The 55320-nt window shown below is 73.7% G+C and carries 53 protein-coding genes, 1 other RNA gene and 1 pseudogene (2 of these 55 cut by a window edge); 29 read left to right on the top strand and 26 right to left on the bottom strand.

Going from position 1 to position 55320, the window contains the following annotated elements:
• Positions 1-79: the end of a PIG-L family deacetylase gene (locus AB0D46_RS12060; RefSeq protein WP_362877196.1), read on the top strand. 1985 nt of this gene lie to the left of the window's left edge; only the last 79 of its 2064 coding nucleotides appear in the window; its start codon lies beyond the left edge, outside the window; the stop codon is at positions 77-79.
• Here AB0D46_RS12060 and AB0D46_RS12055 read toward each other — a convergent pair.
• Together AB0D46_RS12055 and glnA are read right to left on the bottom strand one after the other, a co-directional pair.
• Positions 1-788, bottom strand: the 5' portion of a protein-coding gene (locus tag AB0D46_RS12055; RefSeq protein ID WP_362877195.1) for a histone deacetylase. The gene continues 19 nt to the left of window position 1, outside the view; only the first 788 of its 807 coding nucleotides appear in the window; the start codon lies at positions 786-788; its stop codon lies off the left edge, out of view. The two genes, AB0D46_RS12060 and AB0D46_RS12055, sit on opposite strands and share 98 nt — an antisense overlap.
• A gap of 98 nt (positions 789-886) precedes the next feature.
• Positions 887-2248, bottom strand: coding sequence for a type I glutamate--ammonia ligase (gene glnA, locus AB0D46_RS12050; RefSeq protein ID WP_362877194.1), 1362 nt, complete (start codon positions 2246-2248; stop codon positions 887-889).
• Between the two features lie 174 nt (positions 2249-2422).
• Between glnA and AB0D46_RS12045 the strand changes: the two genes are divergently transcribed.
• The 4 genes and pseudogenes from AB0D46_RS12045 to AB0D46_RS12030 form a co-directional block, all read left to right on the top strand.
• Positions 2423-2842 carry a hypothetical protein gene (locus AB0D46_RS12045; RefSeq protein WP_362877193.1) on the top strand — a complete coding sequence of 140 codons (420 nt, stop codon included), beginning with the start codon at positions 2423-2425 and terminating at the stop codon, positions 2840-2842.
• A 68-nt stretch (positions 2843-2910) separates the two neighbouring features.
• Positions 2911-3573: a DUF3105 domain-containing protein gene (locus AB0D46_RS12040; RefSeq protein WP_362877192.1), complete on the top strand. Its 663-nt coding sequence runs from the start codon at positions 2911-2913 to the stop codon at positions 3571-3573.
• Entirely contained in the window at positions 3570-4286 is a 717-nt protein-coding gene (locus AB0D46_RS12035) for a DUF305 domain-containing protein (protein ID WP_362877191.1), read from the top strand. The genes AB0D46_RS12040 and AB0D46_RS12035 overlap by 4 nt, the downstream gene beginning before the upstream one ends.
• 237 nt (positions 4287-4523) lie before the next feature.
• A pseudogene (locus tag AB0D46_RS12030) lies at positions 4524-4745 on the top strand (CBS domain-containing protein); the annotation flags it as partial.
• A gap of 32 nt (positions 4746-4777) precedes the next feature.
• On the opposite strand, the gene AB0D46_RS12025 reads toward AB0D46_RS12030, so the two are convergent.
• Together AB0D46_RS12025 and AB0D46_RS12020 are read right to left on the bottom strand one after the other, a co-directional pair.
• Positions 4778-5677 (bottom strand): alpha/beta hydrolase, encoded by a 900-nt coding sequence (locus AB0D46_RS12025; protein WP_362877190.1) that lies wholly within the window; start codon positions 5675-5677, stop codon positions 4778-4780.
• Complete coding sequence (locus tag AB0D46_RS12020; protein ID WP_362877189.1) at positions 5674-6384, bottom strand: DUF998 domain-containing protein; 711 nt, start codon at positions 6382-6384, stop codon at positions 5674-5676. The genes AB0D46_RS12025 and AB0D46_RS12020 overlap by 4 nt, the downstream gene beginning before the upstream one ends.
• Positions 6385-6712: 328 nt before the next feature.
• On the opposite strand from AB0D46_RS12020, the gene AB0D46_RS12015 reads away from it, so the two are divergent.
• Positions 6713-8143: a hypothetical protein gene (locus tag AB0D46_RS12015; protein ID WP_362877188.1), complete on the top strand. Its 1431-nt coding sequence runs from the start codon at positions 6713-6715 to the stop codon at positions 8141-8143.
• A gap of 64 nt (positions 8144-8207) precedes the next feature.
• Positions 8208-9962, top strand: a complete 1755-nt coding sequence (locus tag AB0D46_RS12010; RefSeq protein ID WP_362877187.1) for an NAD+ synthase — start codon at positions 8208-8210, stop codon at positions 9960-9962.
• A 68-nt stretch (positions 9963-10030) separates the two neighbouring features.
• Here the strand turns inward: AB0D46_RS12010 and AB0D46_RS12005 are convergent, their stop codons facing one another.
• On the bottom strand, positions 10031-11059 hold the full coding sequence (locus AB0D46_RS12005; RefSeq protein WP_362877186.1) for an endonuclease/exonuclease/phosphatase family protein: 1029 nt from the start codon (positions 11057-11059) through the stop codon (positions 10031-10033).
• Positions 11060-11345: 286 nt separating this feature from the next.
• Here AB0D46_RS12005 and panB point away from each other — a divergent pair, with 286 nt between their 5' ends.
• The 3 genes from panB (at position 11346) to AB0D46_RS11990 (ending at position 14208) form a co-directional block, all read left to right on the top strand.
• Positions 11346-12224, top strand: coding sequence for a 3-methyl-2-oxobutanoate hydroxymethyltransferase (gene panB / locus AB0D46_RS12000; protein WP_362877185.1), 879 nt, complete (start codon positions 11346-11348; stop codon positions 12222-12224).
• 101 nt (positions 12225-12325) lie between these two features.
• Positions 12326-13357: an ATP-binding cassette domain-containing protein gene (locus AB0D46_RS11995; protein ID WP_362877184.1), complete on the top strand. Its 1032-nt coding sequence runs from the start codon at positions 12326-12328 to the stop codon at positions 13355-13357.
• Complete coding sequence (locus tag AB0D46_RS11990; protein ID WP_362877183.1) at positions 13354-14208, top strand: ABC transporter permease; 855 nt, start codon at positions 13354-13356, stop codon at positions 14206-14208. The genes AB0D46_RS11995 and AB0D46_RS11990 overlap by 4 nt, the downstream gene beginning before the upstream one ends.
• Positions 14209-14271: 63 nt before the next feature.
• Here AB0D46_RS11990 and AB0D46_RS11985 read toward each other — a convergent pair whose 3' ends face one another.
• Positions 14272-17643, bottom strand: coding sequence for a BTAD domain-containing putative transcriptional regulator (locus AB0D46_RS11985; protein WP_362877182.1), 3372 nt, complete (start codon positions 17641-17643; stop codon positions 14272-14274).
• A gap of 61 nt (positions 17644-17704) precedes the next feature.
• On the opposite strand from AB0D46_RS11985, the gene AB0D46_RS11980 reads away from it, so the two are divergent.
• Complete coding sequence (locus AB0D46_RS11980) at positions 17705-18508, top strand: site-2 protease family protein (protein WP_362877181.1); 804 nt, start codon at positions 17705-17707, stop codon at positions 18506-18508.
• Between the two features lie 26 nt (positions 18509-18534).
• On the opposite strand, the gene AB0D46_RS11975 is transcribed toward AB0D46_RS11980, so the two are convergent.
• Together AB0D46_RS11975 and npdG are read right to left on the bottom strand one after the other, a co-directional pair.
• Complete coding sequence (locus tag AB0D46_RS11975) at positions 18535-18714, bottom strand: hypothetical protein (protein ID WP_362877180.1); 180 nt, start codon at positions 18712-18714, stop codon at positions 18535-18537.
• A 138-nt stretch (positions 18715-18852) separates the two neighbouring features.
• Positions 18853-19557, bottom strand: coding sequence for an NADPH-dependent F420 reductase (npdG, locus tag AB0D46_RS11970; RefSeq protein WP_362877179.1), 705 nt, complete (start codon positions 19555-19557; stop codon positions 18853-18855).
• A gap of 104 nt (positions 19558-19661) precedes the next feature.
• On the opposite strand from npdG, the gene AB0D46_RS11965 reads away from it, so the two are divergent.
• Complete coding sequence (locus tag AB0D46_RS11965; protein ID WP_362877268.1) at positions 19662-20267, top strand: hypothetical protein; 606 nt, start codon at positions 19662-19664, stop codon at positions 20265-20267.
• Between the two features lie 21 nt (positions 20268-20288).
• Here AB0D46_RS11965 and AB0D46_RS11960 read toward each other — a convergent pair whose 3' ends face one another.
• The gene (locus tag AB0D46_RS11960; RefSeq protein WP_362877178.1) at positions 20289-20534 is read right to left on the bottom strand and encodes a hypothetical protein; all 246 of its coding nucleotides are present in this window, start codon (positions 20532-20534) and stop codon (positions 20289-20291) included.
• Positions 20535-20605: 71 nt separating this feature from the next.
• Here AB0D46_RS11960 and map point away from each other — a divergent pair, with 71 nt between their 5' ends.
• Entirely contained in the window at positions 20606-21463 is an 858-nt protein-coding gene (map, locus tag AB0D46_RS11955) for a type I methionyl aminopeptidase (RefSeq protein WP_362877177.1), read from the top strand.
• Between the two features lie 128 nt (positions 21464-21591).
• Positions 21592-22239, top strand: coding sequence for a biliverdin-producing heme oxygenase (locus tag AB0D46_RS11950; RefSeq protein WP_362877176.1), 648 nt, complete (start codon positions 21592-21594; stop codon positions 22237-22239).
• On the opposite strand, the gene AB0D46_RS11945 is transcribed toward AB0D46_RS11950, so the two are convergent.
• Genes AB0D46_RS11945 through AB0D46_RS11935 form a run of 3 tightly spaced genes read right to left on the bottom strand, consistent with a single transcriptional unit; the run spans position 22229 to position 26032 of the window.
• A complete protein-coding gene (locus AB0D46_RS11945) occupies positions 22229-22963 on the bottom strand; it encodes a PhzF family phenazine biosynthesis protein (RefSeq protein ID WP_362877175.1) in 735 nt (244 codons plus the stop codon). The two genes, AB0D46_RS11950 and AB0D46_RS11945, sit on opposite strands and share 11 nt — an antisense overlap.
• Before the next feature lie 19 nt (positions 22964-22982).
• The gene (locus AB0D46_RS11940; RefSeq protein WP_362877174.1) at positions 22983-24533 is read right to left on the bottom strand and encodes an HtaA domain-containing protein; all 1551 of its coding nucleotides are present in this window, start codon (positions 24531-24533) and stop codon (positions 22983-22985) included.
• A gap of 53 nt (positions 24534-24586) precedes the next feature.
• Entirely contained in the window at positions 24587-26032 is a 1446-nt protein-coding gene (locus AB0D46_RS11935; protein ID WP_362877173.1) for an HtaA domain-containing protein, read from the bottom strand.
• 124 nt (positions 26033-26156) lie between these two features.
• Here AB0D46_RS11935 and AB0D46_RS11930 point away from each other — a divergent pair, with 124 nt between their 5' ends.
• From AB0D46_RS11930 to efeU, 6 genes are all read left to right on the top strand, one after another.
• Positions 26157-27179 carry an ABC transporter substrate-binding protein gene (locus tag AB0D46_RS11930; RefSeq protein ID WP_362877172.1) on the top strand — a complete coding sequence of 341 codons (1023 nt, stop codon included), beginning with the start codon at positions 26157-26159 and terminating at the stop codon, positions 27177-27179.
• Between the two features lie 2 nt (positions 27180-27181).
• Positions 27182-28369, top strand: a complete 1188-nt coding sequence (locus AB0D46_RS11925) for an iron ABC transporter permease (RefSeq protein WP_362877171.1) — start codon at positions 27182-27184, stop codon at positions 28367-28369.
• Positions 28370-28410: 41 nt separating this feature from the next.
• Complete coding sequence (locus AB0D46_RS11920; RefSeq protein WP_362877267.1) at positions 28411-29271, top strand: heme ABC transporter ATP-binding protein; 861 nt, start codon at positions 28411-28413, stop codon at positions 29269-29271.
• A 164-nt stretch (positions 29272-29435) separates the two neighbouring features.
• Positions 29436-30587: an iron uptake system protein EfeO gene (efeO, locus tag AB0D46_RS11915; protein ID WP_362877170.1), complete on the top strand. Its 1152-nt coding sequence runs from the start codon at positions 29436-29438 to the stop codon at positions 30585-30587.
• A gap of 30 nt (positions 30588-30617) precedes the next feature.
• Entirely contained in the window at positions 30618-31889 is a 1272-nt protein-coding gene (gene efeB, locus AB0D46_RS11910; protein ID WP_362877169.1) for an iron uptake transporter deferrochelatase/peroxidase subunit, read from the top strand.
• Between the two features lie 22 nt (positions 31890-31911).
• On the top strand, positions 31912-32754 hold the full coding sequence (gene efeU / locus AB0D46_RS11905; protein WP_362877168.1) for an iron uptake transporter permease EfeU: 843 nt from the start codon (positions 31912-31914) through the stop codon (positions 32752-32754).
• 22 nt (positions 32755-32776) lie between these two features.
• On the opposite strand, the gene AB0D46_RS11900 is transcribed toward efeU, so the two are convergent.
• From AB0D46_RS11900 to AB0D46_RS11890, 3 genes are all read right to left on the bottom strand, one after another.
• The gene (locus AB0D46_RS11900) at positions 32777-33340 is read right to left on the bottom strand and encodes a GNAT family N-acetyltransferase (protein WP_362877167.1); all 564 of its coding nucleotides are present in this window, start codon (positions 33338-33340) and stop codon (positions 32777-32779) included.
• The gene (locus tag AB0D46_RS11895; protein WP_362877166.1) at positions 33340-34206 is read right to left on the bottom strand and encodes a PhzF family phenazine biosynthesis isomerase; all 867 of its coding nucleotides are present in this window, start codon (positions 34204-34206) and stop codon (positions 33340-33342) included. Before AB0D46_RS11895 ends, AB0D46_RS11900 begins: the two co-directional genes overlap by 1 nt.
• Before the next feature lie 129 nt (positions 34207-34335).
• The gene (locus AB0D46_RS11890) at positions 34336-35097 is read right to left on the bottom strand and encodes an SDR family oxidoreductase (protein WP_362877165.1); all 762 of its coding nucleotides are present in this window, start codon (positions 35095-35097) and stop codon (positions 34336-34338) included.
• A 108-nt stretch (positions 35098-35205) separates the two neighbouring features.
• Between AB0D46_RS11890 and AB0D46_RS11885 the strand changes: the two genes are divergently transcribed.
• Positions 35206-36576: a multidrug effflux MFS transporter gene (locus tag AB0D46_RS11885; RefSeq protein ID WP_362877164.1), complete on the top strand. Its 1371-nt coding sequence runs from the start codon at positions 35206-35208 to the stop codon at positions 36574-36576.
• Positions 36577-36677: 101 nt separating this feature from the next.
• Entirely contained in the window at positions 36678-37718 is a 1041-nt protein-coding gene (locus tag AB0D46_RS11880; protein ID WP_362877163.1) for a small ribosomal subunit Rsm22 family protein, read from the top strand.
• Positions 37719-37769: 51 nt separating this feature from the next.
• Here the strand turns inward: AB0D46_RS11880 and ddaH are convergent, their stop codons facing one another.
• Positions 37770-38594 carry a dimethylargininase gene (gene ddaH / locus AB0D46_RS11875; RefSeq protein ID WP_362877162.1) on the bottom strand — a complete coding sequence of 275 codons (825 nt, stop codon included), beginning with the start codon at positions 38592-38594 and terminating at the stop codon, positions 37770-37772.
• A gap of 147 nt (positions 38595-38741) precedes the next feature.
• Here ddaH and AB0D46_RS11870 point away from each other — a divergent pair, with 147 nt between their 5' ends.
• Both AB0D46_RS11870 and AB0D46_RS11865 read left to right on the top strand, forming a co-directional pair.
• The gene (locus tag AB0D46_RS11870) at positions 38742-39380 is read left to right on the top strand and encodes a TetR/AcrR family transcriptional regulator (RefSeq protein ID WP_362877161.1); all 639 of its coding nucleotides are present in this window, start codon (positions 38742-38744) and stop codon (positions 39378-39380) included.
• 181 nt (positions 39381-39561) lie between these two features.
• On the top strand, positions 39562-40311 hold the full coding sequence (locus AB0D46_RS11865; RefSeq protein ID WP_362877160.1) for a bifunctional DNA primase/polymerase: 750 nt from the start codon (positions 39562-39564) through the stop codon (positions 40309-40311).
• A 219-nt stretch (positions 40312-40530) separates the two neighbouring features.
• Here the strand turns inward: AB0D46_RS11865 and yaaA are convergent, their stop codons facing one another.
• The gene (gene yaaA, locus AB0D46_RS11860) at positions 40531-41331 is read right to left on the bottom strand and encodes a peroxide stress protein YaaA (RefSeq protein WP_362877159.1); all 801 of its coding nucleotides are present in this window, start codon (positions 41329-41331) and stop codon (positions 40531-40533) included.
• A gap of 305 nt (positions 41332-41636) precedes the next feature.
• Here yaaA and AB0D46_RS11855 point away from each other — a divergent pair, with 305 nt between their 5' ends.
• Entirely contained in the window at positions 41637-43079 is a 1443-nt protein-coding gene (locus AB0D46_RS11855; protein WP_362877158.1) for an RNB domain-containing ribonuclease, read from the top strand.
• A gap of 93 nt (positions 43080-43172) precedes the next feature.
• Here the strand turns inward: AB0D46_RS11855 and AB0D46_RS11850 are convergent, their stop codons facing one another.
• Positions 43173-44024, bottom strand: coding sequence for a hypothetical protein (locus tag AB0D46_RS11850; protein ID WP_362877157.1), 852 nt, complete (start codon positions 44022-44024; stop codon positions 43173-43175).
• Positions 44021-44770 carry a MerR family transcriptional regulator gene (locus tag AB0D46_RS11845; protein ID WP_362877156.1) on the bottom strand — a complete coding sequence of 250 codons (750 nt, stop codon included), beginning with the start codon at positions 44768-44770 and terminating at the stop codon, positions 44021-44023. Before AB0D46_RS11845 ends, AB0D46_RS11850 begins: the two co-directional genes overlap by 4 nt.
• 77 nt (positions 44771-44847) lie before the next feature.
• On the opposite strand from AB0D46_RS11845, the gene rnpB reads away from it, so the two are divergent.
• Positions 44848-45250: RNase P RNA component class A (gene rnpB, locus AB0D46_RS11840), an RNA gene on the top strand.
• A gap of 90 nt (positions 45251-45340) precedes the next feature.
• On the opposite strand, the gene AB0D46_RS11835 is transcribed toward rnpB, so the two are convergent.
• From AB0D46_RS11835 to AB0D46_RS11825, 3 genes are read right to left on the bottom strand one after another with little or no spacing between them, the layout of a single operon-like run.
• On the bottom strand, positions 45341-46672 hold the full coding sequence (locus AB0D46_RS11835) for a bifunctional RNase H/acid phosphatase (protein ID WP_362877155.1): 1332 nt from the start codon (positions 46670-46672) through the stop codon (positions 45341-45343).
• The gene (locus AB0D46_RS11830; protein ID WP_362877266.1) at positions 46672-47415 is read right to left on the bottom strand and encodes a C4-type zinc ribbon domain-containing protein; all 744 of its coding nucleotides are present in this window, start codon (positions 47413-47415) and stop codon (positions 46672-46674) included. Before AB0D46_RS11830 ends, AB0D46_RS11835 begins: the two co-directional genes overlap by 1 nt.
• Positions 47412-48269 (bottom strand): Nif3-like dinuclear metal center hexameric protein, encoded by an 858-nt coding sequence (locus AB0D46_RS11825; protein WP_362877154.1) that lies wholly within the window; start codon positions 48267-48269, stop codon positions 47412-47414. Before AB0D46_RS11825 ends, AB0D46_RS11830 begins: the two co-directional genes overlap by 4 nt.
• 313 nt (positions 48270-48582) lie before the next feature.
• Between AB0D46_RS11825 and AB0D46_RS11820 the strand changes: the two genes are divergently transcribed.
• Both AB0D46_RS11820 and AB0D46_RS11815 read left to right on the top strand, forming a co-directional pair.
• Complete coding sequence (locus AB0D46_RS11820) at positions 48583-49686, top strand: hypothetical protein (protein ID WP_362877153.1); 1104 nt, start codon at positions 48583-48585, stop codon at positions 49684-49686.
• A 30-nt stretch (positions 49687-49716) separates the two neighbouring features.
• Positions 49717-50373, top strand: a complete 657-nt coding sequence (locus AB0D46_RS11815) for an HAD family phosphatase (RefSeq protein WP_362877152.1) — start codon at positions 49717-49719, stop codon at positions 50371-50373.
• A 104-nt stretch (positions 50374-50477) separates the two neighbouring features.
• On the opposite strand, the gene AB0D46_RS11810 is transcribed toward AB0D46_RS11815, so the two are convergent.
• The 3 genes from AB0D46_RS11810 to AB0D46_RS11800 all read right to left on the bottom strand — a co-directional run bounded on the left by AB0D46_RS11810 (position 50478) and on the right by AB0D46_RS11800 (position 53539).
• Positions 50478-51419 (bottom strand): 3-oxoacyl-ACP reductase, encoded by a 942-nt coding sequence (locus tag AB0D46_RS11810; RefSeq protein WP_362877151.1) that lies wholly within the window; start codon positions 51417-51419, stop codon positions 50478-50480.
• Between the two features lie 72 nt (positions 51420-51491).
• Positions 51492-52568, bottom strand: a complete 1077-nt coding sequence (locus tag AB0D46_RS11805) for a Zn-dependent alcohol dehydrogenase (protein WP_362877150.1) — start codon at positions 52566-52568, stop codon at positions 51492-51494.
• A 116-nt stretch (positions 52569-52684) separates the two neighbouring features.
• Positions 52685-53539, bottom strand: a complete 855-nt coding sequence (locus AB0D46_RS11800) for a MaoC/PaaZ C-terminal domain-containing protein (protein WP_362877149.1) — start codon at positions 53537-53539, stop codon at positions 52685-52687.
• 316 nt (positions 53540-53855) lie between these two features.
• Here AB0D46_RS11800 and AB0D46_RS11795 point away from each other — a divergent pair, with 316 nt between their 5' ends.
• Complete coding sequence (locus AB0D46_RS11795; protein WP_362877265.1) at positions 53856-54215, top strand: DNA-binding response regulator; 360 nt, start codon at positions 53856-53858, stop codon at positions 54213-54215.
• Between the two features lie 52 nt (positions 54216-54267).
• Here the strand turns inward: AB0D46_RS11795 and AB0D46_RS11790 are convergent, their stop codons facing one another.
• Positions 54268-55110, bottom strand: coding sequence for a class II glutamine amidotransferase (locus AB0D46_RS11790; protein WP_362877148.1), 843 nt, complete (start codon positions 55108-55110; stop codon positions 54268-54270).
• Positions 55111-55320 lie beyond the last annotated feature (210 nt).

The following is a 55320-nucleotide window of genomic DNA, read 5'->3' as shown; positions in this document are numbered from 1 at the left end:
CCTGGACGCCCGCCTCCACACCACAACCCCCACCCCCACCCCGACCTGGCACCCGGCCATCCCCACCCCGACCCCGTAACACCGGGCCCCCTGCCCGAGTCATCCCCGCGGGTGCGGGAGCCGGGTTGTCGGGTCGTCAGGAGGGTGTGGACCTTCGATGGGGTCCAGGTGGTCGCGGCGCCCGGGCGGGTGGCGAGGTAGGTGGCGATGTCGTGGTGCTGCCAGGGGCCGGATTCCAGGAGGCCGCCGGCCAGGTAGCGGAGGTACGGGGCCGACGGGGGGCGGACTTCGACGTCCTGGAGGGTCCACGGGGCGGTGAACGTGACCACCGGGATGCCCTCGATCGCGCCCGGGCAGATCAGGGTCTCGTAGCGGCCGGGGCCCAGGGCGTCGCGGCCGTCGCGCAGGGTCGCCGTCAGGTCCAGGTCGGTCCCCGGGGGCGCGTACATCTCCTGGGCGGCGATGTCCGACAGTTGGCCGGTCGTCAGCAGGTGGGCGCGCGCACGCGTGCGGCCCGGGGCGGTCGGGTCGTAGAAGGCGCGGCCCCCGGTCCACACCGGGGACTCCGTCGCGAAGTAGAGGCAGCCGTCGAGCTCGACCGCGATCGAGCGTTCCGGCGCCCGGTGGTCCCGGCAGCCCGGGTAGGTGCGGGTCGCTCCGGGTGGGGTGCCGCCCGCGAGGTACGCGGCGAGGCGGTCCAGGTGCATGTTGGAGCCGTAGGAGGCGTACCAGACCCGGTCGGGTGGGGGGACCGCTCCCGCGAGCGGGGCGGCGGTGTGCACGACCATGCGCGGTTCCTCCGGGACGGCGGGCCGGAACGACTCCGGGCCGGCGGTCGTCGACCGTCGGCCCGGAACGCATGGCCCGAAAGGGCTCTGGGCTGCGCCTACAGCACCGGCATCATCTTGCGGAGTTCGAAGGCGGTGACCTCCGAGCGGTACTCCTCCCACTCCTGCTTCTTGTTGCGCAGGAAGAAGTCGAAGACGTGCTCGCCGAGGGTTTCCGCGACCAGTTCGCTGCGTTCCATCAGGGAGATGGCCTCGCCGAGGTTCTGCGGGAGGGGTTCGATGCCCATCGCGCGGCGTTCGGCGTCGGAGAGGGCCCAGACGTCGTCGTCGGCGCCCGCCGGGAGTTCGTAGCCCTCCTCGATGCCCTTGAGGCCCGCCGCGAGGAGGACGGCGTACGTCAGGTACGGGTTGGCGCCGGAGTCGATCGAGCGGACCTCGACGCGCGAGGAGCCCGTCTTGCCCGGCTTGTACATCGGGACGCGGATCAGGGCCGAGCGGTTGTTGTGGCCCCAGCAGATGTACGAGGGGGCCTCGCCGCCCATGCCGGCCGTGCGCGAGGAGCCGCCCCAGATGCGCTTGTACGAGTTGACCCACTGGTTGGTCACGGCCGCGGTCTCCGCGGCGTGCTTCAGCAGGCCCGCGATGAAGGAGCGGCCGACCTTCGAGAGCTGGTACTCGGCGCCCGACTCGTAGAAGGCGTTGCGGTCGCCCTCGAAGAGGGACAGGTGGGTGTGCATGCCCGAGCCCGGGTACTCCGAGAACGGCTTCGGCATGAAGGTGGCCTGGACGCCCTGTTCCAGGGCGACCTGCTTCATGACGAGGCGGAACGTCATGATGTTGTCGGCCGTGGAGAGGGCGTCGGCGTAGCGGAGGTCGATCTCCTGCTGGCCGGGGGCGCCCTCGTGGTGGCTGAACTCGACCGAGATGCCCATCGATTCGAGCATGGTGATCGCCTGGCGGCGGAAGTCCATGCCGACGTTCTGCGGGGTGTGGTCGAAGTAGCCGGAGTTGTCCGCGGGGACCGGGCGGGACCCGTCCAGCGGCTTGTCCTTCAGCAGGAAGAACTCGATCTCCGGGTGGGTGTAGAAGGTGAAGCCCAGGTCGGAGGTCTTGGCGAGGATGCGCTTGAGGACGTAGCGGGGGTCCGCGAAGGACGGGGAACCGTCCGGCATGAGGATGTCGCAGAACATCCGGGCGGTCCCGGGGGCCTCGGCGCGCCACGGCAGTATCTGGAACGTGCTCGGATCCGGCTTGGCGATCATGTCGGACTCGTAGACCCGGGCGAAGCCCTCGATCGCCGAGCCGTCGAAACCGATGCCCTCGTCGAAGGCCTGCTCCAGTTCGGCCGGTGCGACCGCGACGGACTTCAGGAAGCCCAGTACGTCGGTGAACCACAGGCGCACGAAGCGGATGTCACGCTCCTCAAGCGTCCGGAGGACGAATTCCTGCTGCTTGTCCATGCCTTCATCCTCGCAGTTCAGACGGCCTGTGCACCACCGCCCCGAGGAGCGGGTGGGCACAGTCGGGCCGGCCCAGTATCGCCAGCGGTGGTTTCCGCCACATTACGCACACCCGAAAGGTGATGACACCCCGCACTGACCGCGGGCCGGTCATGAGCATTACCATCGGCGCCCATGGGGGCCGGGGAGCGGATCGGGCGCGGGGAGCGCGGGCGTACGCCCGTGCGCCGCGCTGCCGTCCTCCTGCTGATCGCGTTCTCGGTGGCGGCCGGGGTGGCCTTCCTGTGCGTGCGGCCCGCCGAGGCGCACGTCCCGGACCCCGGACGGGCGCAGCCCGCCCCGGTACGGGTACAGCCCGACCCCGCACGGGCGCAGCCCGCGCACGCCGTCTGCGTGTCCCCGTACGACCTGCCCGGCTGTTCGCCGCTGTCCCGGATGACGCCGGCCGTGCCGCCGGCCCCGCCGCCCGCCGCGGCCGTGGCGGGGGCCGGGCCGGGGCCCGTCGTGCGTACGGCGGCCACGGGGCCGGTCCGCCCGCCCGGAACGCTCGCCCGCGCCCCCGACCTGCACGCCCTGCAAGTGCTGCGGACCTGACGGTCCCGCCGCGCACCGTACGACAGGTTCGACCCCGACACCCCCCTCAGCAGAAGGAACCAGGGCACATGGCCAGCAGGACGCCAGACCAGCACTCCCGCCAGACGCGCATAGCCGAGATGCGCCGCGCCGACAAAGCACGCGACCGGCGCAACAAGATCATCGCGATCACGGCATCGACGGCGATCGTCGCCGGGCTCGTCGGCTTCGGCGCGTGGGTGCTGATCGAGCAGAAGCAGAAGGACGAGACGGCGGCGAAGGCCAAGGCCGCGGCCGTGAAGAACCCGGTCGGCGGCGAGCAGGAGTGGGACGCGAAGAAGCTCGGCCGCAACCACGTCGAGACGCCGGTGAAGTACGAGATGAACCCGCCGGTCGGCGGGGACCACCACCCGCGCTGGATGAACTGCAACGGCGACGTCTACACGGAGCCGGTGCCCGAGGTGAACGCCGTCCACTCCCTGGAGCACGGCGCGGTCTGGGTGACGTACAACGACAAGGCCGCCAAGGGCGACCTGGAGAAGCTCTCCGCGAAGGTGAGCAAGCTCCCGTACACGCTGATGAGCCCGGTCAAGGAGCAGGCCGGCGCGATCATGCTGAGCGCGTGGGGCAAGCAGGTGACGGTGGAGAGCGCGGCCGACCCCCGGGTCGAGCAGTTCTTCACCAAGTACGTGATGGGCGCGCAGACCCCCGAACCGGGTGCGGCCTGCACGAACGGGCTGACCGGCAAGTGAGCCGTACGTACTGGGCCGCGGGCGCGGCCGTCGTCCTGGCCGTGCTGTTCGCGGTCGGCGCCACGGTCGCCACCGCGAGCGGCGGCTCGGGCGGCGGTGCGGCGGGCCGCACCCCGGGGCTGCACTCACCGGACGCGGGCTTCGCCCGGGACATGGCGGTGCACCACCAGCAGGCGGTCGAGATGTCGTTCGTCGTCCGCGACCGCACCCAGGACGAGGCGGTCCGCAGCCTCGCCTACGACATCGCCAACACCCAGGCCAACCAGCGCGGCATGCTGCTGGGCTGGCTGGACCTGTGGGGGCTGCCGAAGGTGGTGTCCGACGAGCCGCCCATGTCGTGGATGGGGACGGGAACGGGGACGGACGCCGGGACGTCCGGGCACGGCGCGCACTCGGGGCACGGCGCCACCCCCAGCGGGACGGCGACCGGGGAGGCCGGAGCCGTCGGGTCCGGGGCGATCATGCCGGGCATGGCCACGAAGGAGGAGCTGACGCGGCTCGGCGCCGCCGGCGGCCGGGACGCCGAGGTGTTGTACCTCCAGCTGATGACCGACCACCACAAGGGCGGCGTCGCGATGGCGGAGGGCTGTGCGCGCCAGTGCCAGACCCCGGCGGAGCGGGCGCTGGCCCAGGGCATGGTGGAGGCCCAGCAGGCCGAACTCACCCTGATGGCCGACATGTTGAAGCAGCGCGGGTCGGCGCCGCGCGGCTGACGCGCGGCCGGCTCGACCAGGAACGCCCGTACGGGTCAGGGGGCCTGCCCCACCCGTACGGGCGCTTCCGTTTCCTGTCCCGCGCGTCGCGGGAGTGCCCCGCGTCGTGTTCCCGAGCGTCCCCCGCGCCGCGAGCGCCCCGCGCGTCGAGGCGCTGTCACAGCCGACCGGAATCGCCTTGAGTCGCGTACTCCGAACGGGCGAACGAGGATGGGGACGCCGGGACGGACGCGTCCGCGCATCACGGCGGGCGACCTGGCCAAGGGCACCCCACGCTGGATCGACGCCGGCGCGGACGTCTCCGAGGTGCTGGAGGAGATGCAGAGCCACCAGATCAAGCGGCTGCCCGTGATCAGGAACAAGAAGCTGGTCGGCATGATCAGCGAGGCCGACCTGGCCCGGCACCTGTCGGACAAGCAGATGGCCGACGGGGCCGAGCACGTCTACGCCCGGGGCTGACGGCCCCGCGCCCCCGGCCCGACCCGACCGCCCTACGCCCGGGTCGGACGGGGCCGCTCCGCCGCCTCCAGGACCGCCCGTACCACCTGGTGCGGGCGGTCCAGCATGACCAGGTGTCCCGACGGTTCGGCCACCTCGAAGCGGGCGTCGAGCAACTCGGCCAGCTCCTCCTGCCGGGCCAGCCAGCGCCGGGCCGGGCGGCCGTCACCGCTGTGGCCCACCACGACGGTGACGGGCGCCGCCAGCGGGTGCGTGGCGCGCAGGGCGGCCAGTTCGGCGGCCATGTCCGGGTAGCGGGAGTTCTCCAGCAGCGCCCCGCGCCAGACGCGCCCGGTGCGGTAGCAGCGGCGTACGAGGTCAGCGGGTGCCGGGTCGCCGCCGCCGGTCCGGGAGGCCCGTACGACCAGGCCGCGGGCGGTCGGGCCGAGCGCGGCGGGGAGTCCGGCGGCGGTCACCGCCCGGCCGACGGCCCGGGCGGCGCCGGTGCGCAGCACGGCGGGCAGGAACGTACGGGGGTGCTCCTCGACGCTGGAGTCGAGCAGGACGACGGCCGCGGTGCGCCCGGGGTGCAGTCGGGCGAAGGCCTCGGCGTGGAACCCGGCGAGGGAGTGCCCGACGACGGTGACGGGCCCGGGGCCGACGGCCGGGCCGAGGGCGTCGAGGAGGGCGGCGATCCGGTGCGCCTCGCCGGCCGTGCTCGGGGGCTGCGCGGCGGGTCCGCTCAGTCCGTGTCCGGGCCGGTCGAAGCGGACGACGGTGCGGCCCCGGTCGGCGAGGAGCCGGGCGACCGGGTCCCAGTCGAACCAGGCCATGGCCAGCCCGGCGGCCAGTACGCACACCGGCCCCCGCCCCTCGACGACCACGTGCAGCGGAACCCCGTCGACGCGTACGAGGCGTCCGGCGCCGCTCGGGTCCGGCGCACCGCCGCTCATGTACGGCGTTCCCGGTGGACGGAGTGGGCGAGCAGCCCCAGCCAGAGCGCCACGAGCAGCACCTGGAGCCGCTGGCCGGCGCCGAGGGCCCAGGTGCCGTGGCCGGCGGTGAACATGGCGATGGCCGTCAGGGTCCAGGCGGTGGCGAGGAGTTCCAGGACGACGAGGGCGGGGCCGTAGCGGGCGAGCGGGGCGAACCAGCCGTAGCGGCGGGCGGCGATGGTGAGGGCGACGATGCCGGTGAGGGCGCCGGTCATGGCGAGGCTGCTGCTGACGGCATGGGCCTGATGGGTGGCGGGGACCAGTCCGGCGGTCTCGCGGGCGGCGCATTCGGGATCGACGGTGGGCGCGCAACTGAGCGGCAGCCAGGCGTCGGCGGCGGTGGCCGCGCCGAACAGGGTGACGCCGGCCCAGCCGATGACCGCCCAGGGGCGGCGGGACTCGGGGTACCGCACCAGCCGGGCCAGGGCGAGGAGTCCGCCGACCAGGACGAGCAGCCCCGCGGTGAAGTCGGTGGCGCGGAACAGGCCGCCGAGGGGCTGGTCCTGGGCGGCGAGTTCGCTGACGTACGTCTCGACGGGGTTGAGGCCGGTCGAGAGGACGACTTCCAGCACCCACGCGGTGTAGGCGGCGGCGCCGAGACCGATGAAGCCGGCGACGGGCCAGGCGCTCGGTGCGGAGGGACCGTTGCTGCCATGTCTACGCATAGTGTGACTAATCCTAAGCAGATCCGGGGCCGGACCCGTGGTCGGAACCCACCCGTCCGATCGAGGCCCACGGGGGGTAGGACGTACGGCCGCCCGCCGACGTTGCCCGAGCCGCGCGTGGCGAGCGCCACGTGCCCCCGGAGCCGGTGCGGGCGGCGCTCGGGCAGATCGGTGCGGAACGGACGAAGTCACCGGATTCGGGCCCGGCGGAGGCCCGGGACGTGGCCCGGGGCGTGGTCCGGGGGCGCGAAGTCGGTTGGTGGGGCTGCCCGGTCGTGGCAGGCTGACGGACGCCCCTCGCCCACCCACCGCACAAGGACGCCCCGGTATGAGCACGCCCCCGAACCCGCCCAGCGACCCCGTCGGCCCGCCGACGGAACCCGAGGGCACGCCCATACCCGAGACCCCGTCCCGGCCGTCCCTGTCGAAGCCCCCGACCGACGCACCGCCGCCGACCCCCGGCCCGTCGCTGGACAAGACCCCGGCCGACGCGCCCCCGGCCACCCCGGGCCCGTCGCTGGACAAAACCCCGGCCGACGCGCGCCCCACCCCCCCGGGCCCGTCGCTGGACAAGGCCCCGCAGGACGCGCCCCCGGCGACCCCCGCGCCGACGTCGGCCCCGCCGACGCCGATGCCGGCCCCGCCGCCGCCGACGCGGCACGACCACTTCGGGCCCGACGTGCCCCCGGCGGCCCCGACTCCCCCCGCCCCGCCCCTCGGTGGCTTCGGCGCCCCCACCGCACCGGGAGCCCCCGCGACCCCCAGCGGCCACGCCGACCCCGCCGAGCACAACCCGTTCGCCCCGCCCGCCCCCGGCGGGTTCGCCCCGCTCGTGCCGACCCCGCCGCCCGGCGGGTACGGTGCTCCGGCCAACGCCTGGGGTGCCCCGGCCGGCCCCGGCGGCGGCCACCCCGGCCACCCCCATCAACCGGGCCACCCCGGCTACCCGGGCTACCCGCCGCCCGCCCCGGCGACGCCGCCCGCCAACGGGGTCGCCGTCGCCTCCCTCGTGCTCGGCATCCTGGCCGTCCCCGCCTCGTTCACGCCGTTCTTCTTCTGGATCGGCACCCTCATCGGCCTGACCGGCCTCGGTCTCGGCATCGGCGGCCTGGTCTCCGCCCGCTCCGGCGCCCCGCGCAAGGGCATGGCCCTCACGGGCACGATCCTCGGCGTGGTCAGCATCCTGACCAGCATCGGCGGCTTCTTCCTCACCGTCGGCGTGCTCGACCAGGCGTCCGACCGGATGGAGCGGAGCATCGAGAACGGCGAATGGGACGGAGTGGACGACGAGCCCTTCACCCTGCCGTCGACCGGCCCGACGGGCGGCCCGTCGGCCGGCCGACCGCCCAAGGCGCCCGCCGAGGGCCCGGGCATCAGCACCCCGCTGGCGTTCGGCCAGACGTACACGTACCCGAACGGCATCCAGGTCAGCCTGTCGTCGCCGAAGAAGTACGTGAGCAAGAGCGAGGTGTTCAAGATCGGCAACGCGGTGCAGCTGACGCTCACCATCACCAACACCACGGACAAGCCCCACGAGGTCATCTACGCGGTGCCCGACATCCGGGACGAGAAGGGCAACGAGGGCGAGGTCGTCTACGACGTCCGGATGCCGCAGCCCGTCGAGGGCGTCATCGCGCCCGGCCGGTCCGCCACCGGCACGATCGCCTACGAGATTCCCGAGGGCGCCACCACCATCGACGCCGAGGTCTCCCCCGGCGGCCTGCAACGCGACGTGAAGTTCAGCGGCCCGATCGGCTGATGCCGACCGGCCCGGGACCCCGACTCCAGGACATCGCGTCAGAAAGACGATTAGACTGGGCCCCGTGCCTCAACTTCGTCTCGCTCTGAATCAGATCGACGCGCACGTCGGCAACATCGACGCCAACGCGGACTCGATCGTCCACTGGACCCGGCACTGCGCCGAGCAGGGCGCTCACCTCGTGGCGTTCCCGGAGATGGTGCTGACCGGGTACCCCGTCGAGGACCTCGCCCTGCGCGGCTCGTTCGTCGAGGCCTCCCGCACGGCGCTCCGCGAACTCGCGGAGCGCCTCGCCGCCGAGGGACTCGGCGAGCTGCCGGTGATCGTCGGCTACCTCGACCGCACCGAGCAGGCCGTGCCCCGCCTGGGCAAACCCGCCGGGTCCCCGGAGAACGCGGCCGCCGTGCTGCACGGCGGCCGGGTGGCGCTGCGCTTCGCCAAGCACCACCTCCCCAACTACGGCGTCTTCGACGAGTTCCGGTACTTCGTGCCGGGCACCACCCAGCCGGTCGTCCGGGTGCGCGGCGTCGACGTCGCCCTGGCCATCTGCGAGGACCTCTGGCAGGACGGCGGCCGCGTCCCGGCCACCCGCGCCGCCGGAGCCGGGCTGCTGATCTCCGTCAACGCCTCCCCGTACGAGCGCAACAAGGACGACGTCCGCCTCGAACTGGTCCGCAAGCGGGCCCAGGAGGCCGGCTGCACGCTCGCCTACGTCGCCATGATGGGCGGTCAGGACGAGCTGGTGTTCGACGGCGACTCGATCGTCGTGGACGCCTCCGGCGAGGTGATCGCGCGCGCCCCGCAGTTCTCCGAGGGCTGCGTCCTCGTCGACCTGGACCTCCCGGCGGCCTCCCCGGACGCGCCCGAGGGCATCGTCGGCGACGGCCTGCGGATCGACCGGGTCGTCCTCTCCGAGGAGCCCGTGGAGCCGTACGAGCCCGTCGTCCCCGGCGGCTACGCCGAGCGGCTCGACGACGACGAGGAGATCTACGACGCGCTCGTCGTGGGCCTGCGCGCCTACGTCCGGAAGAACGGTTTCCACTCCGTCCTGATCGGGCTGTCGGGCGGCATCGACTCCGCGCTCGTCGCCGCCATCGCCTGCGACGCGGTCGGCGCGCAGAACGTGTACGGCATCTCGATGCCCTCGAAGTACTCATCGGACCACTCCCGGGGCGACGCCGCCGGGCTCGCCGAGCGGACCGGCCTGAACTTCCGGACCGTACCGATCGAGCCCATGTTCGACGCCTACATGGGTGCGCTGGGCCTGACCGGCCTGGCCGAGGAGAACCTCCAGTCCCGACTGCGCGGCACCCTGCTGATGGCCGTCTCCAACCAGGAGGGCCACCTCGTGCTGGCCCCGGGCAACAAGTCCGAGCTGGCGGTCGGCTACTCCACCCTCTACGGGGACTCCGTCGGCGCGTACGGCCCGATCAAGGACGTCTACAAGTCGGACGTCTTCCGCCTGGCCCGCTACCGCAACCGGGCCGCCGTCGAGCGCGACGAGATCCCGCCGATCCCGGAGAACTCGATCGTGAAGCCGCCGAGCGCCGAGCTGCGCCCGGGCCAGGTGGACACGGACTCCCTGCCGGACTATCCGGTGCTGGACGCCATCCTGGACCTGTACGTGGACCGCGACCAGGGCCTCGACGCCATCGTCGCGGCCGGCTTCGACCGGGAGCTGGTCGCCAGGACCCTGCGCATGGTCGACACGGCGGAGTACAAGCGGCGCCAGTACCCGCCGGGTACGAAGATCTCCGCGAAGGGCTTCGGGAAGGACCGCCGGCTGCCCATCACGAACGGCTGGCGCGAACGGACGTAGGCGGCGTCGGGCCGGCCGGGGTCGCGGCCGGCCCGGCCCGCCGCCCCGGCCGCCGCTACGGCCCGCCGCTACGGCTTGACGCTGAGGCGGGCGGCGACGGGCAGGTGGTCGCTGCCCGTGCGCGGCAGGGTCCAGGAGGCCTCCGGCTTCATGCCGCGCACCATGATCTGGTCGATCCGCGCCATCGGGAACTGCGCGGGCCAGCTGAAGCCGAAGCCGTCGCCCGCCGCGCCCTGCGTGGAACGCATCTGCGAGGTGACCTCGGACAGCGCCCGGTCGTTCATGGTGCCGTTGAGGTCGCCGAGCAGGATGACCTTGCGCAGGGGTTCGGAGGCGAGCGCCGCGCCCAGCGCGTCGGCGCTGTTGTCGCGCTGGTTCGCGGTGAAGCCGGCGTTGAGCTTGACCCGTACCGAGGGGAGGTGGGCGATGTACACGCCGATGTCGCCCGTGGGGCCGGCGACGGTGGTGCGCATGGCCCGGGTCCAGCCGAGCCGGATGTCGACGGGCTTGCTGGAGGTCAGCGGGTACTTGCTCCACACCCCGACGGTGCCCTCGACGGCGTGGTACTTGTACGTGCCCGCCAGCGCCTTCTCGTAGACGGGGACGGCGCTCGCCTTGAGTTCGGTGAGCGCCAGCACGTCGGCCCGGGACTTCGCCACGGACTCGGCGGTGCCGAGCGGGTCGAGGTTGTCGGCGTCCACGTTGTGCGTGGCGACCATCAGGTTGCCGCCGGAGCCCGACTTGTCGGTGACCAGCCCGCCGAAGAGGTTCGCCCAGACCACGGTGGTCAGCAGTATCGAGATCAGCGCGGTGGCGGACTTGCGCAGCACCGCCGCGACCAACAGCACCGGCACCATCAGACCCAGCCAGGGCAGGAAGGTCTCGATGAGGCTGCCGAGGTTCCCGATGTCGTTGGGCAGGTCCGCGTGGAAGATCATGACCAGTGAGGTCAGCGCGGCCAGGGACGCGGTCACGATGCCGCGCTTCCAGATGCCCCGGTCGTGCCTCAGTCCGGCCAGTCGGCGCCGCAGACCGGTTCGCGAGGGACCCGGCTCGGAGCCGCCGTTCCCCGTCTCCGTCATGTACGCCTGTGCCATGCCCATGTCCTCGCTGCCGTGCTCGCGCTCCGTCCCCGCCCCTTGACCCTAGGCGATGCGCGGAGCCTTCGGTGCCGTCCTTGGCGGCCGTACAACCGGAGGGACGAACGGCCGTGCGGCAAGGGTTCCGCTTGTCACGAAACGCGCACATTGGCTCGGGCGCGCCCGGAGCGCGCCCGGAGTGTGACGGACGGGTCATCCGCCGCCCGTCGCGGTACTTCCGTCCCGGGCCGCGCGGGTGCCACCATGGTGGGTGAGTCCGGGGACGCCGTGAGGGCGCCTCGAGATGACACAAGGAGCAGTTGCAATGTCGCATACCGTTTCGCCTGCCCGGGAAGCCTCTCCGACCCTGTACGGGGGCGCGGGCACCCGCCGCGTCACCGTCCGCGACCTCACCCTCGCCAAGGAACGCGGCGAGAAGTGGCCCATGCTCACCGCCTACGACGCGATGACCGCGTCCGTGTTCGACGAGGCCGGCATCCCGGTCGTGCTCGTCGGCGACTCGATGGGCAACTGTCACCTCGGCTACGAGAGCACCGTGCCCGTCACGATGGACGAGATGACCCTGCTGTCGGCGGCCGTCGTACGGGGCACCAGCCGGGCCCTGGTCGTCGGCGACCTGCCGTTCGGCTCGTACCAGGAAGGCGCCGTGCAGGCGCTGCGCAGCGCGACCCGGCTGGTCAAGGAGGCGGGAGTCGGTGCGGTCAAGCTGGAGGGCGGCGAGCGTTCGCTGGCCCAGACCGAGCTGATCGTGCAGTCCGGGATCCCCGTCATGTCGCACCTGGGTCTGACCCCGCAGTCCGTGAACGCCATGGGCTACCGGGTGCAGGGCCGCACCGACGAGGCCGCGCACCAGCTGCTGCGCGACGCGAAGGCCGCGCAGGACGCGGGCGCCTTCGCGGTGGTCCTGGAGCTGGTCCCGGCCGAGCTGGCCGCCGAGGTCACCCGGTCCCTGCACATCCCGACCGTCGGCATCGGCGCCGGCTCGGAGTGCGACGCGCAGGTACTGGTGTGGACCGACATGATGGGCCTGACCGGCGGGAAGATGCCGCGGTTCGTGAAGCAGTACGCCGAGCTCCGCAAGACGATGACCGACGCGGCGAAGGCCTTCGCCGAGGACGTCGTCGGCGGCTCGTTCCCGCAGCCGGAGCACGCCTTCCACTAGGACGACCGGGGCCGCGCCGACGGCCCGCCGACACGGATGTCGGCGGGCCGTCGGCCGCCTGTCGGAAAACTGTAGGAGCTTTGTCAGTGGCGGATGGTCCCATGGTGGGCATGACGCGAAACGACAACCATCCCAACGCCGTGGAAGTGCGGGGTCTGGTCAAGCACTACGGCGAGACCAAGGCCCTCGACGGTGTCGACCTCGATGTCCGCGAGGGCACGGTCCTCGGGGTCCTCGGTCCCAACGGCGCGGGCAAGACCACCCTGGTGCGCTGCCTGTCCACCCTGGTCATCCCGGACGCCGGGACCGCCCGGGTCGCCGGTTACGACGTGGTCCGCCAGCCCCGGCAGCTGCGCCGGACCATCGGCCTGACCGGCCAGTACGCCTCGGTCGACGAGAAGCTCTCCGGCTGGGAGAACCTCTACATGATCGGCCGGCTGCTGGACCTGTCCCGCAAGGACGCCCGCAAGCGCGCGGACGAGATGCTGGAGCGGTTCTCCCTGACGGAGGCGGCCAAGAAGGCCGCCATGAACTACTCCGGCGGCATGCGGCGGCGACTCGACCTCGCCGCCTCGCTGATCGGCAACCCGGCGGTCCTCTACCTGGACGAGCCGACCACCGGCCTCGACCCCCGTACCCGCAACGAGGTGTGGGACGAGGTCCAGCGGCTGGTCTCCGAGGGCGCGACCGTCCTGCTGACCACGCAGTACATGGAGGAGGCCGAGCAGCTCGCGAGCCAACTGACGGTCATCGACCGCGGCAAGGTCATCGCCAACGGCAAGGTCGACGAGCTGAAGGCGCGCGTGGGGGGCCGCACCCTGCGGGTCCGTCCCGCGGACCCGTCCGACCTGCCGGGCATGGCCCGCTCCCTCGCGGAGGCCGGTCTCGACGGCATCGCCGGTTCGCAGGCCGTACCGGACGAGGGCGCGCTGCTGGTCCCGATCCTGAGCGACGAGCAGCTGACCGCCGTGGTCGGGCTGCTGGCCGCCCGCGGGTACGCGATCGCCGACCTCGGCACGTACCTGCCCAGCCTCGACGAGGTGTTCCTGTCCATCACCGGGCAGAAGCCGTCCTCCGTCGAGGACTCCGTCCCCACCGAGAAGACCGAGCAGAATCAGGAGGTCGCGGCATGAGCACCGTAACCACGACGAAGCCCGCCGACACCGCGGCTTCCCCCGCCGCCCCGGCGGGAGCACCGCCCGCCGAGGGCCGGATCGGCCTGCGGGCCAACCTGCGGCACATCGGCGCCCTGGTGCGCCGCAACGCCCTCCAGATCAAGCAGGACCCGGAGTCGATGTTCGACGTCCTGTTCATGCCGATCATCTTCACGCTGCTGTTCGTGTTCGTCTTCGGCGGCGCGGTCTCCGGCAAGGGCAACCAGGGCGCGTACGTCAGCTACCTGGTCCCGGGCCTGATGGCCATGATGGGGATGAACATCGCCATGGCGGTGGGCACCGGCGTCAACGACGACTTCAAGAAGGGCGTGATGGACCGCTTCCGGTCCATGCCGATCGCCCGGTCGTCCGTCCTCCTCGCGAAGATCGTCGTCGAGATCGGCCGGATGCTGATCGCCATCACGATCCTGCTCTGTGTCGGCTTCATCCTCGGCCTGTCGATCGACGGCTCGATCCTGGACCTGTTCTTCGCCGTCGGTCTGTCGGTCGTCTTCGGCGCCTCGCTGATGTGGATCTTCATCCTGCTGGGTCTCACCATGAAGACCGCGCAGGCCGTCCAGGGCATGGCGATGCTGGTCCTGATGCCCCTGCAGTTCGGCAGTTCGATCTTCGCGAAACCGGCGACGATGCCCGGCTGGCTGCAGAGCTTCACCGACTACAACCCGCTGTCCAACCTGGCCGACGCCGCCCGCGCCCTGATCAACGGCACTCCGGTCGGCGACTCGGTGTGGATGACGCTGGCCTGGTCCTTCGCCATCACGGCGGTCACCATGCCGCTCGCGGTCCGCAAGTTCCGGCAGAAGACCTGATCCGGCCGGATCGCGACGGTCCGTTCGGATCGCGTCCCGGACGGGCCCCGATCCGGGCCCGCTTCAGATGAGGGCGGTGGCCTCCTCCAGGGTGAGGCCGCCGCCTTCGGCGTACGCCGCCTCGAAGGCGGCGTCGCCCACTGCCGCCCGGGCCAGTTCCTCGGTACGGGCGGCGTCCTCGCGTTCCGTCGTCACGGGGAAGTGGCCGACGGGCAGCAGGGCCCGGTAGGCGCCGAGCAGCCGGGCGGCGTCGCGCATCCGCCGGTCGCCGCCGATCAGGGCCATCGAGAGGCCGCCGGTCAGCAGATAGACGGCGGGCATCTGCGGGGCCACCAGCCGCGCCATCGGCTCCTGGACGGAACCCATGGCCTCACGGATCCGGGCCAGCGCCTCCTCGTGGCGGCCCTCCTGGTTGTCCAGCCAGGCGAGCGTGCCGAGCAGGAAGCCCTCGAAGACGGCGAACGCGCCGAAGGCGAACTCGTCGCGCAGGAGGTGGAGCTGCTCACGGGCCTCGACGGTGCGCCCGGTGCGGCCGAGGAGGCCCGCGAGGAACATCCGGGCCGCGGGCAGGGCCTCGTTGCCGTACTGCTGGACCGTGGCCGTGACGTCGACGAGGATCCGTTCGGCCTCCTCGTACCGGCCGCTCTCGGAGAGCGTCCCCGACATCCGTACCCGCAGCACCGCCACCTGGGCCTTGGCGCCGAGGCGTTCGGCGTAGGCGATGGCCTCGCGGTAGTCCCGGGTGGCCGGGCCGTACTCGCCGCGCTTCTCCAGGGATTCCGCGCGCGCCGAGAGCGCCTCGGCGCAGCCCCAGGCGTCGCCGAGTTCGCGGAACAGCGCGAGGCTCTCTTCGGCGTCGCGGGCGGCGTCGCCGGCCCAGTCGGCCCGGTTGGCGAGGACGTTGGCGCGCAGTTGCAGCGCGGAGGCCAGTTCCCAGCGGTAGCCGAGCTCGCGGGCGGTGACGACGGTCGCGTCCACGACCTCCTTGAGCAGGCCGGGATTGCCCGAGATCATCACGGCGTAGATCCACAGGGAGCTGGGGGTGCGGCAGGTCTGCGGCAGGCCCGGCCGGTAGGCGGTGAGCACCCCTTCGATCTGGGCCCGGACCTCCGGGGTGTTCCAGGCGTCGTTGGTCTGGTCGCGGGCGGCCAGCCGGACCAGGTGGACCGCGCGCCAGGCCTCGGCGAGGAGTTCGCCGGAGTAGGGCGGCGGCGAGTCGACGAGCCGCTCGTGGACGGGCTCGGCGGGGACCACGGGCGCGGCGAACGGGTTGGGGCCGAGTGCTTCGGCCGCCTCGGTCCAGTGCCGGGACTCGGTGCGCAGGTCGTGCATGTGCCAGTACCAGCCCAGCGAGTGGATCAGGCAGAGCACTTCGTCCGCGTCGCGGGTGGCGACGGCCCGGCGCAGGGCGGTACGGAGGTTCTCGTACTCGGTGGCCAGCCGGTCGGTGGCCGCGCGCTGGCCGTGCCCGCGCAGCAGGGGTTCGGTGGTGCGGGCGAGTTCGCGGTAGTGGACGAGGTGGCGGTGCTCGGTGGCGTGCAGGTCCCCCGGCACCTCGGCGAGGCGTTCGGCTGCGTACTCGCCGACGGTCTCCAGGAGCCGGTAGCGCATGTCGGCGCCGTCGGGGCCGGGGGTGGCGACGACGAGGGACTTGTCGACGAGGGAGCCGAGGGTGTCGGCGATGTCGAGGGCGCCGTGCGCGCAGACGGTCTCGGCGGCGGCGAGGTCGCAGCCGCCGGCGAACACGGACAGCCGGCGCAGCACGGTGCGTTCGGGTTCGTCGAGCAGGTCCCAGGACCAGTCGACGACGGCCCGCAGGGTTTGCTGGCGGGGCAGCACGGTACGGGACCCGCCGGTCAGGAGCCGGAAGCGGTCGTCGAGCCGGTCGGCGATCTGGCGCGGGGTGAGCAGCCGCAGCCGGGCGGCGGCCAGTTCGATGGCGAGCGGCAGGCCGTCGAGGCGGCGGCAGATCTCGGCGGCGGCGACCGGGTCGTCCGCCGGGCTGAAGCCGGGTCGGGCGGCGGCCCCGCGGTCCCCGAGGAGGCGGAGCGCGACCGGGTCGGGCAGCGGTTCCACCGGGCGCAGGGTCTCCCCCGGTACGCCGAGGGGTTCCCGGCTGGTGGCCAGGATCTGCACGCCGGGGCAGTGCGTGAGGAGGCGTTCGGCGAGTTCGGCGGCGGCGCCGATGACGTGCTCGCAGTTGTCGAGGAGCAGCAGGATCCGCCGGCGCGCGCAGTGCTCGGTGAGCCGGTGGAGGGGGTCGTCGCCGGCCCGGTCGGTCAGGGCCCGGATCTCCTCGGCGGCGGCGCCGCGGAGTTTGGTCTCGCGGGCGCCGAGGGCGGCGAGGACGGCTTCGGCGACGTCCTCGGGATCGTCGACGGGGGCCAGTTCGACGAACCACACGCCGTCGGTCCAGGCGTCCGCGGCGGGCGCGGCGGGGGCCGCGGCGGACGGGGTTCGGCCGGCGTGGGCCTCGGCGGCTTCCTGCGACAGGCGGGTCTTGCCGGCGCCGCCGGGGCCGAGCAGGGTCACGAGCCGGGCGCGGGCGAGGTCCTCGCCGATGACCCGGATGTCCTCCTCGCGGCCGACGAAGGTGGTGAGCCGGGCCCGGAGGTTCCCCAGCGCGGATGCGGGCCGGGTGCCCGCGGCGGGCGCGAGGGGCGGCCCGGCCGCGGGGAGGGCTGCGGGTGCGGGGAGGGCTGTGGGTGCGGCGCCGGGTTCGGCGACGCAGGTCAGGAGTTCGGTGTGCAGGGCGCGCAGGGCCGGGCCCGGGTCGGCGCCGAGGCGGGCGGCGAGGTCGCGGCGTACGTCCTCGTACGCGGCCAGGGCCTCCGCGGGCCGGCCCGCGTCGCGCAGGGCGCGGATCCGCAGCACCTGGAGGGGCTCGTCCAGCGGCCGGCGGGCGCACAGCTCGGCCAGCTCCGGCAGGATCCGGGGGGCCTCACCGAGGTCGAGGGCGGCGGCGAGCCGGCCCCGGCGCGCGTCCAGGCGTACGGCCTCCCAGCGGGCGGCCTCGGCTGCCGGGTCGGGCAGGTCGGCCAGGGCCGGGCCGCGCCACAGGGCGAGGGCCTCGTCGTAGCGGGCGGCGGCGTGGGCCGGGTCGGGGGCGTCGGCTGCTTCGCGGACGAGCCGTTCGAAGCGGTACAGGTCGATGTCCTCGCGCCGCGCGTCGAGCAGGTAGCCGCCGTCGGCGGAGCGCACGGCCCCGTGGCCCAGAGCGCGCCGCAGTCGCCCGACGAGCGCCTGGAGCGCGGCGGGGGCGTCGGCGGGCGGGTCGGCGTCCCACACGTCGGCGACCAGCAGGGCGGGCGGGACGGCCCGCCCGGGCCGCAGGGCGAGCGCGGTCAGCAGGGCGCGCAGGCGCGGGCCGCCGACGGCGACGGTGCTCCCGTCGTCGCGGAGGGCCTGGGCGGTGCCGAGAATCGCGTAATGCACCGGCCCATTGTCACCGCCCCCGCACTCCGCCCCGCGCACGGGCCGGGATAGGTTTCGCCGCATGGGTCACCAGGGCAGCCGCGGCGAGCGGCAGATCAGTTCGGTATTCCTCTGCGTCGTCGCCGTCATGGCGGTCACGGGCTGGGCCGTGTGGACGGGCTACGCGTCGAGCCCGGGGCTGGCCGTCTTCCTCTTCGTGACCTCGGCGTGGATCGTCTCGCTGTGCCTGCACGAGTACGCGCACGCCCGCACCGCCCTGCACGGCGGTGACATCAGCGTCGGTTCGAAGGGCTACCTGACGCTGAACCCGCTGAAGTACGCGCACCCGCTGCTCAGCATCGTCCTGCCGGTGGTCTTCGTGATCCTGGGCGGGCTGGGCCTGCCCGGTGGCGCCGTGTACATCGAGCGGGGTCGGATCCAGGGCCGCTGGAAGCACAGCCTGATCTCGGCGGCGGGCCCGCTCGTGAACGTGGCCTTCGCCGTGGTGTGCACCGCGCCGTTCTGGCTGGGCGCCCTGGACGGGGTGCCGGTGCCGTTCCGGGTGGCGTTGGCCTTCCTGGCGCTGCTCCAGGTGTCGGCGGCGATCCTGAACTTCCTGCCGGTGCCGGGGCTGGACGGGTACGGCGTCATCGAGCCATGGCTGCCGCCGCGGGTGCGCCGCGAGGTGGAGCCGCTGGCGCCGTTCGCGCTGATCGGGGTGTTCGTGCTGCTGTGGATCCCGGCCGTCAACACGTTCTTCTTCGACACGGTGAGCGGGGTGCTGAGCGCGCTCGGCGTGTCGGACCTGGACACGTACTGCGGTCGCGACCTGTACCGCTTCTGGAACGACTCCGACGGCTACTTCTGCGCGGTCCCGGCCGAGTAGCGGCGGGCGCCGGCCCGGCGGCGGGGTCAGACCTGCTGGGCCTTCTCCGCCTTGGCCTTGCGTACGTAGTACCAGGCCATGTTGGACGTCAGGCCGGCCAGCAGCACCCAGATGATCCCCAGGAAGCTGCCCTCCACGAAGGCGACCACGGCGGCGGCCACGGCGAGGACGCAGACGACAACGGCGAACACGGCAAGGCGGGGCATCGGGAACAGCTCCTCGGCGACACGGGGCGGGGTCGAGCCCATCCAGTGTCCCCCATGCGGCGCGTCGCGGACGTCCGGGGCACGGCCGGGGCACGGCCGCGGGCGCCGGGACCGCGGTGGGCGGCCCCGGCGGCGGGCTCACACGTCGGTGAGGCGCAGGCCCGCGTGGGCCTTGTAGCGGCGGTTGGTGGAGATCAGGTTGGCGACCATCGCCTCGACCTGGTGGGCGCCCCGCAGCCGGCCCGCGAAGACGCCCCGCATGCCGGGAATGCGGGCGGCGAGGGCCTGGACGAGGTCGGTGTCGGCGCGGGACTCGCCGAGGACCATCACGTCGGTGTCGATCTCCTCCACCGAGGCGTCCTGGAGCAGGACGGCCGACAGGTGGTGGAAGGCGGCCGTGACGCGGGAGTCGGGGAGCAGGGCCGCGGCCTGCTGGGCGGCGCTGCCCTCTTCGACCCGGAGGGCGTAGGCGCCCTGCTTGTCGAAGCCGAGCGGGTTGACGCAGTCCACGACGAGCTTGCCGGCGAGGTCCTCGCGGAGGGCTTCGAGGGTCTTGGCGTGGCCCTCCCACGGCACCGCGATGATCACGATGTCGCTGCGGCGCGCGCAGTCGGCGTTGTCGGCGCCCTCGACGCCGAGGCCGAGTTCCGTCGCGGCGGTCTCGGCCCGGTCGGCGGCGCGGGAGCCGATGATCACCTTCTGGCCGGCCCGGGCGAGCCGGTAGGCGAGGCCGCGGCCCTGGTCGCCGGTGCCGCCGAGGACGCCGACGACGAGGCCGGAGACGTCCGGCAGGTCCCAGGGGTCCTTGGCCGGCGGCTTCTGCGTGCTGTCTGTGGAGGTCATGGGGGCGAGGGTACTGCCGAGTAGTCGCGGGTTCGAGTCCCGTGGACCCGACCAAGTGGAAGGAAGCGCTCCTGCGGGTGGGCCCGATGGTGCAGGATGCCGCCATGGACGCCGTCAGGGTCGCGCTGCTGCGCGAGGTGCTCGCCGGTACGCAGTGGCCGCGGGAGGCCCGCCGGTTCGCCGGTTCGCTGCGGCGGTCGGTGGCGCCGTCCGGGAGCGGGCTGCTGCTGGTGGGCACGGAGCAGTACGAGCCCTGGCACATGGCCGCGCACCTGGTGGACGAGGCCGCCTGGTCGGGGCTGGCGGAGCTGGCGCCGACGTTGGTGCGCCACCGGGTGCTGCCGGGCGAGCCGCCGCACCTGTCGGTCGGGCTGGGCCGGCTGGAGGCGGCCCGGCGCGGGCACACGCTGCTGGTGGTGGCCCCGGAGCGGCCGGGCGCGGGGCTGCTGGAGCGGGTCCACGACGCCCGCCGCGCGGGAGCCACCGTACTGGCGCTGGACGGCGGGGACCCGGAGCTCACCGGGCTCGCGCACGAGGCGCTGTCGGTGCCGCGGGACACCGCCGGGCTGGACCTGGACACGGTGCAGCACCTCGTCAGTGCGGCGGCGGGGGAGAACGGCCCACCGTCCCGGCGGGGGCCGGGGCGGCTGCGCGACCGGCTGGCGCGGCTGGCCGACCAGCTGACGGCCCCGCCGCCCAGCCGCTGGTAGGCGCGCCGGGCGCGCCGGGCGCTACGGCGTGCTGCTCCCGCCCTCGCCCTCGCCCTCGCGGGTCTTGTCGTTCCACTTGGGGTCGTTCTGCCATTCGAGGTTGCGCTCCTGCGCCGTCTCCATGGCGTGGCCGGCCTCCTCGGGGCTCCCGTACGGGCCGAAGCGGTCCTTGGCGGGGCAGTCGGGGCCCTCTTCGACCTTGTTGTGGACCAGGCAGTAGTACCACTCGCCCGGCTTGCCCACCTGACGCTTCTTGAACAGGGGCATCGTCGTCCGGCTCCTCTCGATGCTGCTCTCGCAGCCATGCTGCCCCATCCCCGCTGGATACACTCGCTCGCATGTCTGGCCAGTCGCTGCTCGTACCAGGCGAGCTCTCTCCCGTCCGTTCCGTTCCCGGAAACATCCGCCGGCCCGAGTACGTGGGCAAGCCCGCGCCCACTCCGTACACCGGACCGGAGGTGCAGACGGCCGAGACCATCGAGGCCATGCGCATCGCCGGCCGGATCGCCGCCCAGGCGATGGAGGAGGCCGCCAAGCTCATCGCGCCGGGGGTGACCACCGATGAGCTGGACGCGGTCGCCCACGCGTACATGTGCGACCACGGCGCCTACCCGTCGACGCTGGGCTACCGGGGCTTCCCGAAGTCCCTGTGCTCCTCGCTCAACGAGGTCATCTGTCACGGCATCCCCGACTCGACCGTCCTGCGGGACGGCGACATCGTGAACCTCGACGTGACCGCGTACATCGGCGGGGTGCACGGCGACAACAACGCCACCTACCTGTGCGGGGAAGTGGACGAGGAGTCGCGGCTGTTGGTGGAGCGCACCCGCGAGGCCCTGAACCGGGCGATCAAGGCGGTCAAGCCGGGCCGGCAGATCAACATCATCGGTCGGGTCATCGAGTCGTACGCGAAGCGCTTCGGGTACGGGGTGGTCCGGGACTTCACCGGGCACGGCATCAACTCGTCGTTCCACTCCGGCTTGATCATCCCGCACTACGACAGCCCGCACGCCACGACCGTCATCGAGCCCGGCATGACCTTCACCATCGAGCCGATGCTGACGCTGGGCACCCACGAGTACGACATGTGGGACGACGGTTGGACCGTGGTGACGAAGGACCGCAAGCGGACCGCGCAGTTCGAACACACGCTCGTGGTGACGGACGGCGGGGCGGAGATCCTGACCTTGCCATAGGCATGAACCATCCGGACCCTTTTACCGACAAGACGTCGGGAACACATTGACTTAGGCATGCCTAAGTAGGAAGATCGGGCATGGCGGCACTGCCGCCACGCCTGTTTCCTTCCTTCCGGAGGTCCGTCTTGGACGCCTTCTCCACGGTCATCCGTGTCGCCTCGCACGAGCAGCACACCGAGGCCGAGACCTCGACGTTCATGAGCGACCTGCTCGGCGGGCGGCTCGGCGTGGACGCCTACACCCGCTACACCGAACAACTGTGGTTCGTGTACCGGGCGCTGGAGGACGCGGCCGAAGCCCTCCGGGAGGACCCGGTGGCCGGGCCGTTCATACAGCCCGAGCTGATGCGGCTGGCCGAGATCGAGCGGGACCTGGCCCACCTGCGCGGGCCCGACTGGCGCCGGAGCATGGTCGCGCTGCCCGCGACCGCGGCGTACGCCGAGCGCGTCGCCGAGTGCGCGACGTCCTGGCCGGGCGGGTACGTGGCCCACCACTACACGCGCTACCTGGGCGACCTCTCCGGCGGCCAGATCATCCGCGACAAGGCGGAGCGCACCTGGGGCTTCGAGCGCAAGGGCGACGGCGTCCGGTTCTACGTGTTCGCCGACATCTCCAACCCGGCCGCCTTCAAGCGGACCTACCGGGAGCTGCTGGACGCGATCGCCGCGGACGACCTGGAGAAGCAGCGCATCGTCGACGAGTGCAAGCGCGCCTTCGACTTCAACGGCGCGGTCTTCCGCGAGCTGGGCGAGCAGTTCCGCCTCAGCGCCTGATCCTGTACGGGAACGACAGGGCCGGCCCGGTGCGCACCGCACCGGGCCGGCCCTCCGTCGCGTTCGGGTCCCGCCAGTCGGCGAAGCGGACGCGGCCGCCGAGCTCGATCGTGCCGTCGGGCGCGGGGGCGGTGAGGATCTGTGAGCCCTCGCCCTGGGTGATGTTCAGGGCACGGCCGAGCTGCGCGGTCAGCAGGAGCGCCGCCGAGCCGGTGGCCTCGTCCTCGGTGACGGCGCCGTCGGGGCGCCGGGGGAAGCCGCGGGCCCGGATCCGGCCGGCGGCCTCGTCCTCCCAGGCCCAGGCGTACAGCCAGCCCTCGCCCGGGGGCGGGGCGGGCAGGGCGTCGACCTCGGCCGCGCTCGCGTACCGCTCGGTGCGCTTGCCGGTGACCCACTCGGGGCGGGCCGTGATCCAGGTGAACTCCCCGTCCCCGCGGGCCCATACGGAGCCGGCCGGCGGGTTGAGCTCCTCGATGTCGAGCAACCAGGCGACGCCGACGAGCGGGTGCCCCGCGAACGCCATCCGGGTGCCGGGCGTACGGATGTCGACGACCCCGCGTTCGGGGTCGTCGACGAACACCGTCTCGCTGTAGCCGAGTTCGGCGGCCAGCGCCTGCCGGGACGCGTCGTCCGGGCAGGTGCGGCCGTCGCGGACCACTCCGAGCGGATTGCCGAAGCGGCCGTCACCCGCGCAGAAGACCTTGAGCACATCCAGATCGTTCACGCGGGCATTCAAACACGGCTCAGGCCTGGGCCGTTCGGCGACGGCGGGCGACGTACACCGCGCCCGCGCCGGCGGCGACCACCAGGGCGGAGGCGCCGAGGAGGGCGCCCGCAGGGACCTCGGATCCGGTGGTGGCCAGGTGGCCGCCGACGGAGCCGCCGCCACCGACCGAACCACCACCGCCGACGGAGCCGCCGCCCGCGGCGCCGCCCGTGCTGCCGCCGGTGGTGCCGGCGCCGCCCGTGGTGCTGCCGCCCGAGGAGCCGCTGCCGCCGGCGGTGCCGGCCGGCGGGAGGGTGACGTCCTTGTCGACGGCGACCGAGAGGTCGAGGGAGTCCATCGGCTTGCCCGGCTTGTACTTGTCCAGGACGGCGTTGTCGTTGGCGAAGACGGCGGAGCCCTGCTCGGTGAAGACGGCGGGGACCGCGTTGAGGGCCAGCAGGCCGCCCTTGGCCCGGTACTCGACCTTCGACAGGTCGAGCGTCGCGAACGGGATGTCCTCGCGCAGGCCCGCGGTCGTCTTCGCGTCCAGGGTCAACGTGCCGGTCCCGCCGTTGCCGACGACGCGGATGTTGCTGAACGTCAGGTCGAGGCCGTGTGCCGGGTACTCGAAGCGCAGGGTGCCGTCGAAGGCGGCGTTCAGCTTGCGGTTCTTGGTGTCGAGCTCGCCCTCGCCGAAGGCGAACGCGTAGGTGGTGCCGCTCTTGACGGCGCCGCCGGACGCGGTGATGCCCTTCTCCCCGACGTAGTCGCGGAAGGACTGCATGACGCCCCAGGTCAGCTTGCCGCTCAGGATCTTCTGCGGGCCGTCGACGGGCGGGGTGACGGGGGGCGTCACGGGCGGGGTCACCGGCGGCGTCACGGGAGGCGTCACCGGCGGGGTCACGGGCGGGGTCACCGGCGGCGTCACCGGCGGGGTGACGGGCGGCGTAACGGGCGGAGTGACCGGCGGCGTCACGGGCGGCTTCGGGGGCGCCTGGAACTCCAGCGCCACCGTCACCTTGTCCCCGTCCGCGCCCGCGTAGGCGGGGCGGGCGAACACGGCGGCGAACTCGGGGGTCAGCTTGGTGCTGAGGCCCGCCATGTTCATTCCGGCGAAGGCCACGTCCGCGACGGGGACGTTCGGCGTGAGCGTGCCGTTCTCGGTGACGTCGGCCGTCAGCTTCTTCGTACCGGTGCTGATCCGGAAGTTCTCCATCTTCACGACGAACCCGTGCGCGCTCGCGTCGAAGACCACCCGGCCCTTGAATGCCGCGGTCACGACGTGGCCGCCGTCCTTGTCGTACTGGCCCGTCGCCCGGCCGAAGCGGAAGCCGCCGGGTATCTCGGTGGCCCCGTCCTGCGCGGTGACCGAGCCGACGCCCTTCACGTACTCGCGCAGGCTCGTCAGCACCCCCCAGTCCAGGGTGCCGTCGAGCACCGGGACGGGGGCGGCGGCGGGCGGCGCGCCGACGGCCGGGACCCGGGCGTTGCCGTTGGCGGTCGCGGGCAGGGCGAAGGCGGTGTTTCCGAGGGCGACCGCGGTGAGGACGGCGGCCGCGACGGCGATCGGACGGCGGTGGGACGACATGGCTCAAGTGCTCCTGAAGGACCGGAAAGGAAGGAAGGGAGGTGGGGCGGGCGCTACGGCGCGTCGGGGGACGCGGGCACCCCGGCCGCGGGCTCGGCCGCGTTCGCGCGGCGCGACCGCAGCACCAGGAAGGCCGCGCCGCCCGCCAGGACCAAGGCGGCCGCGGCGAGGGCGACGTACAGCCCGGTGTCGGAGGACTCGGCCGCCGCGGCGGCGGGCGCCGGGGCGGGGCCGGTGGACGGCGAGGCCGCCGGGGAGGCCGGCGCGGGGGCGGCGGTGGAACCCAGGTCGGGCAGGGCGGGCAGCCGCGCGCCGGCGTCCAGGGCGACGGCGAGCGAGATCGGGTCCATCTCGGTGCCGGCCTTGTACATGGAGTTGAAGGCCCGGGAGCCGCCCTCGGTGAGGGTGGCCGGGGCTTCGGTGACGGTGGCGAGGTTGCCCTCGGTCTTCAGCGCCTTGGCGTCGAACTCGACGAGGGGCACCGCGCTCTTGGTGTCGGCTCCGGTGGTGACGTCGGCGGACAGGACGCCCTTGCCGTTCTCCACCTTCACGGCGACCTTGGCGAGCTTGAGGTCGAGGTGGGCGCCGGTGAAGTGCACGGCGCCGGCGAACGCGGCGTCGAGGGTGCCCTCCCGGGCGTCGTACGCGCCCTTGCCCTGGGGGAAGCGGAAGAGGGCGCCGCCGTCCTGGGCGCCGTCGGTGAGGGTCCACCGGCCCTGGCCGACGGATCCGGAGACGTACTCGCGGAAGGTGCGGCGGATGCCCCAGTCGACGGCGGCGTCGGTGAAGCCGCCCTGTGCCCGGGGGGTCGCGGCGGGGGCGCCCGGGGTCTGCGGGGCCTGCGGCGCGGGCTGCTGCGCGGGCTGTTCGGCGGCCGGCGCCTTGACGTCGGCGGACAGCGAGAGCGGGTCGAGCTGCGCGCCGGCCCGGTAGTAGCCGGCGAAGGCCTTGGCGCCCTGTTCCGTGAGGGTGGCCGGAACGTTGGTGAGGGTGAGCGGGCTGCCGCCGCCCTTCATGTTGATGCCGCGCAGACCCAGCGTGGCGAAGGGGACTTGGGACTGCTGGGTGACCGCCCCGGTGTCCTTGGCCTTGCTGGAGACGTCCAGGTAGAGGGTGCCGCCGCCGCCGGAGATCTTGACGGTCGGCCGGCTGACGGTCATGTCCAGCTCGTACGCGCCGTCGGGCTTCCGGTGGCCCTGGAAGGCCACGCCGCCGGTGAAGGCGGCCGTGAACTCACCCGTGTCCGGGTCGTAGGAGCCGTTCGCCGAGTGGAAGCGGAAGAGGCTGCCGCCGACGGTGGCGGCTCCGCCGCGCAGCGTGAAGCCGCCCTTGGCGATGGGACCGGTGACGTAGCTCTGGAAGGAGGACTTGAGGCCCCAGTCCAGTCGGCCGCCCTGTACGGAACGGCTCGCCGCATGCGCCGCGGTGGCCGGGAGCAGGGCTCCCAGCAGGGCCGCCAGCAGGGCGACGGCGAACACACGGACGGGTCTTGCGGGCATGAACGTCCCCTCCAGGGTCTGGCATGTGAGGTTAGGCTAACCTAAGCTATCCCGGTCGAGGGGGGAACCCCCACGCCCGGCAGAACCTCAAAGCCCCCAGTCGGACGATCAGGACGGTGCCTTCGTGCCTACGCCCGCCGCGTCAAACCGCTTCCCCCGCCTCGCCGTCGCCCTCGTGGCGACGGCCCTCGCGGTAACGGGTTGCGGAGGTACGGCCGCCCCCGAACATTCCCCGGCGGCGAGCGCCGCGACCGTCGCGGACCGGATCGAACCGCTCGCCGCGACGCCGGTGCCGGCGCTGCCGGTGACGGTGCCCTCGGCGGACGGCGCCCGGGTGACCGTCACCTCGGCCGAGCGGATCATTCCGCTGACGGGCAGCCTCAACGAGATCGTCCAGACCCTCGGGCTCGGCAAGCAGGTCGTCGCCCGGGACATCACCGCCACCTTCGCGCAGGCCTCCGCCCTGCCGGTGGTGACACGTGGACACGACGTCTCCGCCGAGAGCGTGTTGTCGCTGCGCCCGACGCTGGTGCTGGCCGAAACCACCACCGGTCCCGCGGAAGCGGTGCAGCAGATCCGTGACGCCGGCATCCCGGTCCTGGTGATCGCCCCCGCCAAGGCGCTGGAGGACGTCCCGAGGCGGATCGACGCGGTGGCCGGCGCGCTGGGCGTCAAGGACGCCGGTACGCGGCTCAACCAACGCACCGCCGACCGGATCGCCGCCGCCCGCAAGGACGTTCCGGCCGCCGCCGGCGCCGGGAAGAAGCCCCGCGTGGCCTTCCTCTACCTGCGCGGCACCGCCTCCGTGTACCTGCTCGGCGGCTCCGACTCCGGCGCGGCCTCGCTGCTGGAGGCCGCGGGCGCCGTCGACACCGGCAAGGAGTCCGGCCTCGGCAAGGACTTCACCCCGATCACCAGCGAGGCCCTCGCCGCCGCCGCGCCCGACGCGATCCTCGTCATGACCAAGGGCCTCGAATCGGTCGGTGGCGTGGACGGCCTGGTCAAGGTCCCCGGTGTCGCCCAGACACCGGCCGGCATGGACCGCCGGGTGGTCTCCGTCGACGACGGCGTGCTGCTCAACTACGGCCCCCGCACCGACCAGGTGCTCTCCTCCCTGGTCGCGCAGCTCCACGGCAAGGGCGCCTGAGCATGACCCTCCCCTACGACCCCCCGCAGGCGGCCGGTTCCGCCGCGGACCGACCGACCGCGGCCGCGCCGGCGGACCGGCCCGCGGACCGCGTAGCGGACCCGAAGCGCGCCGGGGAGCCCGCCCGACCGGGCGGACCCGACGCGGCTCCCGCCACGCCGCGCGGGCGCCGGGCCCCGGTGCTCACCGTCGTCCTCGCCGCCGCCCTCGTCGCGCTCGCGCTGCTGTCCGCCGGGACCGGCGCCTACCGCATCCCGACCGGGGACGTACTCGCCTCCCTCCAGCACCACATGGGCCTCGGCGGGTCCGCCCTCGACCGGGTCGGGGAGAGCGTGCTGTGGAACGTACGGCTGCCCCGCGTCGTGCTCGCGCTGCTGGTCGGCGCGAGCCTGGGCTGCGCCGGCGCGCTGATGCAGGGCGTCTTCGGCAACCCGCTCGCCGAGCCCGGCGTGATCGGCATCTCGGCGGGCGCCGCCGTCGGCGCGGTCGCCGCGATCGGACTGGGCCTCAGCTTCCTCGGCAACTGGACCATCACCGCCTGCGCCTTCGTCGCGGGTCTGATCACCGTCGGCGCCGTGTACCTGCTGTCCCGCAACGGGGGCCGCACCGAGGTCGTCACCCTGATCCTCACCGGCATCGCCGTGAACGCCTTCGCGGGCGCCCTGATCGGCATGTTCATCTTTTTCGCGGACAGCGGCCAGGTCAACCAGATCACCTTCTGGCAGCTCGGCTCACTCGCCCAGGCCACCTGGCCCAAGGTGCTCGCCGTGCTCCCCTGCGCGCTCGCCGGTCTGCTCGTCGCCCCCTTCTACGCGCGCGAGCTGGACCTGCTCGCGCTCGGTGAGCGCCCGGCCCGCCACCTCGGCATCGACGTGGAACGGCTGCGGCTGGCCCTGATCCTGGTGGTGGCGCTGCTGACGGCGGCGGCCGTGGCCGTCGCGGGCGTCATCACCTTCGTCGGCCTGCTGGTCCCGCACCTGCTGCGGATGGCGAACGGCCCCGGGCACCGGTTCCTGGTGCCCGGCAGCGCGCTGGCCGGGGCCCTCGTGCTGCTCGCGGGCGACCTGGCCGCCCGTACGCTCGCCCGGCCCGCCGAGTTGCCCCTCGGCGTGCTGACCGCCCTGATCGGCAGCCCGTTCTTCTTCTGGCTGCTGCGCCGCACCCGCCGCAGGCAAGGAGGCTGGGCGTGACCAGCAAGCTGACCGGGCTGTTCGGCCGGCGCAAGCGGACCCTGCCGGACCGCCCGCTGCCCGGCGCCGTGCTCGCGGAGGTCGAGGACCTGCACCTGCGGCTCGGGGACCGCGAGGTGCTCGCCGGGATCGGCCTGAGCGCCGTGGCCGGCGAGGTGCTGGCGCTGGTCGGGCCGAACGGCGCGGGGAAGTCCACCCTGCTCGCCGCGCTCGCCGCCGACCTGCCCGCCACCTCCGGGACCGTACGGATCGACGGGCGCCCGGTGGGCGACTGGTCGGCGCCCGAGCTGGCCCTGCGCCGCTCCGTGCTCCCCCAGTCCGCCGCCCTGTCCTTCCCCTTCCCCGTCGCGGACGTCGTACGGATGGGCCGCGCGCCCTGGGCGGGCACCGCCTTCGCCGACGCGGACGAGGCCGAGGTGGCCGCCGCCATGGCCGCCACCGAGGTCGGCCACTTCGCCGGGCGGCCCTTCTCCGCCCTGTCCGGCGGCGAACGGGCCCGCGTCGCGCTGGCCCGCGTCCTGGCCCAGCGGGCGCCGCTGCTGCTGCTCGACGAGCCCACGGCGGCCCTGGACCTGCGCCACCAGGAACTGGTGCTGCGGATCTGCCGGGAGCGGGCGGCGGCCGGGGACGCGGTGGTCGTCGTCCTGCACGACCTCGGGCTGGCGGCGGCGTACGCGGACCGGACGGCCGTGCTCCACGACGGTCGGATCGCGGCGGACGGTCCCCCGGCCGAGGTGTTCCGCGACGAACTGTTGAGCCGGGTCTACCGGCAGCCGGTGGAGGTGTTCCCGCACCCGCGCACCGGCGCGCCGCTCGTCGTCCCGTCGCGCGCGCGGGACGGCTCGACGTCGGTCGGGGGTCAGGCCGATCGGGCCGCGGGCCCCGACTTGACCCGCGCTTGACCTCTGCTTGAGAGCGAAATGGCGGGGCCGTGACGGGCTTGTGTCCGGGACGGAAATGTGAGAGGTGATTCACTGGACGGGCGGGTTGAGGTGAGGTAAGCCTCGGTTAAGTTAGGGCTGCCTCAGCCGCTTCTCCCCCTTTCTCAGCCTCGCCAGGAGCCCCCATGCGCCCCGCCCGCATCACCGTCCTCACCGCGGCCGCCGCCGTGGCCGCGCTCACCGCCGTCACCGGCTGCGCCGAGAAGAGCGGCGGGGCGGGCTCCGACGCGATCAAGGTGACGGCGACCGACAGCGCCTGCGAGGTCTCCGCGAAGGAGTTCCCGGCGGGCAAGGTCACCATCGACGTCGAGAACAAGGGCTCCAAGGTCACCGAGCTCTACGTGCTCTTCCCCGACGACCGCATCGTCACCGAGCGGGAGAACATCGGCCCCGGCACCAAGGCCTCCATCACCGCGGAGATCAAGGCCGGCGACTACGAGATCGTCTGCAAGCCCGGCATGAAGGGCGACGGCATCCGCCGAGCGGTCAAGGCCACCGGCCAGGGCGGCGGCGAGAAGCGCAGCCCCGAGCTGGACGCCGCGGTCGCCGCGTACCGCAAGTACGTGCAGGAGCAGGCCGACGAGACGCTCCCGAAGGCCCGGGCCTTCGCCGACGCCGTCAAGGCCGGGGACGTGGAGGCCGCGAAGAAGGCGTACGCGCCCTCCCGCATCGGCTGGGAGCGCACCGAACCGGTCGCCGAGTCCTTCGGCGACATCGACCCGAAGGTCGACGTCCGCGAGGACGGCCTGGAGGCCGGCCAGGACCCGGCCAAGGACTGGACGGGCTGGCACCGCCTGGAGAAGTCCCTCTTCCAGGACAACAAGATCGACGACAACGACAAGAAGCTCGCCGACACCCTGATCGCCGACCTCACCGACTGGCAGAAGAAGGTCGGCCAGGCCGAGATCACCCCCACCTCCATGGCCAACGGCGCCAAGGAGCTCCTCGACGAGGTCGCCACCGGCAAGGTGACCGGCGAGGAGGAGCGCTACAGCCACACCGACCTCGTCGACTTCAAGGCCAACGTCGAGGGCGCGCAGAAGTCCTACGAGCTGCTCAAGCCGACCGCCGAGAAGAACGACCCGGCGCTCACCAAGCAACTGGACACCCAGTTCGCCGCACTGACCGCGCTGCTCGACAAGTACCGCGCCGACAAGACCTCCTACGAGTTCACCGCCTACGACAAGGTCGCCGAGGCGGACCGCAAGGAGCTCTCCGACGGCGTGAACGCGCTGGCGGAGCCGCTGTCGAAGCTGGCCGCCGCGGTCGCCAAGTAGCGGACGGGACGGGAGAGACGGGAGAGACAAATGGGCGACTCGGCGACGGATTCGCGGGAGACCGGCGGCACGGCGGACGGTCCCTCGCGGCGCGCCCTGCTCGGCTGGGGCGGGGCCGGCATCGCGCTCGGCGCCGCCGCGGCCGGCGGCGGGGTCGCGGCCTTCCGCTCCGGATCGGACCCGGTCCCGGCCGGCATGTCCGGCGCGGCCGTGCCCTTCCACGGGCCGCACCAGGCCGGCATCGCCACGCCCGTCCAGGACCGGCTGCACTTCGCGTCCTTCGACGTGAAGACCAAGGACCGCGCCGAACTGGTCGCGCTGCTCAAGGAGTGGACCGCGGCCGCCCGCCTGATGACCGCCGGACTGCCGGTCGGCGAAGGCGGCTTCGGCGGCCTCCCCGAGGCCCCGCCGGACGACACCGGCGAGGCGCTCGGCCTGAAGGCCTCCCGCCTCACCCTGACCATCGGCTTCGGCCCGGGCCTGTTCGCCAAGGACCGCTTCGGGCTGGAGGGCCGGCGCCCGGCGGCCCTCGTCGACCTGGAACTCTTCCCCGGCGACAACCTGGACCCGGCCCGCTCCGGCGGCGACCTGTGCGTCCAGGCCTGCGCCGACGACCCGCAGGTCGCGGTGCACGCCGTCCGGCAGCTGGCCCGCATCGGCTTCGGCCGGACCGCGATGCGCTGGTCGCAGCTCGGCTTCGGCAAGACCTCGTCGACCACGCCCGACGAGCAGACCCCGCGCAACATGATGGGCTTCAAGGACGGCACCCGGAACATCTCGGGCACCGACACCGCCGCCCTCGACCGGCACGTGTGGGCCGCCACCGGCGACGGCGGCGACTGGATGGCCGGCGGCTCGTACCTGGTCGCCCGGCGCATCCGGATGAACATCGAGACCTGGGACCGCACCTCCCTCCAGGAGCAGGAGGACATCTTCGGCCGGGACAAGGGCGAGGGCGCCCCCGTCGGCAAGTCCAAGGAGCGCGACGAGCCGTTCCTGAAGGCGATGAAGCCCGAGGCGCACGTCCGCCTGGCCCATCCGGACTCCAACGACGGGGCGACGATCCTGCGCCGCGGCTACTCCTTCACCGACGGCACGGACGGGCTGGGCAGGCTCGACGCGGGCCTGTTCTTCCTGGCCTACCAGCGTGACGTCCGTACGGGCTTCGTCCCGATCCAGCGCGCGCTGGCCAAGTCGGACGTCCTCAACGAATACATCCAGCACGTGGGTTCGGCGGTCTTCGCCGTCCCGCCGGGCGTCCTCGACGAGGACGACTGGTGGGGCCGGACGCTGTTCGCGTAGTCCCCTCCGGAGAGGAACCGCCGTGTTCGGCAACTATCTGATCGGCCTGCGCGAGGGCCTGGAAGCGGGCCTCGTCGTCTGCATCCTGGTCGCCTACCTGGTCAAGACCGACAACCGGGCCGCGCTGCGCCCGGTGTGGATCGGCGTCGGGATCGCCTGCGCGATCTCACTCGCCTTCGGCGCCCTGCTCGAATTCGGCACGCAGGAACTGACCTTCGAGGCGCAGGAACTGATCGGCGGCACCCTGTCGATCGTCGCCGTCGGCCTGGTGACGTGGATGGTCTTCTGGATGAAGCGCACCGCGCGTCACCTGAAGGGCGAGTTGCACGGCAGGCTCGACGCGGCGCTCGCGCTGGGCACCGGCGCGCTCGTCGCCACCGCCTTCCTCGCGGTGGGCCGCGAGGGCCTGGAGACCGCGCTGTTCGTGTGGGCCTCGGTACGGGCGAGCGGCGAGGGTTCCTCCGCTCCGCTGGTCGGGGTGCTGCTCGGCATCGCGACGGCGATCGTGCTGGCCTGGCTGTTCTACCGCGGCGCGCTCAGGATCAACCTGTCGAAGTTCTTCACCTGGACCGGCGGCATGCTGGTCGTCGTCGCCGCGGGCGTCCTCGCGTACGGGGTCCACGACCTCCAGGAGGCCCGTTTCCTCGGCGGTCTGGAGAACCGGGCGTTCGACATCAGCGGCGCCGTCCCGCCGGACAGCTGGTACGGGGTGCTGCTGAAGGGCGTCTTCAACTTCCAGCCCGACCCGACGGTCCTCCAGCTCGTGGTGTGGGCGCTGTACCTCGGGGTGGTCCTGACGCTGTTCCTGCTGCCGGCCCGCGCCGGCCGGCCCGCCGGCGCGCCCGCCGGGGCCCCGCGGGGCTGAGCCGCACCCCGGGGGTCCGCCGTCACCAGAGCCGGTCGACGCGCCCCGGGTGCAGCGGGACGCGGGTGCCGCTCAGCGCGGCCCGGTCGGCGTCCGGGTCGGGGGTGAAGAACGCCGCCAGGACGGTCTTGTCGAAGCCGGGGGCGTCGGTGCACAGGGGGTCGTCGGGGGTGCCGCCGACCAGGACGGTGCCGGGCAGCGGGTCGAAGCCGGCCCCCTCGTAGAAGGGGACGAGCGGCCGGTCGCAGCTGAACAGCGCCAGGTCCACCGCCGGGTCGGCGGCCAGGGCCGCGCGGGCCGCCGCCACCAGCCGGCCGCCCAGGCCCCGCCCGCGCAGCTCCGGCCGGGTCACCACCGAGCTGAGGCCGGCCGCGCGCCAGGTCCGGCCGGCGAGCGGGACCTCCTTGTGGAGCAGCGCCAACGAGGCGCCGACCGTCCCGTCGGCGTCCACCAGCAGCAGCGCCCGCGGGCCGAGCGCCGGGTCGTGCCCCGGGGTGGCGTGCGGCCAGGCCGTCGCCTCCAGGGCGGCGATCCGGGCGGCGAGTTCCTCGGGGAGATCGGCCTCCGCGTACGAGAGCAGTCGCATCAGGGGATGCGTACGCCCGCGCCGGCCACCCGCACCCGGGGGTCGCCGGCCCGCAGCTCGACGGTCAGGACGCCGGGGCGGCCCATGTCCTCGCCCTGGTGGAGGGTGAGCACCGCGTCCTCGGCGACCAGGCCGAGCTGCCGGGCGTACGCGCCGAAGGCGGCCGCGGCGGCTCCGGTGGCGGGGTCCTCGACGACGCCGCCGACCGGGAAGGGGTCGCGCACGTGGAACAGGGCCGGGCCGGCGCGGTGCACGAGCTGGACCGTGGTCAGGTCCAGGCGCCGCATCAGGGCGTCCAACCGGTCGAAGTCGTACGCGAGGTCGGCCAGGCGGGCGCGGGTGGCGGCGCCGAGCACCAGGTGGCGGGCGCCGGCGTAGGCGACGCGCGGCGGCAGCTGCGGGTCGAGATCGGCGGCCGGCCAGTCGAGCGCGGCCAGCGCCTCGGCGAGGTCGGCCGCGGCGATGTCCTCGACGTGCGGGACGACGCTGGTCAGGGTGGCCCGCAGGTGCCCGTCCTCGGCGGTGACGGACACCGGTACGACGCCGGCCCGGGTCTCGAAGACCAGCTCCCCCGGCCCGATCCGCTCGGCCAGCGCCACGGCGGCCGCCACGGTGGCGTGCCCGCAGAACGGCACCTCCGCCCTGGGGCTGAAGTAGCGGACGGTGAAGCCGCGGCCGGGTTCCGGGGCGGCGGCCCCGGAACCCGCCGGGCCGGTGAGGAAGGCCGTCTCGCTGTAGCCGAGCCGGGCCGCGACGTCCAGCATCGCGGCCTCGTCCAGGGCGGAGGCGTCGAGGACGACCCCGGCGGGGTTGCCGCCGGCGGGGTCCTCGGAGAAGGCGGTGTAGCGCAGCACTTCGGTCGTCATGATCGGCTCAACCCCGGCGGCCCGGACGCCATTCCCGACGAACGGCCCGCGTCCCGAACGCGGTCCGCCGCACGCCGGATCGCGGTCGGCCGCGCGTCGGGTCGCGGTCGGCCGCGCGTCGCGTCGGGGTCAGCCGCGCCCGATGTACGGCATGGCCGTCGCCATCACCGTCGCGAACTGGACGTTGGCCGCCAGCGGCAGCTCCGCCATGTGCAGCACGGTGCGCGCCACGTCGGCGGCGTCCATGACGGGTTCCACCGCGAGTTGTCCGTTGGCCTGGAGGATGCCGGTCTGCATGCGCTCGGTCATCTCGGTCGCCGCGTTGCCGATGTCGACCTGTCCGCAGGCGATCCGGTACGGGCGCCCGTCCAGGGAGAGGGACTTCGTCAGGCCGGTCATGGCGTGCTTGGTGGCCGTGTAGGCGATGGAGTTCGGGCGCGGGACGTGGGCGGAGATGGAGCCGTTGTTGATGATCCGCCCGCCCTGCGGGTCCTGCGCCTTCATCTGTCGGAAGGCCGCCTGCGCGCACAGGAAGGCCCCGGTCAGGTTGACGTCGACCACCGACCGCCAGGCCTCGTAGGAGATGTCCTCCAGCGGGACCCCGCCGGGCCCGAAGGTGCCCGCGTTGTTGAAGAGCAGGTCGAGGCGCCCGTGGCGCTCGCGCACGGCCCCGAAGAGCGCGTTCACGTCGTCGGGGTCGCTGACGTCGGCCCGTACGGGGAACACGTCCGCGTCGGCGCCGGCCGCCGCGGCGGTCTCCTCCAGGGATCCGGTCCGGCGGCCGGCCACGGCCACGGACCAGCCGGCCCCCGCGAGGGCGAGGGCCACGGAGCGGCCGATGCCGGAGCCGGCCCCGGTGACAACTGCGATCTTGCTCGGACGTGCGCTCATGGGGCCGCAGGCTACGTCACACCGACGGCAGGGCCACGGACGTTCCGACAGCTGAGAGCATGGGTCGGTCAGGGGTGCATAAAGCAGATGAAAAGACTGGAGTTCCGCATGTCGGAGAGAGGCCCCTCGACGGCCCCCTCGCCCGGGTCGTCGCCCGAGCCGTCCCCCCGAACACCGTCCGTCCCCGCCCCGAACCCCGCCGCCGCGACCGCCGCCGTCGGCGTCCCGGAGACCGGCGCCGCCCCCGCACCCCTGGCGGCCGCGCGGCGCACCGGCCTGCTCGTCACCTTCGTGCTGGGCGGGCTCACCGCCCTCCCCCCGCTGTCCATGGACATGTACCTGCCGGCGCTGCCGGAGGTCACCAACGCCCTGAACAGCCCGGCCGCGACCGTCCAGCTCACCCTCACCTCCTGCCTCGCCGGCATGGCGTTGGGCCAGCTGGTCATCGGCCCGATGAGCGACAAGTGGGGCCGTCGCAGGCCCCTGCTGATCGGCATGATCGTCTACGTCCTGGCCACCGCGATCTGCGCCCTGGCCCCGACCGCCGAGCTGCTGATCGGCTTCCGACTGCTCCAGGGCCTGGCCGGCGCGGCCGCCATCGTCATCGCGCGAGCGGTGGTGCGCGACCTCTACGACGGGGTCGAGATGGCCCGGTTCTTCTCCACCCTGATGCTGATATCGGGGGCCGCCCCGATCGTCGCGCCGCTGATCGGCGGCCAGGTTTTGCGGTTCGCGGACTGGCGCGGGGTCTTCGTCGTGCTGACCGTCGTAGGCGCCGCGCTCACCGCGGTCGTCTGGCGGACCCTGGACGAGACGCTGCCGCCCGAGCGGCGCCAGACCGGCGGGGTGGGCGCGGCCCTGCGGACGATGCGCGGACTGCTCGGCGACCGGGTCTTCGCCGGCTACACCCTGACGGGCGGCTTCGCCTTCGCGGTGCTCTTCTCGTACATCTCCGCCTCACCGTTCGTGGTGCAGGAGATCTACGGGGCCTCCCCGCAGGCCTTCAGCCTGCTGTTCGGCGTGAACTCCGTCGGCCTGATCATCGTCGGCCAGATCAACGGGAAGCTGCTGGTCGGCCGGGTCAGCCTGGACAAGGCGCTGGCCGCCGGCATCGGGGTCATCACCGTCGCGTCCGTGGCGTTGCTGCTGATGTCCACGGGAGTGTTCGGGGAGGTCGGGCTGTTCCCGGTCGCCGCCGCCCTGTTCGTGCTGATGTCGGCGATGGGTCTGCTGCTGCCGAACACGAACGCGCAGGCCCTGATGCGGACCCCGCACGCGGCCGGCTCGGCGTCCGCGCTGCTGGGGACGTCCTCGTTCCTGGTCGGGGCGATCGCCTCGCCGCTGGTCGGGATCGCGGGCGAGGACACGGCGGTGCCGATGGCGCTGGTCCAGCTGGTCTGTTCGCTGCTGTCGGCGGCCTGCTTCTTCGGGATGTGCCGGCCGTGGCGGCCCCGCGACCCGATGGCGACCGCGGGCTGAGCGCGCGCGGGCGGACGGGACGCCGCCGGCCTCCCGTCCGCCCGTCGGGGGGCCGTGCCGGTGATGCCGGGCGGCCCCTCGGGGCGCCGTAAACTTCCCGGGTGAACGTCTCCGTCCCCGCCTCCGCCCCGACCACCGCCGACACCCTCCGGTCCGCGCTGGGCGGGCTGCTCGACGGGCTCCCGCCGAAGCAGGCCACGGCCGCCGTCGAGCGGCTCATCTCCCACTACCGGGGCACGATCCCGACCGACACCCCCGTGCTGCGCGACCGTTCCGACGTCGTCGCGTACGCGGCGTACCGGATGCCGGCCACCTTCGAAGCCGTACGGTCCGCCCTGGACGGGCTGGCCGCGGCCGCGCCGCGGTGGGCGCCCGCCTCGCACGTGGACGTGGGCGGCGGCACCGGCGCGGCGACCTGGGCGGTCGACGCCACCTGGGACGGCCCCCGGACCGCCGCGGTCCTGGACTGGGCGGAGGCCGCGCTGACCCTGGGCAAGGAGCTGGCGGGCCGTTCGTCCTCCGCGGTGCTGCGCGGCGCCGAGTGGCGCCGGGCCGTCATCGGGAGCGGGATCGCGCTGCCCGACGCCGATCTGGTGACGGTGTCGTACGTGCTGGGCGAGCTGACGGAGCCGGCCCGGCGGGCCGTCGTCGCGGAGGCCGCCCGCGCCGGGCAGGCCGTCGTCCTGGTGGAGCCGGGCACGCCCGAGGGGTACCTGCGCGTCCGCGAGGCCCGCGCGCAGCTGATCGAGGCCGGGTTGAAGGTGGCGGCGCCCTGCCCGCACGACGGGACCTGCCCGATCGAGGTCGGGCAGGACTGGTGCCACTTCTCGACGCGGGTCAGCCGCTCCTCCCTGCACCGGCAGGTCAAGGGCGGCTCCCTCGCGTACGAGGACGAGAAGTTCAGCTTCGTCGCCGCGACCCGCTTCCCGGTGACGCCGGTCCCCTCCCGGATCACGCGCAGGCCGCAGATCCGCAAGGGGCTCGTCCAGCTGGAGCTGTGCGGCCCCCCTGAGCAGGGCCTGACCCGGGCCACCGTGACGAAGCGCCACGGCGGCCTCTACAAGGCGGCGCGGAACGCCGACTGGGGCGACGCGTGGCCGCCGGCCGGGACCGGGGAGCCGCAGGACCCGCAGGACGCGTAGGTCCCGCGGGCCCCGCGGGGCCCGTACGTCCGCGAACCCCGCGCGGGGCGGTCAGTCCCCGGGGGGCGCGGGCCTCAGTTCCTGCGTGCAGCACTTCACGCTGCCGCCGCCCTTGAGCAGTTCGCCCAGGTCCATCGGAACGGGCTCGAAGCCGCGCTCGCGCAGTGGTGCGAGCAGTCCGGCCGCCGCCTGCGGGAGCAGGACGTGCAGGCCGTCCGAGACGGAGTTCAGCCCGAAGGCCTCGGCGTCCGCGGTGTCCACGAGCAGGGCGTCCGGGAACAGCCGGCGCAGTACCGCCCGGCTCCCGGGCGAGAAGGCCTGCGGGTGGTACATGATCTCGTCCCCGTCGAGCACGCACAGGGCCGTGTCCAGGTGGTAGAAGCGCGGGTCCACCAGGTCGAGGCCGATGACGGGGCGGCCGAAGAACTCCTGCGCCTCGTCGTGCGAGAGGGGGCTGGAGCGGAAGCCCCGGCCGGCGATCATGTAGGTGTCGGTGACGGCGAAGTCGCCCTCGCCCTCGTTGACGTGGGCCGGTTCGTGGACGTCCCGGAAGCCGTGCGAGCGGAACCAGTCGAGGTGGATCTCCGCCTCGGCGGTGCGTTCCGGGTGCGCGAACCTGGCCCCGAGGACCCGGCCGTCGACGACGAGGGCCCCGTTGGCCGCGTAGACCATGTCGGGCAGGCCGGGGTGCGGGACGAGGGTCTCGACCGTGTGTCCGAGGGACCGGTAGCGGTCCCGGAGGTCTTCCCACTGGGCCTGGGCCAGGGGCAGGTCCACCGGTTTCGCGGGGTCCATCCACGGGTTGATGGAATACGTGACCTTGAAGTGTGCCGGTGGGCACATCAGGTAACGCCGGGGTGTGGCGTCTCTGCGCAAAGAAGGCTCCTCACGACTGCGAACTCACGAGGCGTGCGTTGTGTGGAAGGAATCGTCTCTCCTCCGGGCGAACCGCGCAGTGAACTGACCGGGTGGTTCAGGGAATCGCCGAAAGACGAGACGTCTCGCATTGGTACGTTGGGCACCATGAGCAAGACACCCGACGCCACCCGCCGCAGCGACCGCTCGCGGCGCGCCATCCTCGACGCCGCCCTCGCCCTGGTCGGGGAGGTCGGCTACAACAAGCTGACCATCGAGGCCATCGCCGCCCGCGCGGGCGTGGGCAAGCAGACCATCTACCGCTGGTGGCCCTCGAAGGCGGCCGTCCTGCTCGACGCCTCGCTCGCCCTGGCCGGGGACGCGGAGACGGACGCGCAGTGGACCGGCTTCCCCGACACCGGGGACCTGGCCGCCGACCTGAAGTCCGTACTGCGGGCCACTGTGGACGAGTTCAACGACGAGAAGTACGAGGCGCCCGCGCGCGCCCTGACCGCCGCCGGCGCCACCGACCCGGAGCTGGGCGCCCGGTTCACCGAACTGGTGCTGGGGCCGCAGCTCGCCCTGTACGAGGCGCGGCTGCGGTCCGCGCGGGACGCCGGGCTGCTGGCCCCCGACACCGACCTGCGACTGACGGTGGAGATGCTGCTCGGGCCGTTCACGTACCGCTGGCTGATGCGGACCGCGCCGCTGACGCACGCCTACGTCGACGCCCTCGTGGACGCGGTCCTGCGGTCGGCCGCCGCACCGGGCGGCCGTACGGAGCCGGCGCCCGGCGGGGTGGGATAGGTCACGGCCCCCGGGGTGCCCCGACCCGGGCGCGGGCGGGCCGGAGCCCGGTCGGCCGAGAACGTACGGCCGGATCCGACCGGGCCGCGGGGTCCCGGATCCAGGGGTGCGGTCACCCGCGCCGCCGGATGGTGGGACCATGGGGAAAGTCCACCGGGGCAACGGTGAGGTGAGGGGATAGATGGGGTCTGAGTCCGGCCGCGTCCAACGCGGCGAGCAGAGCAGGATTTCCCAGTGGCTGCGCCGCCGCTCCAAACCGGCTGCCGAAGACCCCGGCAGGGAACGCGAGGCACTGCTCCTGGCCGTGGCCGCCGCGGGTCTCCCGATCTCCCCGGCCGCCCATCCCGCCGGATACCGATGTTCGTGCGACCGCATCGGCTGCCCGACCCCGGCGCGCCATCCCATCTCCTTCGCCTGGCAGACGCAGTCGACCACCGACCGGGCGCAGATCGAACGCTGGGCGCGCAACCAGCCCCAGGCGAACTTCATCACCGCGACGGGCATCGTCCACGACGTGCTGGACGTGCCCCTGGAAGCGGGCCGCGGCGCGCTGGAGCGCCTGCTCGCCGCCGGGATCGAGGTCGGTCCCGTCGCCGAATCGGCCGGCACGGGCGAACAGGCCCGCATGCTCTTCTTCACGGCGACCCGCGGTACGCCGGAGGACGAGGACGAATGGTGGCCCTGCGAACTGGACTGCCACCCCGAGACGATGGACGAGCACCCGGGCCTGCGCTGGCACTGCCGGGGCAGCTACGTCCTGCTCCCCCCGTCCACGCTGCCCGGCGACCTCGCCGTGAGCTGGCTGCGCGACGTCGGCCAGCCACTCCCGGATCCCCTGACCCTGCTGGAGACCCTGACCGACGCCTGCGCCCAGTACGCGGGCGAGGCCGGCCACACCCCGGCCGCGGTGGCCTGGCCCCTGGGCCGCTAGTGCTGTGGCCGGAAAGGTTTGCCGGGTCGCGGTGTTCGGTGCGGTGCGTCGCAAGGCGGAGGGCCGCGGCTCGTACCGGACGTACTTCCGCGGTCCGACAACGCGGCGAGGTGCCGGGCCGGGCGCCACGACCCGGTGGACCTTTCCGGTCACAGCACTAGGCACCGGCGGTACGGCGGGAGGCCCCCGGACCGCCCGGCTCCGGGGGCGGGCGCGGCCTCAGTGGATCTGCGTCACGACCACGTCCAGCGACCAGGCCTTGCCCGCCTTCGCGGGGGCCTCGGCCTCCACCGTGTAGCCGAGGTCGCGCAGGGCGGTGACCAGCTCGGCGGGGTCGACGGGGGCGGCCCCGGCGAGCAGCAGGTCCCGTACCAGGCGGCCCTTGGTCGCCTTGTTGAAGTGGCTGACCACCGAACGCTTCTCCACCCCGTCCACGAGCTGCGAGTGCAGCACGCGGACGCCGGCGAGGCGGCCGGCCGCCTCGCCCTTCGGCTTCCAGGCGCTGGTGTACGCCGAGGACCGCAGATCGAGGACCAGCCCGTCGCCCGCCGCCGCCGGCAGCGCCGCGGCCATCGGGGTGCGCCAGTACGCGCCGAGCGCCCCCACCCCCGGCAGCTTGACGCCCATCGAGCAGCGGTACGAGGGGATCCGGTCGGTCACCCGGACCGCGCCCCACAGCCCGGAGAAGACCAGCAGCGAGCGTTCCGCGGCGGCTCTGGCGGCGGCGGGCAGGTCCGCGAGGCCGAGGGCGTCGTAGAGGACTCCGGTGTAGATCTCCCCGGCCGGCAGGGCGGGCGCGGACAGCAGTCCGGCGTTCTTCGCGACCTCGCCCCGCAGGCCCTCGCTGAGCCCGAGGACCTCACGGGCCTTCAGCTCGTCCGCCGAGCACAGCTCGACCAGCTCCTCCAGCACGGCCGCACGCGCACCGGCCAGGCCCGGCAGGGACAGGGAGTGCGGGTCGAGCGGTGCGCCGGAGCCGCCGGCGGCCTTTCCCTCGGAGGGCGGCAGCAGCACGAGCACGGTGGTTCTCCTTCAGTACGACGCGACGCAGGGGGTGCGGCCCCCGAGCCAGGGTAGACGGCGCACCGCACGCCCCGGACCCGCCGATGAAGCCGCCCGACCACCCGGGCGGCGGCGACCGATCCGCCCCGACCCGGCCACGGGGCCCGGCTCGTCCCCTTCGGGTCGTGCCGGCCGGCCGTGGATCCGAAGGCCGGGGGCAACCGCGTACGGGGGCGCTCGGGCGCCGCCGACAACCCGCGCAGGCGCGGTTCCGGGCGGCGCGGGTCGGGCGAATCCGAAGGAGACGGCCTAGGCTCGGATCCATGCCACGCCGCCTCATGCACATCACCGGCGCAGACGGGGCTGCCCTGCGGGCCGCGCTGCGCGCACTGCGCACCCGCCTGGCCGTGCCCGAGGAGTTCCCGCCGGCGGTCCTCGCCGAGGCCGAGCGGGCCGCCGCCGAGCCCCGGCTGCCGTCCCTCGACGCCACCGACATCCCCCTCTTCACCATCGACCCGCGCGGTTCCGTCGACCTCGACCAGGCCATGCACCTCGCGGAGCGGACCGGCGGCGGCTACCGCGTCCACTACGCCATCGCCGACGTCGCCGCCTTCGTCACCCCCGGCGGCGCCCTCGACGCGGAGGCCCACCGGCGGGTCACCACCCTGTACTTCCCCGACGACAAGGTCCCGCTCCATCCGCCGGTCATCTCCGAGGACGCGGGCAGCCTGCTCCCCGACCGGACCCGACCGGCCCTGCTGTGGCGGCTCGACCTGGACGCCGAGGGCCGCGTCGAAGCCACCGAGGTCCGTCGGGCCCTGGTCCGCAGCCGCGCCCGCCTCGACTACGACGGCGTGCAGAAGGCCCTGGACACCGGCACCGCCGACGCCTCCCTGATGCTGCTGAGGGACATCGGCAAGCTCCGCGAGACGCTGGAGACCGAACGCGGCGGCATCTCCCTGAACGTCCCCGAACAGGAGATCACCGAGCGCGGGGGCACGTACGGGCTCGCCTACCGGGCTCCGCTGGCCGCCGAGGGCTGGAACGCGCAGATCTCCCTGATGACCGGCATGGCCGCCGCCGAGCTGATGCTCGCCGCCGGTACGGGCATCCTGCGCACCCTGCCGACCGCCCCGGACGGCGCGGTCGGCCGGCTGCGGCGCGCCGCGCAGGCCCTGCGGATCGACTGGCCGCACCACGTCCCGTACGCCCGTCTCGTCCGCTCCCTCGACCCCCGGCTGCCGGCCCACGCCGCCTTCCTCCAGGAGTGCACGACCCTGCTCCGCGGCGCCGGGTACACCGTGTTCACCGACGGCGGGACCCCCGACCCGGCCGTGCACGCGGCCGTCGCCGCCCCGTACGCCCACTGCACCGCCCCGCTGCGCCGGCTCGCGGACCGGTACGCGGGCGAGCTGTGCGTGGCGGCTTCGGCCGGGACCGAACCGGCGGCGTGGGCCGCCGACGCGCTGGCGGCGCTGCCCCGGGAGATGGCCGAGGGCACCCGGACGGCCAACGCGGTGGAACGCGCCTGCGTGGACCTCGTCGAGGCGACCGTCCTCGAGGACCACGTCGGGGAGACCTTCGAGGCGACGGTCATCGACGTCAAGGAACACGAGCCGCGGGTCGGCACCGTCCACCTGAAGGACCCGGCGGTCGTCGGCCGCGTCGAATCCGCCACCGGTGACCTCCCGCTCGGCGCCCGCATCCGGGTCCGCCTGACGGAGGCCGACCCGAGCACCCCGAAGGTCCTGTTCGCACCCGCCTGATCCGGCCCGGGGGCGGGCCCCGGAGGTGGGCGCGGCTGCGGCCGTGGCCCCCCGGGCCGCCGGGCTCGGCCCTGCACCGGATGTCGGGCCGGATCACGGGGGTGCGGGTTGCCGCAGGGCGGTGACCAGCGCGCGGGGGTCGTCGGCGTGGAAGCGGATCGTCCGGGCCCGGGCGCGGGCGCCGAGCGGGCGGCGGAACTCCAGCGGGCGGTTCAGCTCCAGGGTCACCGTGGTCTGGCTCCCCACGATCAGGTCCAGCACCTCGGCGTCGCCCCCCTCCGGGTCGTCGGACAGGGTGACCAGTCGGCCCTCCGGGTAGCGGCGGTCGACCCGGACCGAGGTCACCGCGTCCGCCGGGACGGTGAGGTCGAACAGGGCCCCGTAGCGGATCCGCAGGGACCCGTCGGGGCGCACCACGTGCGGTCGGGTCACGCAGGCGGCGTGCAGGGCCAGCACCAGCAGGATCCCGTACACGTCGAGGACCAGCACCACCCGGTGCACGGCCGGCCAGGGGATCAGGAACGCCAGGGCGACGGTTTCGACCACGGACACGAAGACCAGGCCGTACATCATCGCCGTCTGCGGTCCGGTGTAGCCGGCGGTGACGTCGCCGGGGCGGACCCCGTGCTCGCGGCGCAGCACCCACCGACCCAACGAGGCGACCGCGCGCAGCTCGTGCAGCAGCAGCCGGCGTACGGCGACCGGCACCACGGCCCGTACCGCCTCCCGGCGGGCCCCGGCCGGGTCGGCGCCGCGGGCGCGGGCGGCCCCGTACAGGGAGCGAATGACCCGGGCCTCCAGCAGCAGCACCCCCAGGACGAGGGCCTCGGTGGCGGCCAAGGCCCAGCCGGGCAGCCGGACACCGGAGGCGACGCACAGGACGAGGAGCAGCTCAGCCGGTATGACGGCGGTGGCCGCGACGCGGGCCGCGCGGACGGCGCTCATCGCCGGCCGCCCTCGTCCACGCGCCGGGTGAAGGCGTCCATGACCCGGCGGACGACCTCGGCCTGGGCGGGGGCGTAGTCCGCGAGCAGCGCCTCCTTGACCCCTTCCGCGAGCACTCGGCCGTCGGTGGGGATCGCGGCGAACACCTCCTCGGGGACGGCCGCGACCAGCGCGTCGGCGAGGGGCCCGATCCGCGGGTCGTCGGCCGCGGCCCCTTCGAGCGCGTCGAGCCGTTCGTAGAGTTCGAGGATCCCCGGGCCGGCGGCGACCTGCCCGAGGGCCGCGTACACGGCCTCTCCTCCGGCGCCCGCGCCGTCCAGCAGGGTGAGGTGCTCGCGGTCCTTGGCGGCCGCGGCCGATTCCGTCGGCGGTGCCTGGGCCAGCAGCGCGGCGAGGGCGGGCGACACGGGTTCGCCCTCGCCGGGGCCGGCGGCGAGCAGTACGCCGAGCCGGCGCCGGCGTTCGGCCAGTTCGGCCTCCTGCCGGGCGAGGTCGGCGTCGAGTTCCCGCAGGACGTCGGCCAGTTCGCGCCCGGCGTCGTCGGCGAGCACGTCGCGCACCTCGTCCAGGCTGAGGCCGAGTTCCGTGAGCCTTCGTACGCGGGCCAGCAGGACGGCGTCGCGCACGGTGTAGGCCCGGTATCCGTTGGGGCGCCGCTCCGGTTCCGGGAGCAGCCCGACATGGTGGTAGTGCCGGATCGCCCGGGTGGTGACCCCGACGAGCGCGGCGATCAATCCGATCCGCATGCCCCTCAGTAGAAACCCTGACGCTGCGGCAAGGTCAAGCCGCCACGGACAGCCGGTAGCATGGTCGGCACGACAGACGAGTCGGCCGGGCGGCCGCGTCGGGGTCCCCGGATCCCGCCGAGGAACGTCCGGGCTCCACAGGGCAGGGTGGTGGCTAACGGCCACCCGGGGTGACCCGCGGGACAGTGCCACAGAAAACAGACCGCCGGGGACCTCGGTCCTCGGTAAGGGTGAAACGGTGGTGTAAGAGACCACCAGCGCCTGAGGTGACTCAGGCGGCTAGGTAAACCCCACCCGGAGCAAGGTCAAGAGGATCCGTCCCCGGACGGGTCTGCGCGGACGACCGAGGGCTGCCCGCCCGATGTCCGCGGGTAGACCGCACGAGGCCGGTGGCAACGCCGGTCCTAGATGGATGGCCGTCTCCCCGGCGACCGCGAGGTCTCCGGGCGACAGAACCCGGCGTACAGGCCGGCTCGTCTGCCGTACCCCTCCTTCGCGCCCGACGGCGCACGTACGAGAACCCCCGCCGGGACGGCGGGGGTTCTCGGCGTTACCGGCCCGGCCCGGCGCTCAGCGCAGGTGGCCGGTGTCGTTCAGGAGGCGGACCGAGGCGTTGCCGTCGGCGTAGTAGGCGACCGCCGACAGGGAGGCCGCGGAGAGTTCCATCCTGAACAGGGACTCCGGCGGGGCGCCCAGGGCGAGGCGGACCAGCGTCTTGATCGGGGTCACGTGCGTGACCAGCAGGACGGTGCGGCCCGCGTGGGCGGTCGTGAGGCGGTCGCGGGCGGTGGAGACCCGGCGGGTGACGGCCGCGAAGCTCTCGCCGCCGCCCGTGGGCGCCGCCTTCGCGGAGTCCAGCCAGGCCTGCAGGTCGTCCGGGAACCGCTCGCGCACCTCGGCGAAGGTCAGCCCCTCCCAGGCGCCGAAGTCGGTCTCGCGGAGCCCTTCCTCGACGGTGACGGGGAGCCCGAGGCGGTCCGCGACGGCCTGGGCGGTCTCCCGGCAGCGGCGCAGCGGTGAGCTGACGACGGCCTGTACGGTGCCCCGCGCGGCCAGCGCGGCGGCGACGGCCTCGGCCTGCCGGCGGCCGGCCGGGGACAGCTCGGGGTCGGTGCCGCCGCTGCCGGAGAACCGCTTCTGCGGGGTGAGGGCCGTCTCGCCGTGCCGGAGCAGCACGAACGTGGCCGGCGCGCCCATGTCGGGACCCCAGCCGGTGCCCGTGCCCGTCTTCCCGGCCCGCGGCTCCGCCGCGGGGCCGCCGGGGGCGGTCCCGTCGTCGAACAGGGTCCCGGACTGCGCGGACTCGCCGGCCGCGACGGAGAGCGCCGCGGCGGTGTCGGGGGCGGTATCGGGGGTGCGGGCGCCCGTGGCTCCGCCGGCGGCCAGGGCGGCGCGGACGGCCGCGGCGCCCTTCGCCGCGTCGCCGGGCGGCCCGGCGGGGGTCGCGGGGGCCGCGAAGACGGCCGTGGAGGCCGAGGGTTCCCACTGCTTGCCGCGCTTGCCCGCGTCCATCGCCTCGTTGGCGAGCCGGTCGGCGTGCTTGTTGCGCTCGCGCGGGATCCACTCGTAGGTGACCTGCGCGCGCGGCAGGACCTTCGCGGCCTCGGCGGCGAGCGGCTTCATGTCCGGGTGCTTGATCTTCCAGCGGCCGGACATCTGCTCGACGACCAGCTTGGAGTCCATCCGGACCCGGACCGTCGCGTCGGGCGCCAGTTCGCGCGCCGCCTTCAGGCCCGCGATGAGGCCCTTGTACTCGGCGACGTTGTTGGTCGCGACGCCGATGAACTCGCCGCGCTCGGCGAGCGTCTCACCGGTCGTCGGGTCCAGGACGACCGCGCCGTAGCCGGCGGGCCCCGGGTTGCCCCGGGATCCGCCGTCCGCCTCGACGACGAAGTGCGGCATCAGATGCCCGAGTCCGCCGCACGGACGAGGATGCGGCCGCAGTTCTCGTGCCGGACGACCTGGTCGCGGGCCGCGGACTTGATCTCGTTGATCTCCGCCATGTCCAGCTCCAACCGGCAGCCCTCGCAGCGGCGCTGGTACAGGCGCGCGGCGCCGACGCCGCCCTGCTTGACGCGGATCTTCTCGTACAGGGCCATCAGGGCGTCCGGCATGGAGCCGACGATGACCTCGCGGTCCTTGGAGATCCGGGCGGCCTCGTCGTCGATCTCACCGGTGGCGGCGTCGCGGCGCGCGGTGGCGTCGGTCAGCTTGGTCTCCAGGGCGGCGACGCGCTCGGTCAGGCCGGTGACGCGCTCCTGCGCGGCCTCCAGGCGCTCCATGACCTCCAGGACGACGTCCTCCAGGTCACCCTGGCGCTTGGCGAGGGAGACGACCTCGCTCTGCAGGTTGGCCAGGTCGCGGGCCGAGATGCCGACGCCGGTGTCGAGGCGCTGCTGGTCGCGGGCGGCCCGCTGGCGCACCTGGTCGACGTCCTGCTCGGCCTTGGTCTGTTCGCGGGCGGCGTCGCCGGCCTGGGTCCGGGCGGCGACGAGCAGGTCGCGCTGCTGGCTGAGGTCCTTGGTCAGGGAGTCGACCTCGGCGTGCTCGGGCAGCGACTTGCGCTTGTGGGCGAGCTGAGACAGCCGGACGTCCAGGGCCTGGATGTCGAGAAGTCGGATCTGGTCGGCGGGCTCGGCGTTCAGTTGGGGGCTCCTGAGTGAGAAGGGGGTGTGACGGACGGCGCGTGCGCCGTCCAGGGGTCGGTGACCGTGCGCGAGACGTGGGTCCGCAGACCCCATCCGTGGCGCTCGGAGATCGCGTCGAGCTGGGCGGCGGCCTGCTCGCACCAGGGCCACTCGGTGGCCCAGTGGGCGGCGTCGACGAGGGCCAGCGGGCTCTGCGCGCGGGCCTCGGACACCGGGTGGTGACGCAGGTCCGCGGTGAGGAAGGCGTCCACGCCGGCGGCGCGGACCTGCGCGAAGAGGCTGTCGCCGGAACCGCCGCTGACGGCGACGGTACGGATGACGGCGTCGGGGTCGCCCGCGGTGCGGATGCCCTGCGCGGTGTGCGGCAGCCGGGCGGCGGCGCGGGCGGCGAACGCGCTCAGGGTCTCGGGGTGGTCCAGTTCGCAGATCCGGCCGAGGCCGCGGCGGCCCGTCGGGTCGGTGGGGTCGGGCACGAGGGGGCCGGTGATCCGCAGGTCGAGGGCGCCGGCCAGGGCGTCGGAGACGCCGGGGTCGGCGGTGTCGGCGTTGGTGTGGGCGACGTGGAGCGCGATCTCGTTCCTGATCAGCGTGTGCACGACGCGGCCCTTGAAGGTGCCCGCCTCGACGGTCGTGGTCCCGCGCAGGTAGAGGGGGTGGTGGGTGACGATCAGGTCGGCTCCCAGCTTCACCGCCTCGTCGACGATTTCCTGGACCGGGTCCACGGCGAACAGCACGCGGGACACCTCGGCGTCGGGGTCGCCGCACACGGTTCCGACCGCGTCCCACTCCTCGGCCCGCGAGGGGGGCCAGAGAGCGTCCAGCGCGGCGATGACTTCAGAGAGACGGGGCACAGGCCAAGGCTACCGCCCCTTTTTCGGGCCCCCCTTCGCCTCCGGGCCGCTCAGGGCCCGGCCGGGGGGTGTGTACGTCCGCGGAACGCCGCTCGGCGCCCGGGGTGGGCGGCGGGCGCAGGGACGGATGCGCGGCGCGGTGGGACGCACCTCAGCGCGCCCGTACCCCAAACGCCCCGATATGCAACAGCACAAACGTGCCTTCTTCTGCGGGCGAACCACCCCGTGGCCACCCGTACGTGTGAAGCCTGCTGCGACCTGTGGTTCGGCAGGGGGGACGAAACTAGCTTCCTCAGCGGAGGTGACGGCCCGGATGACTGTCTGCGCCATCGAGATCACGAGGACCGACCCGTTCACGATCACCGCCGACGGCGCGTACGCCGCTCGGCTGGCCGGTGAGGGGGAGGCGCGCTACCCGGAACGCTGGACGCTGGCCGGGCCGGAGGCGTACGCGGTGCCGTTGCCGCTCGCCCAGCCGGAGGAGGCCGACAGCGAGGTGCTGCCGTTGGCCGACGGGCGGGTGCTGATCCACCGCCGGGTCGCCGACCGGCACGTGTTCGCCCTGCTGTACCCGACGGGCACGGGGGCGGGGCCCCGCACCGGGGAGCTCGTCCTCGGCGCGATCCCGGCCCAGGAGGGGCTGCGGGTCACCCTGCTGCCCCCCTCGCCCGACGGGATCCGCGCCTACGCCCTGACCGTGGGGGCCGAGGACAGCACCGTCTGGCAGGTGGCCGGACATCCCGCCGGCCCGCAGCGGGTCGCCCACGTCCCGGGGCTCTGCTCGGGCGGTGTCTGGTTGGACCGGGCGGGCCGGCTGCTGGCGCTGGACCGGGAACTGGACGGGCGGACCAAGACCGTCGCCGTGGACCTGGCCGGCGCGGTCAGCCCGCTGCTGCAGATCTCCGAGGACAGTGACGACCGGCTGTTGTTGGCCGCCCCCGACAGCGGGCTGCTGGTGATCCGCTCGGACGCCCCGGGCGAGACGCGGCTCGGCTGGGGGGTGCTGGGCAGCGCCCGGCCCGTCCGCTTCCCGGAGTGCCTGCGGCTGGAGGAGGAGGCGACCCCGTTCGCGGTCCAGCCGGGCCAGGTCCTGATGCCGGAGACCTGCGGGGTCGCGCTGCGCGTGGGCGAGGCCGGCCTCGCGCTGTGGCATCCCGCCGACCGGCACGTGTTCCGGCTCGCGGCGCCGCAGGGCTGGCTGGGCGGTACGGGCCTGTGGACGGCGGAGGGCCGGCTGCACCTCCCGTACGCCGTCCCGGAGGTCCCCTGCGGCATCATGAGCCTGGGCCGGCCCGTCGCCCCGCCTCCGCCGGTACGGCTGGACCCGCCGGTACGGCTGGACCCGCCGGTGCGGCTGGACCCGCCGCCGGAGCCGGCTCCCCGGCCGGTCCCGCTCCAACAGGCCCCGCTCGGTTGAGGTTCGACCGGCCCCTGGTAGGCAGGGGCGGTGACGATCTCCGAATCCAGTGGTCCGGCATCCGGTGGTGCGACCCGCCCCTTCGACGCGGTGCTGTGTGACGTCGACAATGTGATCCGCTTCTACGACTCCACGCGCCTGACCGGGCTGGAACGCCGCGCGGGCCTGCCCGAGGGCGCCACCTCGGAGGTCGCGTTCGCTCCGGAGCGCGACGGTCCGCTGATGCGAGGCCGGATCACCCCGGCCCAGTGGGTGGAGTCCGTCACCGAGGGGCTGACCGGCGCGCACGGTCTCCCGGAGGAGCGGGCGCACGAGCTGGCCTCGGCGCTGGCGGGGGCCCCGTTCGCGGCGGACGACGGGACCGTCGAAGCGCTGCGCGAGGCCCGGGCGGCCGGGCTCACGCTGGTCCTGATCACGAACGCGACCCTGGACCTGGAGGACGACCTGGAGACGATGGGCCTGACCGGCCTCGCCGACCACGTCGTCAGCAGCGCCCGCGTCGGCGTGGTCAAGCCGGACCGGGAGATCTACGAGATCGCGCTCGCGCGGGCGGGGACGCCGCCGGCCCGCTGCCTGTTCGTCGACGACCGGCGGGAGAACGTCGAAGCGGCGGAGGCACTCGGGATGACGGGCGTGCACTACCGCCGCCCGGCCGACCTGCGGGACGCGCTCGGCTTCCTGGACTGAGCCATTGCGGACACGCCCGCGCGGGGCACGACCGGAGCGGACACGGCGGGGCGGCGGCCCGGGGGTCCCCACCCCGGCCGCCGCCCCTCCGCGTTCCGTGGCGGTCAGTCGTGCTTGAGGCCCAGTACCTCGGTCGCCGCGAAGGTCTCGTCCGCCGGACGGGAGTCGTAGTGCGGGGTGAGGACCTCGTCGAGCTCCTCGTAGGAGAAGGCCTCCTTGGTGGTGTCGAACTTGGCGGCCACCCGCGGGCGTTCCATCACGACCACGATGCCGCCGTGCACCACGAACAGCTGCCCGTTGGCCTTCGCGGAGGCCGGGGAGGCCAGGTAGCCGACCAGCGGGGCGACGTGCTCGGGGGCGAGGGCGTCCAACCTGCCCTCCTCCGGGACCTGGAAGCCGGCGAAGACGTCCTCGGTCATCCGGGTGCGGGCGCGCGGGCAGATGGCGTTGGCCGTGACCCCGTACTTGGCCAGCGCCAGCGCGGTGGAGGTGGTCAGACCGACGATGCCGCCCTTGGCCGCCGCGTAGTTCGGCTGACCGGCGGAACCGCCGAGGAAGGCCTCGGAAGAGGTGTTGACGATCCGGCCGTAGACCGGGCCGCCCGCCGCCTTGGACCGCTCCCGCCAGTGCGCCGAGGCGAAGTGCGTGGTGTTGAAGTGGCCCTTGAGGTGGACCCGGATCACCGAGTCCCACTCCTCCTCCGACATGGAGAAGACCATCCGGTCCCGCAGGATCCCGGCGTTGTTGACGAGGACGTCCAGTTTGCCGAAGCGGGACACCGCCAGGGCGACGAGTTCCCGGGCCTGCTCGAAGTCGGCCACGTCGCCCAGGTGCGCCACCGCCTGTCCGCCCGCCGCCCGGATCTCCTCGGCCACCTCTTCCGCCGGCGCGGCGGAGGCCTCCCCGGAGCCGTCCCGGCCGCTCTGCCCGAAGTCGTTGACGACCACGCTCGCGCCGAGCCGGGCGAGTTCGATCGCCTCGGCCCGGCCGAGGCCGCGTCCGGCGCCGGTGACGATGGCGGAGAGTCCCTCAAGTGGCAGTGACATCCGTACGGTTCCTCTCGATGCGGGTCAGGGGTCGCTACGGGTCGGGGCTCGCTACGGTGGGTTCGCCGCGGGTCAGAGTTCGATGCAGGTGCGCAGGGCCGTGCCGGTGCGCATCTGGTCGAGGGCCTCGTTGATCTCGGCGAGCTTCACCCGGTGGGTGATCAGGCCGGCGAGGTCGACCCGGCCGGCCCGCCACAGGGCGATGGTCCGCTCGTAGGAGCGCAGCACGTCCCCGCCGCCGTACATCGACGGGAGGATCTTCTTCTCGTCGAAGAACAGCGAGAACATGTCGATCTGGTAGGTGTCGTCGAGGGCGCCCGCGCCGACGATGACGACGCTGCCGCCGCGCCGGGTCATCCGGTAGGCGGTCTGCGCGGTGGCGGACTTGCCGACGACCTCGAAGACGTAGTCGAAGCCCTCCCCGGAGGTGATCCGGTTCTTGGCGTCGTCGAAGGCGTCGGGGGCGATGGCCTCCGACGCGCCGAAGCGCAGGGCCGCCTCGCGCCGGGACTCCACCGGGTCGACGGCGATGATCTGGGCGGCGCCCTGGAGCTTGGCGCCCTGGATGACGGAGATGCCGACGCCGCCGCAGCCGATGACGGCGACGGAGGAACCGGCCTCCACCTTGGCGGTGTTGATGGCCGCGCCGAGTCCGGTGGTGACCCCGCAGCCGATGAGCGCGGCGATGTCGAAGGGCACGTCGTCGGGGATCGGCACGGCGCACTTGGCGTCGACGACGAGTTCCTCGGCGAAGGTGCCCGTCGCCGCGAAACCAAAGATGTCCCCGCCGGCCCGACGGAAGTTGGGGGTGCCCGCGTTGACCAGGCTCGCCAGGCACAGGTGGCCCTGGCCGCGCTTGCAGGACGGACAGTCCCCGCACGGCGGCAGCCAGCAGACAAGGACCCGGTCGCCCTGCTTGAGGTGGGTGACCCCGTCACCGACGTCGGCGATGACCCCGGAGCCCTCGTGGCCGGGGATGAAGGGCGCGGGCTGGGGCAGGACGCCGCTCATCGCGGAGAGGTCGGAGTGGCACAGGCCGGTGGCCCTGATGCGGATCTTCACCTTGCCGGGACCGAGACCGACGGCCTCCATGTCCTCGACGACCTCCAGCTTGTCCTGGCCTATCTCGCTCTGGAGTGCTGCGCGCACGGTGCGGCTCCTTCTGGTCGGTCCGACTGTGTTGCTGCGGTGCGTGGGTGCGTTGCCTCGTCGCCTCGCCGCCTCGTCGCCTCGTCGCCTCGTCGCCCGATGGCTGCGGCGGCGCCCTACGCGTGTTCGACGACGGTGTCGGCGAGGACCGGCGCGTCGTCCCGTTCGACGGCGGTGACCGCGATCAGGACGCGGTCGGTCTCCTGCCACATCCGGATGCGCAGCGTCTCGCCGGGGAAGACGATCCCGGCGAAGCGGGTCCGGTAGGCGCGGACCCGGGACACGTCGCCGCCGAGCACGGTGTCGACGACCGCCTTGAGGGTCATCCCGTACGAGCACAGGCCGTGCAGGATCGGCCGGTCGAAGCCCGCGAGCTTGGCGAACTCGGGGTCGGCGTGCAGCGGGTTCCAGTCGCCGGAGAGCCGGTAGAGCAGGGCCTGGCCCTCCCGGATGCGGCGCTCCTCGACCCGGTCGGGGGCCCGCTCCGGCAGGTCCGACCGCACCGAGGGCCCGCGCTCGCCGCCGAAACCGCCCTCGCCGCGTACGAAGAGCTGCGCGTCGCTGGTCCAGAGCGGCCCGTCGGAGTCCGCGACCTCGGAGCGCAGCACGATCACGGCGGCCTTGCCCTTGTCGTACAGGGCGGCGACCTTGGAGGTGGAGGTGGCCCGCCCCTTGACGGGGATCGGCCGGTGCAGCTCGATGGAGTGGCCGCCGTGCAGGACGGAGGCGAGGTTCACGTCGATGCCGGGTGCGGCGAGTCCGCCGAGCATGGCCATGCCGGCGCCGGCGACGGTGGCGAAGCTGGGGAGCACGTGGAGCTTGGACTCCAGGGTGTAGCGCAGCTCGTCCGGGTCGGTGGCCGGCAGGCCCGCGCCGAGTCCGAGGTGGTAGAGCTGGATGTCCTTGTGGTCCCAGCCGATGTCCCCCTGGCGGGGTTCGGCGGCGAGGGCCCTGGCGGCATCGATCGGCATGAGGCTGCTGCTCCCTGTCGTTGGAGACCGGGGCCCGCGAGAAACCGGACACCGGAACCCAGGGGTCGTCGGAAACCGAGGCCGTCGGGGCCTTGGAAGACCTCGGTGCGGCCGTCCGCACCGTCGGCCGCACCGAGGTCGTATGCGGGACCGGCCCCGGACCGCGTTCTAGAACGCGTTCTAGGGCTGGTGAGGGAATGTATAACGCACGCCCCAGCAGTTGGGAAGACTCCTGACCTCACGTCAGACGCACTTTCCGTCACGCGTGTTGCCGTTCGGGGGCGGTGCCCGGACTTACCCTTCCGGGGTGGAAGAGATGCCCTCCGCGCGCCGCCCCGCCCGGTCCCTGCGCGTGCTGCTGCACCCGGCGAACCCGGCCCTGGCCGTGCACCTCGGCCTCCAGCCGGACATCGAGGTCGTCCGGGACCTGACGGCCCGCCCGGTGGTGGCCCTGGTCGAGGACCCGGCCTCGGTCGCCGCGTTGCTGGCCGACGATCCGGAATGCCGGATCCTGGTCCTGACGGGTTCGACGCGGCCGGGCCTGCTGGATGCCGTCCTCGCGGCGGGCGCGGCCGGCCTGGTCCTGCGCGACGGACCCGTCGACGACCTCGCGGACGCGCTGCGCCGCGCCTCCCGGGGCGAGACCGTGATCGACCCGGCGCTGGACCGGCCGTGAGCCGGACGGGCGCACGTCGCGCCGGGCCCGGACGGGCCGCCGGGAGCGTGCGTCAGACCGCCGCCGGGTGGAAGGGGAACAGGGCGTCGACGCCGTCGGGCCGTACGACGCCGTAGGTGCTCTCCGGTACCTCGTTCCACGCGCCGGGCAGGTCACCGAGGGGCTCGGAGACGATGAGCCGGGTCTCGTCGGAGATGCCCCGCAGGAACGCCTTGTCGGGGTGCAGTCGGCGCAGCGTCTCGACCCGGCTGCTGTAGAACAGCGAGCGGGAGCTGTGCCCGCTGGAGTAGCGGAAGCCCCAGATCCGTACGCCGTCGGTGATGGCGAGCGTCATCTGCAGGGGAAACTCCACGCCGTGGTCACGGCCCGCCCGCTCCACCACACCCGCCATGCGGGCGACGGCGGTGGGCGGGTCCTCTTCCAGACCGAAGGTGAGGGCCAGGTAGAACATCACCTCGGAGTCCGTCGTCCCCTCGATCTCGGCGAACAGGGCCGGGTCGACCAGCATGCAGAGTTCGCGGCGCATGAGGTGGAAACCGGAGACGGCGCCGTTGTGCATGAACATCCAGCGGCCGTGCCGGAAGGGGTGCGAGTTCGTCTGCTGCACGGCCGTGCCGGTGGAAGCGCGGATGTGCGCGAAGAACAGCGGGGAGCGGACGTGGTCCGCGATCTCCCTCAGGTTCCGGTTGTTCCACGCCGGTCCGATGTCACGCAGGACGGCAGGTGTTTCGCTGTCCTCCGTTTCCGTGTACCACCCGACGCCGAAACCGTCGCCGTTCGTCGTCTCCACACCGAGTTTCGAGTGCAGGCTCTGATCGATCAGCGAGTGGGCGGGTTTGTACAGGATGGTGTCGAGCAACATGGGCGTTCCCGAGTACGCGAGCCATCGGCACATGTGCCATCACCTGTGGTCCCTGGAGTGCGAGCCCCGACCCGGGCCCACCCCGACCCGCCCCGGCCCCCACCCGACGGGTGACGGCACGGGGCGCGGTCCGGCCCTCCCATTCTCGGCTCCCTCCCCGGGGCCCGCCACGCGGGGCGCCGCACCGCGGGGCACCGCACCGCGGGGCACCGCACCGCGGGGCACCGCACCGCGGGGCACCGC

It is taken from the genome of Streptomyces sp. NPDC048383, assembly GCF_040651775.1.
In the GTDB taxonomy this organism is placed as follows: Bacteria; Actinomycetota; Actinomycetes; order Streptomycetales; family Streptomycetaceae; genus Streptomyces.
Note: the sequence above shows the minus strand (reverse complement) of the source record. Positions and strands in the feature narration are given on the sequence as shown.

Excerpts from the sequence above, each read along its gene's own strand:
- AB0D46_RS12015 (WP_362877188.1), top strand. The coding sequence starts at position 6,713 with ATGAGCACGCCCCCGAACCCGCCCAGCGACCCCGTCGGCCCGCCGACG.
- efeO (WP_362877170.1), top strand. The coding sequence starts at position 29,436 with ATGCGCCCCGCCCGCATCACCGTCCTCACCGCGGCCGCCGCCGTGGCC.
- efeB (WP_362877169.1), top strand. The coding sequence starts at position 30,618 with ATGGGCGACTCGGCGACGGATTCGCGGGAGACCGGCGGCACGGCGGAC.
- AB0D46_RS11845 (WP_362877156.1), bottom strand. The coding sequence starts at position 44,770 with ATGCGGATCGGATTGATCGCCGCGCTCGTCGGGGTCACCACCCGGGCG.
- glnA (WP_362877194.1), bottom strand. The coding sequence starts at position 2,248 with ATGGACAAGCAGCAGGAATTCGTCCTCCGGACGCTTGAGGAGCGTGAC.
- map (WP_362877177.1), top strand. The coding sequence starts at position 20,606 with ATGTCTGGCCAGTCGCTGCTCGTACCAGGCGAGCTCTCTCCCGTCCGT.
- AB0D46_RS11820 (WP_362877153.1), top strand. The coding sequence starts at position 48,583 with ATGACTGTCTGCGCCATCGAGATCACGAGGACCGACCCGTTCACGATC.
- AB0D46_RS11990 (WP_362877183.1), top strand. The coding sequence starts at position 13,354 with ATGAGCACCGTAACCACGACGAAGCCCGCCGACACCGCGGCTTCCCCC.
- AB0D46_RS11940 (WP_362877174.1), bottom strand. The coding sequence starts at position 24,533 with ATGTCGTCCCACCGCCGTCCGATCGCCGTCGCGGCCGCCGTCCTCACC.
- AB0D46_RS11835 (WP_362877155.1), bottom strand. The coding sequence starts at position 46,672 with ATGCCGCACTTCGTCGTCGAGGCGGACGGCGGATCCCGGGGCAACCCG.
- AB0D46_RS11855 (WP_362877158.1), top strand. The coding sequence starts at position 41,637 with ATGCCACGCCGCCTCATGCACATCACCGGCGCAGACGGGGCTGCCCTG.
- AB0D46_RS11790 (WP_362877148.1), bottom strand. The coding sequence starts at position 55,110 with ATGTGCCGATGGCTCGCGTACTCGGGAACGCCCATGTTGCTCGACACC.
- AB0D46_RS11975 (WP_362877180.1), bottom strand. The coding sequence starts at position 18,714 with ATGCCCCGCCTTGCCGTGTTCGCCGTTGTCGTCTGCGTCCTCGCCGTG.
- AB0D46_RS12005 (WP_362877186.1), bottom strand. The coding sequence starts at position 11,059 with ATGGCACAGGCGTACATGACGGAGACGGGGAACGGCGGCTCCGAGCCG.
- AB0D46_RS11810 (WP_362877151.1), bottom strand. The coding sequence starts at position 51,419 with ATGTCACTGCCACTTGAGGGACTCTCCGCCATCGTCACCGGCGCCGGA.
- AB0D46_RS11865 (WP_362877160.1), top strand. The coding sequence starts at position 39,562 with ATGGGGTCTGAGTCCGGCCGCGTCCAACGCGGCGAGCAGAGCAGGATT.
- AB0D46_RS11925 (WP_362877171.1), top strand. The coding sequence starts at position 27,182 with ATGACCCTCCCCTACGACCCCCCGCAGGCGGCCGGTTCCGCCGCGGAC.
- AB0D46_RS11850 (WP_362877157.1), bottom strand. The coding sequence starts at position 44,024 with ATGAGCGCCGTCCGCGCGGCCCGCGTCGCGGCCACCGCCGTCATACCG.
- AB0D46_RS11885 (WP_362877164.1), top strand. The coding sequence starts at position 35,206 with ATGTCGGAGAGAGGCCCCTCGACGGCCCCCTCGCCCGGGTCGTCGCCC.
- AB0D46_RS11900 (WP_362877167.1), bottom strand. The coding sequence starts at position 33,340 with ATGCGACTGCTCTCGTACGCGGAGGCCGATCTCCCCGAGGAACTCGCC.
- AB0D46_RS11965 (WP_362877268.1), top strand. The coding sequence starts at position 19,662 with ATGGACGCCGTCAGGGTCGCGCTGCTGCGCGAGGTGCTCGCCGGTACG.
- AB0D46_RS11870 (WP_362877161.1), top strand. The coding sequence starts at position 38,742 with ATGAGCAAGACACCCGACGCCACCCGCCGCAGCGACCGCTCGCGGCGC.
- AB0D46_RS12020 (WP_362877189.1), bottom strand. The coding sequence starts at position 6,384 with ATGCGTAGACATGGCAGCAACGGTCCCTCCGCACCGAGCGCCTGGCCC.
- npdG (WP_362877179.1), bottom strand. The coding sequence starts at position 19,557 with ATGACCTCCACAGACAGCACGCAGAAGCCGCCGGCCAAGGACCCCTGG.
- AB0D46_RS11795 (WP_362877265.1), top strand. The coding sequence starts at position 53,856 with ATGCCCTCCGCGCGCCGCCCCGCCCGGTCCCTGCGCGTGCTGCTGCAC.
- AB0D46_RS11980 (WP_362877181.1), top strand. The coding sequence starts at position 17,705 with ATGGGTCACCAGGGCAGCCGCGGCGAGCGGCAGATCAGTTCGGTATTC.
- AB0D46_RS11935 (WP_362877173.1), bottom strand. The coding sequence starts at position 26,032 with ATGCCCGCAAGACCCGTCCGTGTGTTCGCCGTCGCCCTGCTGGCGGCC.
- AB0D46_RS12025 (WP_362877190.1), bottom strand. The coding sequence starts at position 5,677 with ATGAGCGGCGGTGCGCCGGACCCGAGCGGCGCCGGACGCCTCGTACGC.
- AB0D46_RS11960 (WP_362877178.1), bottom strand. The coding sequence starts at position 20,534 with ATGCCCCTGTTCAAGAAGCGTCAGGTGGGCAAGCCGGGCGAGTGGTAC.
- panB (WP_362877185.1), top strand. The coding sequence starts at position 11,346 with ATGACACAAGGAGCAGTTGCAATGTCGCATACCGTTTCGCCTGCCCGG.
- AB0D46_RS12040 (WP_362877192.1), top strand. The coding sequence starts at position 2,911 with ATGGCCAGCAGGACGCCAGACCAGCACTCCCGCCAGACGCGCATAGCC.
- AB0D46_RS12045 (WP_362877193.1), top strand. The coding sequence starts at position 2,423 with ATGGGGGCCGGGGAGCGGATCGGGCGCGGGGAGCGCGGGCGTACGCCC.
- AB0D46_RS11895 (WP_362877166.1), bottom strand. The coding sequence starts at position 34,206 with ATGACGACCGAAGTGCTGCGCTACACCGCCTTCTCCGAGGACCCCGCC.
- AB0D46_RS11890 (WP_362877165.1), bottom strand. The coding sequence starts at position 35,097 with ATGAGCGCACGTCCGAGCAAGATCGCAGTTGTCACCGGGGCCGGCTCC.
- AB0D46_RS11800 (WP_362877149.1), bottom strand. The coding sequence starts at position 53,539 with ATGCCGATCGATGCCGCCAGGGCCCTCGCCGCCGAACCCCGCCAGGGG.
- AB0D46_RS11995 (WP_362877184.1), top strand. The coding sequence starts at position 12,326 with ATGGTGGGCATGACGCGAAACGACAACCATCCCAACGCCGTGGAAGTG.